We start from the raw sequence: 55,470 nt of genomic DNA, 5'->3' as shown, positions 1-55,470 counted from the left end.
GCGGCACCCCGAGGGGGCAGATCGGCTGATCCGAACACGGTCGGAGGTCACATCGGCCGGTGCAGTACCGTCGTCGCCGGTCCCACTCCTTTAACGACCCGTCCAGTGAGGCGGGGAAGGAGGCCTGATGGCCGACTCATCCGACCTGCCCGCACCGCCGCTGCTCGGCGCCGACGACCTCGCTCGCGTGGTCGACCGGATCGCCCACCAGCTGATCGAGAAGGCGGGCAACTCCCTGGCCGACCTCGTGCTCGTCGGCATCCCCACCCGCGGCGCTCCGCTGGCCCGCCGGCTCGCCGCCCGGGTCGAGGCGTTCTCCGGCACCGCCGTCAACGTCGGCACCGTCGACATCACCCTCTACCGGGACGACCTGCGGCGGCGCGGCGTGCGCGCCCTGGAGGACACCCGGCTGCCCGGGACCGGGATCGACGACCGGCTGGTGGTCCTCGTCGACGACGTGCTCTTCTCCGGCCGCTCGGTGCGCGCCGCCCTGGACGCGCTGCGCGACCTCGGCCGCCCGCGCGCCGTCCAGCTGGCGGTGCTGGTCGACCGCGGGCACCGCGAGCTGCCGATCCGAGCGGACTACGTGGGCAAGAACGTGCCCACCTCCCGCAGCCAGAAGGTCGAGGTCCACCTCGCCGAGGTCGACGGGCTCGACGAGGTCCTGGTCACCGGCGGCGCGGAGCGGGGTGGTGACCAGTGAAGCGGCACCTGCTCGAGGCCGGCGACCTCGACCGGGACGACGCGACCCTGGTGCTGGACACCGCGGCCCAGATCGAGCAGGCGCTGGCCGGGCGCGAGGTCAAGAAGCTGCCCACCCTGCGCGGACGCACCGTGGTCAACCTCTTCTACGAGGACTCCACCCGCACCCGGATCTCCTTCGAGCTGGCCGCCAAGCGGCTGAGCGCCGACGTCATCAACTTCTCCGCCAAGGGCAGCAGCGTCTCGAAGGGCGAGAGCCTCAAGGACACCGCGCTGACCCTGGAGGCGATGGGCGCCGACGGCATCGTCGTCCGGCACGGTGCCTCCGGGGCGCCGCACCGGCTGGCGCACTGGGTCCGCGGCAGCGTGGTGAACGCCGGTGACGGCACGCACGAGCACCCCACCCAGGCGCTGCTGGACGCCTACACGATCCGCCAGCGGGTGGGCCGGCTCGACGGTGTCCGGGTGGTGATCGTCGGCGACGTGCTGCACAGCCGGGTGGCCCGCTCCAACGTCTGGCTGCTGGCCACCCTCGGCGCCGAGGTCACCCTGGTCGCCCCGCCGACGCTGCTGCCGGTCGGGGTCGGCAGCTGGCCGGCGCGGGTCGGCTACGACCTGGACGCCGTGCTGCCGAAGGCCGACGTGGTGATGATGCTGCGGGTGCAGGGCGAGCGGATGAACGCCTCGTTCTTCCCCAGCGCCCGCGAGTACAGCCGCCGGTACGGGCTGGACGCCCACCGGATGGCGGCGCTGCCCGACGACGCGATCGTCATGCACCCCGGCCCGATGAACCGCGGCATGGAGATCGCCGCCGAGGTGGCCGACTCGGCCCGCTCCACGATCGTCGACCAGGTCGGCAACGGCGTCAGCGTGCGCATGGCCGTCCTGTACCTGCTGCTCGGCGGCGCTCCTGAGGGGACCTCGTGACCACGTACCTGATCCGCAACGCCCGCCCCTACGGCGAGGACGCCGTCGACCTGCTGCTCGACGACGGCCGGATCGCCGCCCTCGGCACCGACCTGGCCGCCGACGGCGCCCGGGTGGTCGACGCCGACGGGCTGGTCGCCCTGCCCGGGCTGGTCGACCTGCACACCCACCTGCGCGAGCCGGGCCGGGAGGACGCCGAGACCGTGGAGACCGGCAGCCGGGCCGCGGCGCTGGGCGGCTTCACCGCGGTGCACGCGATGGCCAACACCGACCCGGTCGCCGACACCGCCGGCGTCGTCGAGCAGGTCTGGCGGCTGGGCCAGCAGGCCGGGCTGGTCGACGTCGTCCCGGTCGGGGCGGTCACCGTCGGGCTGCGCGGGGAGCGGCTGGCCGAGCTCGGCGCGATGGCCGACTCCGCCGCCCGGGTGCGGGTCTTCTCCGACGACGGGCACTGCGTGGCCGACCCGGCGCTGATGCGCCGGGCGCTGGAGTACGTGAAGGCCTTCGACGGCGTCGTCGCCCAGCACGCCGAGGAGCCGCGGCTCACGGTCGGTGCGCAGATGAACGAAGGCGACCGCTCCGCCCGGCTGGGCCTGGCCGGGTGGCCGGCCGCCGCCGAGGAGGCGGTGATCGCCCGCGACGTGCTGCTGGCCGGGCACGTCGGCGCGCGGCTGCACGTCTGCCACGTGTCGACGGCGGGTTCGGTGGAGATCCTGCGCTGGGCGAAGTCCCGCGGCGTGCAGGTGACCGCGGAGGTCACCCCGCACCACCTGCTGCTCACCGACGAGTGCGCCGAGGGCTACGACCCGGTGTTCAAGGTCAACCCCCCGCTGCGCACGGCCGAGGACGTCGAGGCGCTGCGGGCCGGGCTCGCCGACGGCACCATCGACGCCGTCGGCACCGACCACGCCCCGCACGCGGTGGAGGACAAGGAGAGCGAGTGGGCCGCGGCCCGCCCCGGCATGCTCGGGCTGGAGCAGGCGCTCTCCGTCGTCGTGCAGACGATGGTCGAGCCGGGCCGGCTCGACTGGCGGGGCGTCGCCGACCGGATGTCGGTGCGCCCGGCGGCCATCGGCCGCCGCAGCTCGCACGGGCGGCCGCTGGCCGCCGGTGAGCCCGCCAACCTGCTGCTGCTGGACCCCACGCACCGGGCCACCGTCGACCCGGCCGCGCTGGCCAGCCGCAGCCGCAACAGCCCCTATGCCGGCCGGGAGCTCCCCGGCCGGGTGGTCGCCACGTTCCTCCGGGGCGAGGCGACCGTGCTCGACGGAAAGGCAGTGAAGTGACAGCCCAGGAAGCGATCCTCGTGCTCGAGGACGGGCGCACGTTCCGTGGCGAGGCCTACGGCAAGGTCGGGACGACGGTCGGGGAGGCGGTCTTCTCCACCGGCATGACCGGCTACCAGGAGACGCTGACCGACCCCAGCTACGCCCGGCAGATCGTGGTGATGACCGCCCCGCACGTCGGCAACACCGGCGTCAACGCCGAGGACGACGAGAGCCGCCGGATGTGGGTGGCCGGCTTCGTCGTCCGCGACCCCGCGCGCCGCCCGGCGAACTGGCGGGCCACCGGCAGCCTGGACGACGAGCTGGCCGCGCAGGGCGTCGTCGGCATCAGCGGCATCGACACCCGGGCGCTCACCCGGCACCTGCGCGACCGCGGCGCCATGCGCGCCGGGATCAGCAGCGAGGGGCTCGACCGCGACGAGCTGCTGGCGAGGGTCACCGCCAGCGAGGCGATGACCGGGGCGGACCTGGCGCCGCTGGTCAGCGCGAACGACCCCTACGTCGTCCCGGCGGTGGGGGAGAAGCGGTTCACCATCGCCGCGCTGGACCTGGGCATCAAGACCGCCACCCCGCGGGCGCTGGCTGAGCTCGGCGTGGAGACGCACGTGCTCCCGGCCACCGCCACCGCCGCGGACCTGCTCGCGCACGGGGCCGACGGCGTGTTCATCTCCAACGGCCCCGGCGACCCGGCCGCCGCCGACTACGCCGTCGCGGCGGTGCGCGGGGTCCTGGAGGCGGGCCGGCCGCTGTTCGGCATCTGCTTCGGCAACCAGATCCTCGGCCGCGCGCTCGGCCTGGGCACCTACAAGCTGCGCTTCGGCCACCGCGGCCTGAACCAGCCGGTGCTGGACCGGGTCAGCGGCACGGTGCGGGTCACCAGCCACAACCACGGCTTCGCCGTCGACGCCCCGCTGGACCGGACCACCGACACCCCGTTCGGCCCGGTCGAGGTCAGCCACGTCGGGCTCAACGACGACGTGGTCGAGGGGCTGCGGCTGACCCAGGTGCCGGCGTTCAGCGTGCAGTTCCACCCGGAGGCGGCCGCGGGTCCGCACGACGCCAACCCGCTGTTCGGCCGGTTCGTCGACCTGATGGCCGCCGAGCGCCAGCGTGGGGAGGCGGTCAGCCCGCCGCTCACCGTCCAGGACACGACCGGCGAGAAGGAGGCCTGAGGATGCCCAAGCGGACAGACCTCCAGCACGTGATGGTGATCGGCTCCGGGCCGATCGTCATCGGCCAGGCCAGCGAGTTCGACTACTCCGGCACCCAGGCCTGCCGGGTGCTCAAGGCCGAGGGGCTGCGCGTCAGCCTGGTCAACAGCAACCCGGCCACGATCATGACCGACCCCGAGGTCGCCGACGCCACCTACGTGGAGCCGCTGACCCCGGAGTTCGTCGAGCGGGTCATCGCCGCCGAGCGCCCGGACGCGCTGCTGGCCACCCTGGGCGGGCAGACGGCGCTGAACATCGCCATCGGCCTGTTCGAGAACGGCGTGCTGGAGAAGTACGGCGTCCAGCTCATCGGCGCCGACGTCGACGCGATCAACCGCGGCGAGGACCGGCAGCTGTTCAAGGAGATCGTGCGCTCGGTCGGCGCCGACGCCCCGCGCTCGAAGGTCTGCGCCACCGTCGAGGAGGCGCTGGTCACCGCCGAGGAGGTCGGCTACCCCGTCGTCATCCGGCCCAGCTTCACCATGGGTGGGCTGGGCTCGGGGTTCGCCACCGACGAGGCGATGCTGCGCCGGATGGCCGGCCACGGCCTGGCCGACTCGCCCGTGCACACCGTGCTCATCGAGGAGTCGGTGCTCGGCTGGAAGGAGTACGAGCTGGAGCTGATGCGCGACCGCAGCGACAACGTGGTCGTCATCTGCTCGATCGAGAACATCGACGCGATGGGCGTGCACACCGGTGACTCGGTGACCGTCGCCCCGGCGATGACCCTCACCGACCGCGAGTACCAGCGGATGCGCGACGTCGGCATCGACGTGCTGCGCGAGGTCGGCGTGGAGACCGGCGGCTGCAACATCCAGTTCGCGGTCAACCCCGACAACGGCCGGCTCGTCGTCATCGAGATGAACCCCCGCGTCTCCCGGTCCTCGGCGCTGGCGTCGAAGGCCACCGGCTTCCCGATCGCCAAGATCGCCGCCAAGCTCGCGATCGGCTACACCCTCGACGAGATCACCAACGACATCACCGGGGTCACGCCGGCGTCGTTCGAGCCGTCGCTGGACTACGTCGTGGTGAAGATCCCGCGCTTCGCCTTCGAGAAGTTCCCCGGCGCCGACCCCCGGCTGACCACCACGATGAAGAGCGTCGGCGAGGTGATGGCCATGGGCCGGAACTTCACCGAGGCGCTGGGCAAGGCCATGCGCTCCACCGAGACGGCGGCCGCCGGCTTCTGGACCGCGCCCGCGACCCGGGCCACCGCCGAGGAGCTGCTGGAGCAGCTGCGCACCCCGGTCGACGGCCGGCTGTACGTGGCCGAGCAGGCGCTGGCCGCCGGCGCCACCGTGCAGCAGGTGTCGCAGGCGTCCGGCTTCGACGAGTGGTTCGTCGACCAGATCGCGCTGGTGCACGAGCTGGGCGAGGAGGTCCGCCAGGCCCCGGCGCTCACCCCGGAGCTGCTGCGCCGGGCCAAGCGGCACGGCCTGTCCGACCGGCAGGTGGCCGCGCTGCGGCCCGAGCTCGCCGGGGAGGACGGCGTGCGCATCCTGCGCTGGCGGCTGGGCATCCGGCCGGTCTACAAGACGGTGGACACCTGCGCGGCCGAGTTCGCCGCCCGCACCCCGTACCACTACTCCTCCTACGACGAGGAGAACGAGGTCGAGCCGCGGGAGAAGCCGGCGGTGCTGATCCTCGGTTCCGGCCCCAACCGGATCGGGCAGGGCGTCGAGTTCGACTACTCCTGCGTGCACGCGGTGATGGCGCTGCAGGACGCCGGCTACGAGGCGGTGATGGTCAACTGCAACCCGGAGACCGTCTCCACCGACTACGACATCGCCGACCGCCTGTACTTCGAGCCGCTGACGTTCGAGGACGTGCTCGAGGTCGTCGAGGCCGAGCGCGCCGCCGGCCCGGTCGCGGGGGTGATCTGCACCCTGGGCGGGCAGACGCCACTGGGCCTGGCGCAGCGGCTCAAGGACGCCGGCGTGCCGGTGCTGGGCACCTCGCCGGAGGCGATCGACGCCGCCGAGGACCGCGGGGAGTTCTCCCGGGTGCTGGCCGACACCGGGCTGCTCGCGCCCAAGCACGGCATGGCGACGACGTCGGCCGAGGCGAAGGCGGTCGCGGCGTCGATCGGCTACCCGGTGCTGGTGCGCCCCTCGTACGTGCTGGGCGGGCGCGGCATGGAGATCGTCTACGACGACGCCACGCTGGAGTCCTACATCACCAAGGCCACCGACGTGAGCACCGACCACCCGGTGCTGGTCGACCGGTTCCTCGAGGACGCGGTCGAGATCGACGTGGACGCGCTCTACGACGGCACCGAGCTGTACCTGGGCGGGGTCATGGAGCACATCGAGGAGGCCGGGGTGCACTCCGGTGACTCCGCGTGCGCGCTCCCCCCGATCACCCTGGGCGGCGGGGAGATCGCCGGCCTCCGGCGGGCCACCGAGGCCCTGGCGGCCAGGATCGGTGTGCGCGGGCTGATGAACGTCCAGTACGCGCTCAAGGACGACATCCTGTACGTGCTGGAGGCCAATCCCCGGGCCAGCCGCACCGTGCCGTTCGTCTCCAAGGCGACGGCGGTGCAGCTGGCGAAGGCGGCGGCGCGGATCGCGGTCGGCGAGTCCATCGCCGAGCTGCGGGCGGCCGGGGTGCTGGCGGCCAGCGGTGACGGCGCCGACCTGCCGGCCGACGCCCCGATCGCGGTCAAGGAGGCGGTGCTGCCCTTCCACCGGTTCCGCACCGTCGACGGTCACGGCGTCGACACCGTGCTCGGGCCGGAGATGAAGTCCACCGGTGAGGTGATGGGGCTGGACGCGGAGTTCGGCACCGCCTTCGCCAAGTCCCAGGCCGCGGTCTACGGCGACCTGCCCACCGAGGGCACCGTCTTCGTCTCGCTGGCCAACCGGGACAAGCGCTCGGCGGTCTTCCCGGTCAAGCGGCTGGCCGACCTCGGGTTCCGCGTGCTCGCCACCGCCGGCACCGCCCAGGTGCTGCGCCGCAACGGGGTGCAGTGCGAGGTGGTCGGGAAGTTCAGCGAGGGCCCGGGCAACATCGTCGAGCGGATCCAGGCCGGCGACGTCGACATCGTGGTCAACACCCCGTTCGGCACGCCCGGCAACAGCGGGCCCCGGCTGGACGGGTACGAGATCCGGGCGGCGGCGGTGAGCGCCGGCATCCCGAGCATCACCACCACCCAGGGCCTGGCGGCCGCGGTGCAGGGCATCGAGGCGCTGCGTCGCGGGCACCTGGGCGTGCGCAGCCTGCAGGACCTGCACCGGGCGCTGGCCGCCGCCCCGCGTCCCGGCGCCCCGGCATGACCGGCGGGCTGCTGACCGAGCCGGCGCCGGCGGCGCCGCGCCCACCCGTGCAGCGGGTGGTCGCGGTGGCCGGCCGGCGTCCCGTCGGCGCGTACGTGGAGCTGAGCTTCGCTGCCCCGGAGGTGGCCGAGCGGGCGGTGCCGGGCCAGTTCGTCGCCTTCGCGGTCGGCGGCCCCACCTCGGCGAACCTGCTGCGGCGGTCCATCGCGATCGCCGGGGTGGGTGGCGGCCAGGTGCAGGTGGTCGTCGCCCCGCACGGACCGGGCTCCAGCTGGCTGGCGGGGCTGCAGCCCGGCGACGTGGTCGACGTCGTCGGCCCGCTGGGCCGCCCGTTCCCGATGCCGCCACCGGGTACCCCGGCGCTGCTGGTCGGCGGCGGGTACGGCGCCGCCGCGCTGGTCGGGCTGGCCGGGCGGCTGCGCGCCACCGGCTCGGAGGTCGCGGCGGTCACCGGTGCGGCGTCGGCCGGGCGGCTGTGCTCGGTCCAGGAGCTCGGGTCGCTGGCTGCGCCGTTCGTGGTGATGACCGACGACGGCAGCGCCGGGCGCCGCGGCTGGGTCACCGAGGCGGTCGCCGAGCTGGTCAGCGGCGCCGGGGTGGTCTACGCCTGCGGACCGATGGGCATGCTCCGCGCGGTCGCCGACGTGGCGACCGCCGCCGGGGTGCCCAGCTACGTCGCCGTCGAGGAGTCGATGGCCTGCGGCATCGGCGTCTGCATGACCTGCGTGCTGCCGGTGGTCGGCGCCGACGGGCGCACCCGGTTCGCCCGCTCCTGCGTCGAGGGTCCGGTCTTCGGCGGTGACCGGGTCCGCTTCGCCGACGTCGGCACCCTGCCGGCGGACGTCGTCGGCGCCGACGCCATGGGGCTCACCCCGCCCGCCGTGCCCACCCCGGCCGGCGCACCCCCCACCCCGGTCGCACCGCCCGAGGCCGGCCCCGGCGCCCCGGGAGCGTCCTCGTGACCGTCGGACAGGCCGCGCCCGCGGTGGACATGCGCACCGCCCTCGGCCGGGTGCCGGTGCCCAGCCCGGTCCTCACCGCGTCCGGCTGCTCGGGCTTCGGCCGGGAGCTGGAACCGTTCGTCGACCTCACCGCGATCGGCGCGGTGGTCACCAAGTCGGTGCAGCTGCGGCCCCGCTCCGGCCGGCCGACGCCGCGGATGGCCGAGACGCCCAGCGGGATGCTCAACTCCATCGGCCTGCAGGGGCCCGGCATCGACGGGCTGTTGGCCGAGGACCTGCCGTGGCTCGCCCAGCGCGGCGCCCGCGCGTTCGTCTCCATCGCCGGCACCCGGGTGGAGGACTTCGCCGAGCTGGCCGCCCGGCTGCGCGGTGTGCCGGGGGTGCTGGGCATCGAGGTCAACATCTCCTGCCCGAACGTCGAGAGCCGCGGCGAGGTGTTCGCCTGCGACCCGGTCGCCGCCCGCGACGTCGTCGCGGCGGTGCGCGAGGCCGCCGACCCCGCGCAGCCGGTCTACGCCAAGCTGAGCCCCGACGTCACCGACATCGTGACGATCGCCCGCTCGGTGGCCGACGCCGGCGCCGACGGGCTGTCGATGATCAACACCCTGCTGGGGCTGGTCATCGACCCCGACACCATGCGGCCGGTGCTCGGCGGCGTCACCGGCGGGCTCTCCGGCCCGGCGATCCGCCCGGTGGCGCTGCGCTGCGTCTGGCAGGTGCACCAGGCGCTGCCGCAGGTGCCGATCCTGGGCATGGGCGGCGTCCGCAGCGGCCTGGACGCGCTGCAGTTCGTGCTCGCCGGCGCGAGCGCGGTCAGCGTCGGCACGGCGGTCTTCAACGACCCCTCGGCCCCGGCGCGCATCCACGCGGAGCTCGCCGCGGCGCTGGCCGCGCGGGGGTTCGGCTCGCTGACCGACGCCGTCGGGCACGCGCACCGGCCGGTCGGCTCGTGAGCCGCCCGACGCACGCCGAGGTCGACCCGTTCGGCGTCCGGCTGGCCGCCGCGGTGGGCGCACGCGGTCCGCTGTGCGTCGGCGTGGACCCGCACCGGCCGCTGCTGCTGGACTGGGGCGTCGGTGACGACCTCGATGGGCTGCGCCGGTTCACCGACCTGGTGGTCGACGCGCTCGCCGGGCACGTGGCGGTGCTCAAGCCGCAGATGGCCTTCTACGAGCGGCACGGCGCCCGCGGGGTGGCGGTGCTGGAGGAGGCGGTCGCCCGGGCCCGGGAGGCCGGCACCCTGGTGCTGCTGGACGCCAAGCGCGGCGACATCGGCTCGACGATGGACGCCTACGCGGACTACCTGCGCAGCGACCACCCGATGCAGGTCGACGCGCTGACCGTGAGCCCCTACCTCGGTCCGGAGTCGCTGCAACCGGCGGTCGGCACGGCGCGCCGGTTCGGCGGCGGGCTGTTCGTGCTGGCCCGCACCTCCAACCCCGACGCCGCCACGTTCCAGTCCGCGGTGGTGGGGGACCGGTCGGTCGCGCAGACGGTCGTGGACACCGTCGGGCGCTGGAACGCTCCTGACTGGCTGGTGGGCGACCCGGCGCCCGATCCCGCGGCCCTCGCCGACCAGCAGCGGCGCTTCGGGGCGTTCACCGGGTCCTTCGGTGTCGTCGTCGGCGCCACGCTGTCCGAGCTCGACGTCGACCTCACCGGGCTGCGCGGCCCGGTGCTGGCCCCGGGCCTGGGGGCGCAGGGCGGCACGGTGGCCGACCTGCGCCGGCTGTTCGGCGCGGACCAGGCCGTCGTCCCCACCGTCTCCCGGGACGTGCTGTCCGCCGGCCCGGACGCCGCGGCGCTGCGCGCCGCCGCCGACCGGTGGACGGCGGAGCTGTCGGCGTGAGGCCGGGCGGCGTGAGGCGGGCGGTGCCCTGGCTGGTGCTGGCGCTCGGCGCCGGCCTGGCGATCGCCGGGGTGACCGTCTTCTGGCTGGCCAACGCCCACCCGCGCACCTGGACCGCGTACTCGGGTTCCTATGCGCCGTACCTGCCCGAGACGACCGAGGCGTACGAGAGCGAGCTGACCCTCACGTTCGACGCCGGCCCCACCGTGCTGTGGACCCAGCAGCACGTCACCGGTGCCGGGCTGCTGGTGACCGGGCTGTTCGTGCTCGCGGGGCTGGGGGGCTGGGTGCTCGGCCGGCGGTCCGGGCGGGGTGCGCGGGCGACCTGAGCCGCGACACGCGCGCTGACCAGCAGTGACGGGAAGGGTGCGCGGCGTGTCCGCCGGGACGCCCCGCCGGACAGCACACCGGCCTGGCGGTGCCGGCACCGGGGCAGGCGTGACCAGTCGGTCTCGGATGACTAGGTTGACGGCCGAGGCTCACACCGCGGGCCGTCGCGAACGAGCTGGATCACCGAAGAACTGCGCCGGCACGCGCCGGACTGAACACGATTGGGTTGCTCCGTGCCCCTTCCCGAGTTGTCCCCCGAACAGCGCGCCGCCGCCCTGGAGAAGGCCGCCGCGGCCCGCAAGGCCCGTGCCGAGCTGCGCGAGCGGCTGAAGAGCAAGGGCACCACGGTCGGCGACGTCCTCAAGCAGGGCGAGACCGACGAGGTGATCGGCAAGATGCGGGTCTCCGCGGTGCTCGAGTCGCTGCCCGGCGTCGGCAAGGCGCGTGCGGCGAAGATCATGGAGCGGCTGGAGATCTCGCCGACCCGGCGGGTGCGCGGGCTGGGCGCCAACCAGCGCCGGGCCCTGGAGGCGGAGTTCGGCGGCGAGCACGTCGAAGCCGACCAGGTCCCCACCGAGGGTGCCCTCTGACCGACTCCGCGGTGGTCCCAGACCACCCCGGTGCGAAGATCAACGAGTGGGACGACGAAACCGCGCGCGGCTGACCGTGCTCTCCGGGCCCTCGGGCGTCGGCAAGGGGACGGTCGTCGCCGAGGTCCGGCGCCGGCACCCCGAGGTCTGGGTGTCGGTGTCGGTCACCACCCGCAAGCCGCGTCCCGGTGAGGTCGACGGCGAGCACTACTGGTTCATCGACGACGAGACCTTCGACTGGCTGGCCGCCAACGACGGGCTGCTGGAGTGGGCCTCCTACGCGGGCAACCGCTACGGCACCCCGAAGGCGCCGGTCGACGAGCAGCTCGCCGCCGGGTCACCGGCCCTGCTGGAGATCGAGCTGCAGGGCGCCCGGCAGGTGCGGGAGCGCGCGCCGGAGGCCCAGCTGGTCTTCCTGGCCCCGCCGTCCTGGGCCGAGCTGGTCAGCCGGCTGGCCGGCCGTGGCACCGAGGCGCCGGAGGTCCAGTCCCGCCGGCTGGCGCTGGCGCAGGCCGAACTGGACGCCGCCGGCGAGTTCGACGTCGTGGTCGTCAACGACGACGTGGCCAGAGCAGCCGACGAGTTGGTAAGCTTGCTGACTGCGCCTCCGCCCGCTGGTCCCTGACCGCGGCCGAGGGCGCACCCGAGGCGACCGCGCGGACCCGTCCGCCGCCCGCCCGCACACCGAGTTGAGGAGCACGCCCGCCCGTGTCCGGAGTCGCACCCGCCCCTGAGGGCATCACCAACCCGCCGATCGACGAACTGCTGGAGCGCACCACCAGCAAGTACGGGCTGGTCATCTACGCCGCCAAGCGCGCGCGGCAGATCAACGCCTACTACAGCCAGCTCTCCGAGGGCCTGCTGGAGTACGTCGGCCCGCTGGTCGACACCGCGCCGCAGGAGAAGCCGCTGTCGATCGCGCTGCGTGAGATCAACGAGGGCCTGCTGACCCACACCGCCGGCGAGAATTAAAGGACCCCGGTCCTCCTCACCCCTCGCACGCCCGGGGCGAGCCTCTGGACCGGGGCCGCGGCTGGTGGCGTCGCCACCAGATCTCACGCCCGTTGTGATGACGAAGCCCCCGGCTGGTGCCGGGGGCTTCGTCGTGCCTGGGGGAGGATGGACGGCATGAGCCGGATCGTGCTGGGGGTGGGCGGCGGCGTCGCCGCCTACAAGTCCGCGCTGCTGCTGCGCGCGCTCACCGAGGCCGGGCACGACGTCCGGGTGGTGCCGACCGCCTCGGCGCTGCGGTTCGTGGGCGCGGCGACCTTCGAGGCGCTGTCGGGCAACCCGGTCACCACCGACGTCTGGGACGACGTCCCCGAGGTGGCGCACGTCCGGATCGGGCAGACCGCCGACCTGGTGCTGGTGAACCCGGCCACGGCCGACCTGCTCGCCCGTGCCGCTGCCGGCCGCGCCGACGACCTGCTCACCGCCACGCTGCTCACCGCGCACGCACCCGTCGTCTTCGTACCGGCCATGCACACCGAGATGTGGCTGCACCCGGCCACCCAGGACAACGTGGCCACCCTGCGCCGCCGCGGCGCGGTCGTGCTGCCCCCCGCGGTGGGCCGGCTCACCGGGCCCGACTCCGGCCCCGGCCGGCTCCCCGAACCGGCCGACGTCGCCGCGCTGGCCGCCGTCGTCCTGGAGCACGGCGCCGCCGCGCTCCGCCCGGACCTCACCGGCCGCCGCGTGGTGATCAGCGCCGGGGGCACCCGCGAGCCGCTGGACCCGGTGCGGTACCTGGGCAACCGCTCGTCCGGGCGGCAGGGGCAGGCGCTGGCCCGGGTCGCCGCCGCGCGGGGTGCCGAGGTCGTGCTGGTCGCGGCCAACGTCGCCGAGCCCGCCCCGTTCGGCGTCCGCACCGTCGCCGTCGAGACCGCCGAGGAGCTTCGCGTGGCGATGGCGGCCGAGGCGGCCGGGGCCGACGTCGTCGTCATGGCCGCGGCCGTGGCCGACTTCCGGCCGGTCTCGGTTGCCGACACCAAGCTCAAGAAGGGCGGCGCCGCCGAGCCGGACGCCGTGCCGCTGGCCCGGACCACCGACGTGCTCGCCGAGCTGGTGACCGCCCGGGCACCCGGGCAGGTCGTCGTCGGCTTCGCCGCGGAGACCGGGGACGCGGAGGGGGACGTGCTCACCCACGCCCGGGCCAAGCTGGCCCGCAAGGGGGTCGACCTGCTGGTGGTGAACGACGTCTCCGCCGGCCGGGTGTTCGGCCGGGAGGAGAACGAGGTCACCGTGCTGGCGGACGACGGGACGGTCACGCCGCTGCCGGCCGCCCGCAAGGACGCCGTGGCCGCCGGCATCTGGGACGCGGTGGCACGCCGGCTCCCCGGCGCGTGATCCCCGCCGCCTGGTCTCCTCGGGCACGCGCGCCGGCGCCACCCGACGGGGACCCGGCCCCGCCGGTAGGCTCGGCGGTCGAGCTCATCACCGGACGCGGATCCCGCGCTCGGCCGTCGATCGCAGGGAGAACCGAGTGGCACGCCGCCTCTTCACGTCCGAGTCGGTCACCGAGGGGCACCCCGACAAGATCGCCGACCAGATCAGCGACTCGATCCTGGACGCGATGCTGGAGCAGGACCCCCGCAGCCGGGTCGCCGTCGAGACGATGATCACCACCGGCCAGGTGCACATCGCCGGTGAGGTGACCACCTCCGGCTACGTCGACATCGCCGACATCGTGCGGCGCACCATCCTCGGGATCGGCTACGACTCCTCGCGCAAGGGCTTCGACGGCGCCTCCTGCGGGGTCAGCGTCTCCATCGGCGCGCAGTCCCCGGACATCGCCCAGGGCGTCGACACCGGCTACGAGTCCCGCCTCGCCGGCCTCAGCGACGCCGAGCACCGCGCGGCCATCGCCGACGACCTCATCGAGCGCCAGGGCGCCGGCGACCAGGGCCTGATGTTCGGCTACGCCACCGACGAGACCCCCGAGCTCATGCCGCTGCCGATCGCGCTGGCGCACCGGCTGTCCCGCCGGCTCTCCGCGGTGCGCAAGGACGGTTCCGTGCCCTACCTGCGGCCCGACGGCAAGACCCAGGTCACCGTGGTCTACGAGGACGACCGGCCGGTCGCCGTGGACACCGTGGTCGTCTCCAGCCAGCACGCCGAGGACATCTCGATCGAGACGCTGCTCGCCCCCGACGTGCAGGAGCTCGTCGTCGAGCCCGAGCTCGCTGCCCTCGGCCTGCCCACCACCGGCTACCGGCTGCTGGTCAACCCCACCGGCAAGTTCGTGATCGGCGGCCCGATGGGCGACGCCGGGCTCACCGGCCGGAAGATCATCGTCGACACCTACGGCGGCATGGCCCGCCACGGGGGCGGCGCCTTCTCCGGCAAGGACCCGTCGAAGGTCGACCGGTCGGGGGCCTACGCGATGCGCTGGGTGGCGAAGAACGTCGTCGCCGCGGGCCTGGCCCGCCGCTGCGAGGTGCAGGTCGCCTACGCCATCGGCGCCGCGCACCCGGTCGGGCTGTTCGTGGAGACCTTCGGCACCAACACCGTGCCGGAGGAGACGCTGGAGAAGGCGATCACCTCGGTGTTCGACCTGCGCCCCGGGGCGATCGTCCGCGACCTGGACCTGCTGCGCCCGATCTACGCCCCGACCGCCGCCTACGGGCACTTCGGCCGCACCGACGTGCAGCTGCCCTGGGAGCGCCTGGACCGGGTCGACGCGCTGAAGTCCGCCGTCGGCGTCTGAACCACTGACCGCCACGCTCGACCCCGACCCGGACCCACCCGCTCAGCGGGTGGCCCGGGTCGTCGTCGATGTGCCGCTGGCGCACCTGGACCGGCCCTTCGACTACGCCGTCCCCGACGAGCTGGCCGAGCAGGTCGTCGCCGGCTGCCGGGTCCGGGTGCGCTTCGCCGGCAAGCTGGTCGACGGGGTCGTGCTCGAGGTCGCCGGCTCCACCGACCACACCGGCAAGCTGGCGCCGCTGGCCAAGGTCGTCTCGCCCGAGCCGGTGCTCACCCCGGAGGTCGCCGAGCTGGCCCGCTCGGTCGCCGACCGCTACGCCGGCACGCTGACCGACGTGCTGCGGCTGGCCCTGCCACCGCGGCGGGCCGCGCCGGAGAAGCGCCCGGCGGCCGACCCGCCACCCCCGCCGCCGGCTCCGGACCCGGCCGGGTTCGCCCGCTACCCGACCGGCCCGCAGCTGCTGTCCGCCGTCGCCGACGGGGCGCCGGCCCGGGCGGTGTGGACCGCGCTGCCCGGCGAGGACTGGCCCACCCGGCTGGCCGAGCTGGCGCAGGCGGCGCTGTCCGGGGGGCGGGGCGCGCTGGTCGTCGTCCCCGACGGCAAGGACCTCGACCGGCTGGCCGCCGCCGCCGACGCGTTGCTGCCGGCCGGGTCGGTGGCGGTGCTGCGCGCCGACGCCTCACCCGACGTCCGCTACGGGCGGTTCCTGACCGCGGCCCGGGGCAGCGCGCAGGTCGTGCTCGGCACCCGCGGCGCCGTCCTCGCGCCGGTCCGCGACCTCGGGCTGGTCGTCGTCTGGGACGACGGCGACGACCTGCACGCCGAACCCCGCGCGCCCTACCCGCACGCCCGCGACGTGCTGGTGCACCGCGCCCACCTGGCCGGCTGCGCCGCGGTGGTCGCCGGCACCGCCCGCACCGCCGAGGGGCAGCTGCTGGTGGAGTCCGGCTGGGCGCACGAGCTGGTCGCCGACCGGGCGAACCTGCGCACCGCCGCCCCCCGCGTGCAGGCGGTGGGCAGCGACTTCGAGCTGGCCCGGGACGCCGCCGCCCGCACCGCCCGGCTGCCCACGCTCGCCTTCGACGTCGCCCGCAAGGCGCTGCAGGCCGGCACCCCGGTGCTGGTGCAGGTGCCCCGCTCGGGCTACGTGCCGTCGCTGGTCTGCGACCGGTGCCGGGCACCGGCCCGCTGCGCGCACTGCGGCGGACCGCTCGGCGTCGCGCCGCGCCCGGGGCCGGGCGGCACCCGGATCGCCGCCTGCCGGTGGTGCGCGCGGCCGGCGGCGACCTTCGACTGCCCGCACTGCCACGGGACGAAGCTCCGCGCCGCGGTGATCGGGGAGGCCCGCACCGCCGAGGAGCTCGGGCGGGCCTTCCCCGGCGCCGCCGTGCGGGTCTCCGGCCGCGGCTCGGGCGTGCTGGCCACCGTGCCGGGCGGGGCGGCGCTGGTGGTCGCCACCCCGGGCGCGGAGCCCGTGGCCGAGGGCGGCTACGGGGCGGCGCTGCTGCTGGACGCCTGGGCGCTGCTCGGCCGGGCCGACCTGCGCGCGGGGGAGGAGACGCTGCGCCGGTGGATGAACGCCGCGGCGCTCGTCCGCCCGGAGCAGCCGGTGGTGGTGGCCGCCGACGCCGGTCACCCGGTGGTGCAGGCGCTGGTCCGCTGGGACCCCGCCGGGCTCGCCGCCCGGGAGCTCGCCGACCGCCGGGAGCTCGGCTTCCCGCCGGCCACCCGGATGGCGTCGCTGTCGGCGTCGCCGGTGGCCCTGGCGGAGTTCCTGGACGCGCTGCGGCTGCCCGACCACGCCGACGTGCTGGGCCCGGTGCCCGAGCCGCCCCGCCCGGGGCAGGAGGGCGAGCGGGAGCGCTACCTGGTGCGGGTGCCGCGCACCGAGGGCACCGGGCTGGCCCGGGCGCTGCGCGAGGTGCAGGGGGTGCGCAGCGCGAAGAAGGCGCCCGAGCACGTGCGCGTGCAGCTGGACCCGCTGGAGCTGGCCTAGCCTTCCGTGCGCGGGGTCAGTCGGCCGACTGTGCCAGCAGCTCGGCGAGTTCGGCGTCCACCCGGGCGGAGGCGAGGTCCTCGGCGGCGCGCTCGGTGGCCCGCCGCCAGCGCACCGGCAGCGTGCAGGCGGCGGTGCCGACGCCGGCCAGGATGCCCAGCAGGAGGTGCGGACGCCGGTGGCCGCGGCGGCGCAGCGCCCGGGCGAGCGGGCGGTGGACGGCGGTGACGCCCAGCCCCCACGCGGTGCTGACCAGCCCCTGGTGGCGCAGCACCGCGTGGTCGGCCGGGTCGGCCGGCTCGATCGGCATCCCCTGGAAGGTCCGCCGCAGCGCGGGCAGGTCGTGGGCGACGGTCTCCGCCGCGACCACGGCGAGAACGGCGAGGTACAGCCGGCGGCGGGCGGCCGACCGGGCGGGGTGGTCGAGCGCTGCCTCGGCGCCGCCGACGGCCACCCCGTCGACGACGGTGCTGAGGACGGCGTGCAGGCGGTGGGTGGCGAGGGAGGCCATTCCTGCACCGTAGCCAGGTTCCCCTGCGGGCGCCGATGGACCCGCCACCTACCATCGTCCGGTGAGCGTCACCCCGATCCGGATCATGGGCGACCCGGTGCTGCGCACCCCGGCCGCCCCCGTCGTCGACTTCGACAAGGAGCTCCAGCAGCTCGTCGCCGACCTGACGGACACGATGCACGCCGCCGGCGGGGCCGGCATCGCCGCGCCGCAGATCGGCGTGGGCCTGCGGGTGTTCACCTGGTACGTCGACGGCGAGGTGGGCCACCTGGTCAACCCCGACGTGACGCCGGTGGGCGAGGAGACCGAGGAGGACGCCGAGGGGTGCCTGTCCATCCCGGGCTTCCGCTTCGACTGCCGCCGCCACCTCCACGTCGCCGCCACGGGCTGGAACATGCACGGCGACCCGATCCGGGTGGAGGGCTCGCACAAGCTGGCCCGCGCCATCCAGCACGAGACCGACCACCTCGACGGTGTGCTCTTCGTCGACCGGCTCGACGCCGAGGCCCGCGAGGCGGCGCTGTCCGTGCTCGCCGACGCCGCCTGGCAGGGCGAGCAGGCCTACCTGCCCAGTGGTGAGCCGGTCCCGGCTCCGGTCGTGAAGGTGAGCCCCCACTGAAGCTCCTGTTCGCCGGTACGCCGGCGCCGGCCGTCGTCGCGCTGGACGCGCTGCTGGGTTCGCAGCACGAGGTCGTCGCCGTCCTGACCCGGCCCGACGCCCCCGCCGGTCGGGGACGCCGGACCAGCCGGTCACCGGTCGCCGAGCGCGCCGACGCCGCCGGCATCCCGGTGCTGCAGCCCCGGTCGCCGCGCGAGCCGGAGTTCCTCGACCAGCTGCGCGCGCTCGACGTCGACTGCGCGCCGGTGGTCGCCTACGGCGCGCTGGTGCCGCCGGCCGCGCTGGAGATCCCGCGGCACGGCTGGGTCAACCTGCACTTCTCGCTGCTGCCGGCCTGGCGCGGCGCCGCCCCCGTGCAGCACGCGGTCATGGCCGGCGACGAGGTCACCGGTGCGGCGACCTTCCAGCTGGAGGCCGGGCTGGACACCGGCCCGGTGTTCGGCGTCGTCACCGAGCCGATCGGCCCGGCCGACACCGCCGGCGACCTGCTGGAGCGGCTCGCGGTCAGCGGCGCCGGCCTGCTGGTCGCGACCCTCGACGGCATCGCCGACGGGTCGCTGCGCCCGGAGCCGCAGCCCGCCGACGGCGTCAGCCTCGCCCCGCGGATCGAGACCGCCGACGCCCGGGTCGACTGGACCCTCCCATCCCACGTCGTCGACCGCCGGGTCCGCGGCGTCACCCCGGCGCCGGGTGCGTGGACCACCTGGCGCGGCAACCGGCTGCGCCTCGCCCCGGTCGAGCCGCTGCCCACCTCGCTGGGCCTCGAGCCTGGTGAGGTCTCGGTCGGCCCGACCGGCGTGCTGGTGGGCACCGGCCGGGGGGCCGTGCGGCTGCGCGAGGTGCAGCCCGCGGGCAAGAAGATGCTCCCCGCCGCCGATTGGGCGCGGGGAGCCCGGCCGGAGCCCGGCGAGCGGCTCGGCGAGCAGGTCGGCGCGTGACCGGCCCGGCGAAGCGGGCCGGCCACAAGCGACGGAACGACCCGGGCACCGGCAACCAGCGCCCCCAGTCCCGGCGGCACCGGCCCACCCTGGACGGCGCCCGGCTGACCGCCTTCGACGTCCTCGAGGGCGTCTCCAGCCGGGACGCCTACGCCAACCTGCTGCTGCCCCAGCTGCTGCGCGAACGGCAGCTCGAGCCCCGCGACGCCGCTTTCGCCACCCAGCTGGCCTACGGCACGCTGCGCGCGACCGGCACCCTGGACGCCGTCCTGACCACGCTGGTGTCCCGGCCGCTGGCCGAGCTGGACCCGAAGGTCCTGGACCTGCTGCGGCTGGGCGCCTACCAGCTGATCGACCTGCGGGTGCCGGCGCACGCCGCCGTCGACACCAGCGTCGCCCTGACCCGGGCGATCGTCGGCACCGGCGCTTCCGGGCTGGTCAACGCGGTGCTGCGCAAGGTGGCCGCCGGCGGCGACCGGGCCGCCTGGGTGCAGGCACTCCAGCCCGCCGACGACGACGCCCGGCTCGCGCTGACCACCGACCACCCGCGCTGGATCGTCGAGGCCTGGCGCGATGCGCTCGCTGCCGCCGAGGAGGTCGAGCCGGCGCTGCTGGCCGACGACGCCGCCCCCGAGGTGCACCTGGTGGCGCGGCGGATCGACCGCGACCAGCTGGCCACCGAGGTCGGCGGCGAACCCGGGCCCTGGTCGCCGTACGCCGTCCGGCTGGGCTCCGGCGACCCCGGGCGGATCGCCGCCGTGCGCTCCGGCGCCGCCGCGGTGCAGGACGAGGGGAGCCAGCTGGCTGCCCTCGCACTGGTCCGCGCGCCGCTGGAGGGCCGCGACGAGCGCTGGCTGGACATGTGCGCCGGCCCGGGCGGCAAGGCGGGCCTGCTGGCCGCCGCCCGGCCCGCCGGGGTGCACCTGACCGCCGCCGACCGCGCGCCGCACCGCGCCGAGCTGGTGCGCGGCGCGCTGGCCGGGGCCGGCGACGTCGACGTGCAGGTCGCCGACGGCACCGCCCCGCCGTGGCCGGTCGGCTCGTTCGACCGGGTGCTGCTCGATGCGCCGTGCACCGGTCTCGGCGCGCTGCGCCGCCGGCCGGAGGTGCGCTGGCGGCGGACCGCCGACGATGTCGCCCCGCTGGCCGAGCTGCAGCGGCAGCTGCTGGACGGTGCGCTGGCCTCGGTGCGGCCCGGGGGAGTGGTCGCCTACGTGACCTGCTCCCCGCACGCGGCCGAGACGGTCGACGTCGTCGACGCTGCCGCAGGCCGGGACGACGTCGAGGTGCTGCCGGTGGCCCCGCTGTTCAGCGAGGTGCCCGGCATCGAGCGGGGCCGCTACGCGCAGCTGTGGCCGCACCGGCACGGCACCGACGCGATGTTCCTGGCACTGCTCCGCCGCACCCGCTGAGCCTCAGGCCGGCGGATCGGCCAGCCAGCGCCGGGCCTCGGCCAGGTTCCGCTCGTGCAGCCACAGCTGGACGCCGGTGAGCACCAGCAGTGCGCCGGAGAGCACCGCGAGCCGGGGGACGGCCGGGTCGGCCACCAGCGTCACCACCGTGACGACCGCGAAGAGCACGGCCACGACGACCAAGGCGGCGCGTTGCAGCCGGGCGCGGCGCAGCCGCTGCTGGGCTCGCGCCCGCACCGCGTCGGGGCGGGCCCAGCCGGCCAGCCGCCGGTGCCGGAGCGCGAAGTCCACCCGGGCGCCGTCGATCCGGGCCCCGCGGTCGCCCCAGCGCCAGACGGCCGCGCGGACCAGCACGACCAGCAGCAGCAGACCCCAGGAGACGGCCCCGGGTCCCTCGCCCAGCACCAGGAAGGCGTACAGCGCGGCGACCCCGAGCACGGCGGCCTCGACGGCGAGCCGGCGCCGGCGGTCCCAGCTGCGCAGCTCGGCCTCGCCCCGCCGGATGGCGGCGTCGTCCCGGGCGTCGCGGTTCCTGATCACCGGCGCACGGTATCGGCCGCTCGGCAAACCCCTCGCCCGGGCCGTCCCGTCGCACTAGCGTCCGTCCTCGTGCCGTGGCTGCCCGAGGAGTTCGCCCACCCGACCCGCGCCGAGTTGCCGACCGGAGAGCACCTGCGGCCGATGAGCGACGCCGACACCGAGATCGACCACCCGGCCGTCATGGGGTCGCGGGACCGACTGTGGACGATCTACGGCCCCGCCTGGGGCTGGCCGCCGGCGACGATGACCGTCGAGCAGGACCGCGCGGACCTGGCCCGGCACGCGCGGGAGATCGCCGCGCACGAGAGCTTCCTCTACGGGGTGTTCCCGCCCGACGAGTCCGAGCTGCTGGGCTGCGTCTACGTCGATCCACCGGAGAAGGCCGGCGACGCCGACGCCGAGGTCTCCTGGTGGGTCGTCGACCGGTTGGTGGGCAGTGACACCGAGCGGGCCCTGGACGAGTTCGTGCCCGCCTGGCTGGCCGCGCACTGGCCGCTGCGCCGACCACGGTTCGTGGGCCGCGACCTCACCTGGGCCGCGTGGATCGCGCTGCCCGACCGGGACGCAGCGGAGCCGGGACCCGACGCTGGGTGATCGCGCCCCGGTCCGCCGACGTCGCCCGGTTTCCCCGCGCGCCCGGACGGTCATGACCTGCAGCCACCGCCCCGCGGCCAGGGGTGGCGAGCGCACTGGGGGACGGGTGGCCGACGGGATCGACGTGCGGGTGCACCAGCACGACGACGTCGTCGTGCTGGTGGCGCGCGGCGACGTCCGCGGCGACCCCGAGTCGCTGCGCCGGCTGGTCGGGGTGGCGCTGCTCGCCCTGGACGACCAGCCGGCCGTGCTCGACGTCTGCGACCTGTACGTGCACCGGAGGGAGGGGCTGGCGGCCCTGCGGTGGCTGATCCGGGAGCGGCCGCCCGGTGCGCGCACCGTCGTCCTGGCGCGGACGGCGATGCGGCGGCACATGCACGGCGTCTTCGGCCGCGGCGTCGCCTGGTACCCGGCGGAGGTGCGGACGCCGTGGGTCGGCGTCGCCGCCGCGCTGTCGCACCACCGCCGCCACCTGCCGGCCGACCAGCGGAGCGATCTGGACCTGGACCAGCTGGTGCCGCTGCTGTGGGTGGCCGCCGAGCAGCGGGCGGCCGCCCGGGTGCGGCCGGCCCGCGGGGAGCGGTGAGCCCCCCGCGGGCCGTCGGCTCAGAAGGGGAACCGGCGCTTGGTGTGCTGCACGCTCACCCAGTGGTCGGTGGTGAACTCCTCGATCGCCCACTCCCCGCCGAAGCGGCCCAGCCCGGACTCCTTCTCCCCGCCGAAGGCGGTGTTGTTCTCGTCGTTGAGCGGGGAGTCGTTGACGTGGGTCATCCCGGCCTCGACCTGCAGGGCGAAGTTCACGCCGCGCAGCACGTCCTCGGTGAAGACCGCGCTGGAGAGGCCGTACTCGGTGTCGTTGGCGATCCGCAGGGCGTCGGCCTCGTCCCGGGCCTTGATGATGGTGGCGACCGGGCCGAACACCTCCTGCCGGGCGGTGGCGACGTCGTTGCTCCCCAGCAGCACGTGCGGGGGCAGGACCGACCCGATCGGACCGGTCGGGTCGCCGCCGAGCACCTGGTCGGCGCCGTCCTCGCGGGCCTGGGCCAGCATCCCCTGGATGCCCTCCAGTTGGCTGCTGTTGATGATCGGGCCGATCACGGTGTCGTCGTCGCGCGGGTCGCCGGCCTTCAGGTCGCGCACCTTCGCCACGTACCGGTCGACGAACTCGTCGTGCACCGAGGCGTCCACCACGATCCGGTTGGTGATCATGCAGACCTGACCCTGGTGGAAGAACTTGCCCCACGCCGCGGCGTTCACCGCGTACTCCAGGTCGGCGTCGTCGAGGACCACCAGCGGGCCGTTGCCGCCCAGCTCCAGGGAGAGCTTCTTCAGCCCGGCCTTCTGCGCGATGCCCTTGCCGACCGGGGTGGACCCGGTGAACGAGACCACCCGCGGGACGGGGTGCTCCACGATCGCGTCGCCGATGTCGCGGCCGGCGCCGATGAGCACCGACAGCACCCCGTCGGGGAGGCCGGCCTCCTCGTAGATCTTCGCGAGCAGCAGGCCGCCGGTCACCGGGGTGTCGCCGGCCGGCTTGAGGACGACGGCGTTGCCGGTGGCCAGCGCGGGGGCGACCGACCGGTTGGACAGGTGCATCGGCACGTTCCACGGGCTGATCACCGCGACCACGCCCACCGGGCGGCGGTAGACCCGGCTCTCCTTGCCCTCGATGTCGGCGGGGAGGATCCGGCCCTCCACCCGGTACGGGTAGGAGGAGGACTCGTGGAAGTCGCGCAGGGTGATCGCGTACTCGAACTCCGCGGCCGGGGCCGCGGCGCCGCTCTCCCGGATGTGCCAGTCGACGATCTCGTCCTTGCGGGCCTCCATGATCCGGGCCGCGCGGCGCATCACGTCGGCGCGCTCGCTGGGCAGCCGGGCGGCCCAGTCGCGCTGCGCCTCCTTCGCGCGGGAGTAGGCCTCGTCGAGGTCCTCGGCGTTGGCCAGCGGGATCTCGGTGAGCGTCTCACCGGTGTAGGGGTCGGTGTCGGTGGCCGTCTTGCCGGCCCGGCCGGCGCGCCAGGTGCCGGCGATCGGCATGCGGTCGAAGCCGTCGTATCGGGTGGGTGCTGGGGTGGCCGTCGTCATGTGACGGGTGCGTACCCGATCGTGCGCAATGGAACCCCGCAGGCCGGATCGTCGGCTCGGTCAGTAGTGCGGGTTGGTCCCGCCGTCCGCTGCACCCGCGGCCCGCGGGTTCTCCCGATGCCTCAGCTCCGCCATCCGGACGCCGCCGTGGTCCAGCCACCAGGTCGGCGGGTGCCCGGGCTGGGCGTCCATCGGCGAGAGCAGACAGTCCGCAGGCGGGTAGCCGGTCGGGTCCGCCTGCAGGGGATGCTGTCGGCGGTCTCGACCAGGCGACCGCAGTGCGCGGCGTCGACCAGAAGGGCCCCGCGTGCGGCGGCGTCCCAGATGTCGAACCGTCGGAGGCGGCCGCGTCCATCGACGCACACCGCCGCGAGCCGGGCCGCGACTCCGTCGGTCAGGCCCACGGGAGCGGCATGCCGCAGGACGGGCCAGCGGCGGTGGCCCGGCTCGCGGTCTCGACGCTCACCCGGTCAACTGGCGGCCAGGGCGCCGATCACGCCGTTCGCGATCGACAGCGCGATCGCCGCGTACCCGCAGAGGAGGCCGGTGAGGGCGAACCCGGCGCCGCTGGCGCCCTGCGCGGCCCGCGACCGGCCCTTGTGGCTGAGCACGACCGCGACGATGCCGAGCAGCAGGCTGGAGAGCAGGTAGAGGAAGGGCACCCAGAACGTGGCGGCGGCGATGATGCCGCAGACCATCCCGGCGGTGGCCAGTCCGTTCGACTGCTGGCTGCCGGGGGTCGTGTCGCGGTGCTGGCCGGTCTGGGACATCAGGACTCCTGTTCGTCGGTGGTCCTCCGGTGGGACTCCCCGTGATCGTGACGGTCGGTGACCGGAACGGCCGGGTCGACGAGGGGTTGTCGCCCGATCGGGTGACCGTTCCCGGTGCACCTACGATCACCCGGTGCCTCGGGAACCGATGATCGCGCCCAGCCTGCTGTCCGCGGACTTCGCCCGGCTGGCCGACGAGGTCCAGCGCGTGGCCGACGCAGACTGGCTGCACGTCGACGTCATGGACGCGCACTTCGTGCCCAACCTGACCCTCGGGCTGCCGGTCGTGCAGGCCATCCAGGCGGTCAGCCCGGTGCCGCTGGACTGCCACCTGATGATCGAGGCCCCCGAGCGCTGGGCGCCGGGTTACGCCGAGGCCGGTGCCCGCAACGTCACGGTGCACGCCGAGGCCTGCACCGACCCGCGCGCGGTCGCCCGCGACCTGAGGGCCGCCGGCGCCCTGGCGGGGCTGGCGATCAAGCCCGGGACGCCGCTGGAGGCCTACCTCGACGTGCTGCCGGACTTCGACACCCTGCTGGTGATGACGGTGGAGCCCGGCTTCGGTGGGCAGTCGTTCATGCCCGAGGTGCTGCCCAAGGTCCGGGAGGCCCGGCGGCTGGTGGAGACCGGGCACCTGGAGCTCTTCGTCGAGGTGGACGGCGGCATCAACGCCGACACCATCGAGGCCGCCGCCGAGGCCGGGGCGGACGTCTTCGTGGCCGGCTCCGCGGTCTACGGCGCCGACGACCCGGCGCGCGCCATCGCGGCCCTGCGCGCCCGGGCGGCCGACGCCCGGTGAACGCCGCCGAGGCCGCGGCGATGGCCCGCGCCCGGGAGCTCGGGCTCCGGGTGCTGGGCACGACGAGCCCCAACCCGGCGGTCGGCGCGGTCGTGCTGGACGCGGACGGCCACGTGGTGGGGGAGGGGGCGACCTCCCCACCTGGCGGCCCGCACGCCGAGGTGCACGCCCTGGCCCAGGCCGGCGAGCGCGCCCGGGGTGGCACCGCCGTCGTCACCCTCGAGCCGTGCGCGCACACCGGGCGCACCGGTCCCTGCGCCGACGCCCTGCTCGCCGCGGGCGTCGCCCGGGTGGTCGTCGCCGTCCCCGAACCCACCCAGATGGCCGGTGGCGGCGCCGAGCGGCTGCGCGCCGGCGGGGTGGACGTCGAGCTGGGCGCCGAGCAGGCCGCGGCCGCCGAGGGTGCCCTGGCCGGTTGGCTGACCGGCGTGCGCGAGCACCGACCCCACGTGGTGTGGAAGGTGGCGGCGACGCTGGACGGGCGGGTGGCCGCCGCGGACGGCAGCAGTCGCTGGATCACCGGCCCGGACGCCCGCGCCGAGGTGCACCGGTTGCGCGCCGGCTGCGACGCGGTGGTGGTCGGCTCGGGGACGGCGCTCGCCGACGACCCGCAGCTGACCGTGCGGGACGCCACGGGGAGCGACGCCGACCGGCAGCCGCTGCGGGTGGTCGTGGACCGCCGCGGCCGGCTGCCGGCGACCGCCCGGGTGCTCGACGGTGCGGCGCCCACGTTGGTCAGCGCCGCGGCGACCCCGGCCGAGCTGCTCGCCGAGCTGTTCGACCGGGACGTCCGCCGGGTGCTGCTGGAGGGCGGGCCGACGCTCGCCGCTGCCTTCCTCACCGCCGGGCTGGTCGACGAGGCGGTGGTGCACCTGGCTCCGCAGCTGCTCGGCGCCGGCGCCGGCATGGTCGGGGACCTGGGAATCCCCACGATGAGTGGAGCGCTGCACCTGCAGGTCCTCGACGTCACCCGCCTGGGCGGGGACGTGCAGATCCGGCTGCGGCCCACCCGGCACACTGACGGACCGGCGACGGACGGCCCGGACGCAGGAGGGAGCTGAGGTGTTCACCGGCATCGTGGAGGAGCTCGGCACCCTGGTCGCGCGCGAGGAGGGGCCGGACAGCGCCGTGCTGCACATCCGGGCGGCGCGCGCGCTGGACGGCGTCGCGCTGGGCGACTCGATCTCGGTCAACGGCGTCTGCCTGACCGTCACCGGTGTGACCCGCGACGAGGCCGACGGCACCGGCGTGTGGACCACCGACGTGATGGCCGAGACGCTGCGCCGCAGCAGCCTGGGTGCCACCGGCGTCGGCGACGCGGTGAACCTGGAGCGCGCGGTCACCGCGGCCACCCGGCTGGGCGGGCACATCGTGCAGGGCCACGTCGACGGCGTCGGCACCGTGGTGTCCCGCACCCCCGGCGACCACTGGGAGGTCGTGCGGGTCTCCGTGCCCGCCGGCCTGGCCCGCTACGTGGTGGAGAAGGGCTCGATCACCGTCGACGGCGTCTCACTGACCGTCAGCGCGCTCGCCGACGACGAGGGGGCCGACCGGCCCGAGCCGTGGTTCGAGGTCAGCCTCATCCCGACGACGCTGCGGGAGACGACCCTGGGCGACCGCGCTCCCGGTGACCCGGTCAACCTGGAGGTGGACGTCATCGCCAAGTACGTCGAACGACTGTTGGGGGCCCGCGCATGAGCTGGCAGCTGGACAGCGTCGAGGACGCCATCACGGCGGTCAAGAGCGGCCGGCCGGTCGTCGTCGTCGACGACGAGGACCGGGAGAACGAGGGCGACCTCATCTTCGCCGCCGAGCTCGCCACCCCCGAGCTCGTGGCGTTCATGGTCCGGTACACGTCGGGCTACATCTGCGTCGCGGTCACCGAGGCCGACGCCGACCGGCTGGACCTGCCGCCGATGTTCCGGGTCAACCAGGACCGCCGCGGCACCGCGTACACGGTCACCGTCGACGCCCGCGAGGGCGTGACCACCGGCATCTCCGCCGCCGACCGGGCGCACACCATCCGGCTGCTGGCCGCGGCCGAGACGAACGCCGCGGACCTCGCCCGCCCCGGGCACATCGTGCCGCTGCGGGCCAAGGACGGCGGCGTGCTGCGCCGGCCGGGGCACACCGAGGCCGCCGTCGACCTGGCCGTGCTCGCCGGGCTGCGCCCGGCCGGCGCGCTCTGCGAGGTCGTCAGCGAGAAGGACCCGGTGGGCATGGCCCGCGGTGACGAGCTGCGCGTCTTCGCCGACGAGCACGACCTGGCGATGATCTCCATCGCCGACCTCATCGCCTACCGCAAGCGCTTCGACAAGCTGGTCGAGCGGGTCGCCGAGGCGCGGGTGCCGCTGGGGCCGGGGGAGTTCACCGCGGTCGGCTACCGCAGCTCCTACGACGAGCGCGAGCACGTCGCCTTCGTCTACGGCGAGATCGGCGACGGCGAGGACGTGCTGGTCCGGGTGCACTCCGAGTGCCTCACCGGCGACGTCTTCGGCTCGCTGCGCTGCGACTGCGGGCCGCAGCTGCAGGCGGCGCTGGCCGCCGTCGCGCAGGAGGGCCGCGGCGTCGTCCTCTACATCCGCGGTCACGAGGGCCGGGGCATCGGCCTGCTGCACAAGCTGCAGGCCTACCAGCTGCAGGACTCCGGCGTGGACACCGTGGACGCCAATCTCGACCTGGGCCTGCCCGCCGACGCCCGGGACTACGGCACCGGCGCGCAGATCCTGGTCGACCTGGGCATCCGCACCATGCGCCTGCTGACCAACAACCCGGCCAAGCGCGCCGGGCTGGAGGGCTACGGGCTGAAGATCACCGGCCGGGTGGGGTTGCCCAGCCACGTCACCGCGGACAACCTGGGCTACCTGCGCACCAAGCGCGACCGGATGGGCCACCTGCTGGACATCATCGAGCCCGAGCCGGAGGGCGACGTGCCGACCCGACCGGCGCGGCGCGCCGACGAGCAGCCGATGTGACCGGTTGCCCCCCGGTCGACCGGCACACTGCACCGTCGTCACCGCGCAGCAGCGGCACACGCTCGCGCACCAGCACGTTCGAGGAGAGGTCATGAGCGGGTCCGGATCCCCCCAGCAGCAGCCCATCGACGCCAGCGGCCTGACCCTGGGCATCGTCGCCGCCACCTGGCACGGCGACATCGCCGACTCCCTGCTCGAGCGGGCGGTCGCCTGCGCGCAGGCCTCGGGCATCACCGCGCCGACCGTGGTGCGGGTCCCCGGCGCCATCGAGCTGCCGGTGGTGGCCCAGGCGCTGGCCGCCACCCACGACGCCGTGGTCGCCCTGGGCGTCGTGGTCCGGGGCGGCACGCCGCACTTCGACTACGTCTGCGACTCCTTCACCGCCGGGCTGACCCGGGTGTCGCTGGACGCCGGCAAGCCGGTGGGCAACGGCGTGCTCACCACCGAGGGGGAGCAGCAGGCCCGCGACCGGGCCGGCATGGACGACTCCGGTGAGGACAAGGGCTGGGAGGCCACCGCCGCCGCCCTGCAGACCGCGCTGGTGCTCCGCGACCTGCATGCCCCCAAGCACAGCACCGGCTTCGGCATCGACCCGGCGGGGGCGACCGGCGCGTGAAGTCCTTCGACGAGCTGTTCGCCGAGCTGAGCGCCAAGGTCGCGGCCGGCGACGAGGCCTCCGGCACGGTCACCGCCGTCCGCGACGGCGTCCACGCCGCGGGCAAGAAGGTGGTCGAGGAGGCCGCGGAGTCCTGGATGGCGGCCGAGCACGAGGGCGCCGACCGGACGGCGGAGGAGATCAGCCAGCTGCTCTACCGGGTGCAGGTGCTGATGCTGGCGCGCGGGCTGTCCCTGCAGGACGTCTACGCTCACCTCTGACCAAGGACCCCCTCGCCCCCCGACCCTCGCTCCGCTCGGGTCGGGGCCCTGCGAGGGGGCCGCTCCATCACGTCACCTAGGAGTCCCTCAGTGCTGCGCGTCGCCGTGCCCAACAAGGGCGTCCTCAGCGAACCCGCGGCCGAGATGCTGGTCGAGAGCGGCTACCGGCAGCGGCGCAGCACCAAGGACCTCGCGGTGTACGACCCGGAGAACGACGCGGAGTTCTTCTACCTCCGCCCGCGGGACATCGCCGTCTACGTCGCCGCCGGCACGCTCGACGTCGGGATCACCGGCCGGGACATGCTGCTGGAGACCGCACCGGCCGAGGGCGCGGGGCTGGCCGCCGTCGAGGTGATGCCGCTGGGGTTCGGGCGGTCCTCCTTCCGGTTCGCCAGCCCGGCGGAGTCCGACATCGAGCAGGTCGCCCAGCTGGAGGGGAAGCGGATCGCCACCGCCTACCCCGGCCTGCTGCAGCGGTTCCTCGACGACAACGGGCTGAAGGCCGGGGTGGTCAAGCTCGACGGCGCGGTGGAGACCGCCTGCCGGCTGGGTGTGGCCGACGCCGTCTGCGACGTGGTCGAGACCGGTACGACCCTGCGCGCCGCCGGGCTGCGGATCATCGGTGAGCCGGTGCTGGCCAGCGAGGCGGTGCTCGTCCGCCGGGCGGGCGCGGAGGAGATCCCCCAGGTGGCGCAGCTGATGCGCCGGCTGCGCGGCGTGCTGGTCGCCCGGCAGTACGTGATGCTCGACTACGACTGCCCCAACGACCTGCTCGCCCGGGCCACCGAGGTCACCCCCGGCCTCGAAGGGCCGACGGTCAGCCCGTTGCAGACCGAGGGGTGGTCCGCCGTGCGGGCGATGATCCGCCGCGAGGAGACCAACCGGGTGATGGACGAGCTCTGGGAGGTCGGCGCGCGGGCGATCCTGGTCACCAGCATCGCCGCCTCCCGCATCTAGCACGGGCATGCTGGGCGGCATGCGCCGCGCCCTGCTGATGCTGCCGTTGCTCCTGCTCGCCGCCTGCGCCACCGGGTCGGACGGCGGGGCCGCCCGGTCCCCGGCGCCGAACTCGGCAACGCCCACCGACGACGCCGCCGGGGGCGGGATCAGCCGGGCGGACAACGACCTGGTGATCGAGGTCGACCCCGGCGAGGGCGCCGAACCGGCCCGCTACACGCTGACCTGCGTCGGCTTCGTGGAGGGTGACCTCCCCGACGCCGAGACGGCGTGCGCGCACCTGGAGGGCCTCGACGACCCGTTCGCACCGGTGCCCGCGGACGCCATGTGCACCCAGCAGTACGGCGGCCCGCAGACCGCGCGGATCACCGGCCTGTGGGGCGGTGACCCGGTCGACCTGGAGCTGTCCCGCACCGATGGCTGCCGGATCGCCCAGTGGGACCGGCTCGCGCCGCTGCTGCCCACCCCCGTCGGCTGAACCCCGCCGGCCGGACCGGGGCGGGCCCGGCCCGGCCGCCGGTCAGCGCCGGGTGGTGCGGTCGACCAGGTCGATGGCGGTGCACAACCCGAGGGACATCGCCCGGCCACTGGTCGAGCCGGTCGCCAGCAGCGCCGCGATCGCCGGGGCCAGGGCGCCGTCGCCGACCAGCCCCCGCAGCACCGCGGCGTACTCGCCGCTGACCTGACCGGCCGCGGCGTGCCGCAGCAGGGCCCGGGACAGCTCGGTGGTCCGGCCCGCGGCCAGCGAGGTGACCCCGGCACCGAACCGCTCGGCGGCCGGGTGCCCGAGCAGGACCAGCCCGGCGGTCAGCCCGGCCAGCACGTCGTCGCCGGCCGGGGTGAGCCCGGGGCCGAGCCCGACCAGCCGGGTGGCGGTGCGCAGCGCGGCGTCGAGGTCGGCCCGGCGGACCGCCCCGCGGAGCGCGGCGAGCGGGCCGCTGGGGCCGGTCGGCAGGCCCGGGAGGGAGAAGGCGCTGTGCGGCACGCCCTCGCCGTAGAGGGCGGTGCGCAGCTGGCGGACGCCTTCGGGCAGCAGCGCCGGGCGTGCGCTGGGCAGCTTCGGGCGGGGATCCCACCAGGCGGCCGCGCTGACGGTCAGGTCGCCGACCACCAGCCGGCCGCCGCCGACCCGCGCGGGCGCTCCGGTCGGCACGGAGACGAGGGGCCGGCCGTTGGCCGGCCGGAAGAGCACGCACCCCAGGGGCAGCCGGGCGGCATCGGAGGTCAGCACGCCGACGACGTCCGGCCCCGAGGACGTGGGCACCGTCAGGTACACGGCGGCGGGCACCGACAGCAGCACCCGGGCGGAGCGGACCGGGCCGCGCAGCAGGTCGGCCACCCCGGTGCTGGCCTGCGCGGGCACCGCGGTGCCCCCGGACCGGGGGAGGGGGAGCGCGGTGGTCCGGGAGCCGGATGGCAGGTGGATCGTGGGGACCCCGGCCCGGGCCGCCCGTCCCGACCGGGTGGACGGTGCGGTCGCGGTCGCGCCGCGTGCCGTCCTGCCGTCCGGTCCTCTGGTGTCCGGAGTCCCGGCGTCGCCCTGCCCGCCGGTGCTCTCGTCGATGGTGCGCATGTGGCCCTCCACCCGTGCGGTCGCCGGGAGGTGGCTGGCATCGCCGGCCCCGTCCCGGTGTGCTCATCGAGGGCCGGAGAGGAGTGCTGGCCCCGCTGGGATGCGGGGACGGCCTACCATCCGACCCGGGACACAGGACCGGGCCACGAACCCAGGTGGCGCGCCGTCCGGCTCTGTATGGCGATTCTCGCCAAGGTTGGCTTCTGGCGTCCAGGGACGTCTGACAGGATTCTCGTCGGATCGGGAAAGACGGGGCGCATTGGGGGTACACAGAGTGACTGAACGTGAGGCGTCCGTGACATACGCTGCGAACAGCGAGCGGACGGCTACTTTCAGTGCCGCTTCGGCGTCCATCGAGCCGGTGCTCTCGCAGCTGCCGCCCTCCGATCGCACCGCCCTGCAGGACAGCATGGGCCTCACCGTCGACCAGCTCCTGCAGCTGCCGGGACTGGCCGGGGCGCTCGTCGTGGGTGGCGCCACCGGCACCCGACGGATCGTCCGGCACGTCGAGGTGCGCGACCCCGGTGACCTGGAGACCGCGGCCGGCCCGGACGTGCTCGTCGTCCTCTCCGCCCGGCTCCCGCAGATCGACGCCGCGCAGTGCCGCGCCCTGATCGAGGGGCTGCACCGCGGCGGCAGCGGCGCGCTCGCCTTCCGGTCCGAGGGTGGGCCCGGGGCCCCGCAGGGTGAGCTGCCGGCGGAGCTGTTGGCCGAGGCCGACCGGCGTGGCCTCCCGGTCGTCGCGCTGCCGGAGCCCACCCGGCGCGACGAGGTCGTCGCCGAGGTGCTCGGGGCGATCATCGACAAGCAGACGCAGGCGCTGAGCCTGGCCAACCGGATGCACAACCAGTTCATCGACGTGGCGCTGTCCGGCGGTGGGCTGGCCGAGGTGACCGTCCAGGTCTCCACCTTCCTCGCCGGGGCGGCCGTGCTCGGGCTCGGACCGGACCGCGAGGTGGCCACCAGCGCCGGCCCACCGGACGAGGTCGCCGAGATCCGGGACTGGCTGTGGCTGCTCGACGCCGCCGCCGACGACGCCTTCGCCGACCTCACGCCGTCGCGCCGCCTGTCGGGCAACCGTGCCGACCAGGGCGCGGTCACCCCGGCCGACGTGTTCGCCGGCGCCGACATGTCCCCGGCCGACGGCATCCTGCTGGTGCCCGGCCACCACGAGCTCCCCGGCGGGGTGGGGGAGTACGCCGTCGCCCCGATCATGGCCGGCGAGCAGCGGCACGGCTGGCTGGTGGCGGTCAACCGGCACGGGCCGATGCTGCTCGGTGCCGGGGCGGTCCTCGAGCAGGCGGCGGTCATCGCGGCGCTGTCGGAGATCCGCTCCCAGGCCGTGCACTCGGTGGAGCTGCGCTTCCAGGGCGACCTGGTGCGCCGGCTGGTCGGCGGCTCGTTCGGGCACACCGAGCGGGCGCTGGCCTACACCCGGTCCTTCGGTTGGCGGCTCGACGGCCCGGTCATCGTGCTGGTGACGGCGACGGAGACCGTCGCCGACGCCGGCGCCGACCCCACCCGGGCGCTGGACGTGCTCGACCGGCTCGCCGACGGCTGGCGGGCCGCGATCGACAGCGAGGTGGCCGGGGCCGCCGTCGCCGGGCTGGCCACCGAGATCGTCACCGTCCTGCCGCTGGACGGCCGGACGCCGGAGGAGCTCTCCGCGCTCGTCACCGCGGTCACCGCCCGGGTGAACGCCCGGCTGCGCCGGGTCGGCCGGCTGCTGGGCACCGGGATCGGCCGGCCGGCGGAGTCGCTGTCGGCGCTGGGCGAGGCCTACCAGCAGTCGCAGCGCGCGCTCGTCGTCGGCCAGGAGATCCACGGTGGGCACGCCGTCACCCACTTCGACCAGCTCGGCGTGTTCCGGCTGCTGTCGCTGATCCCGGACAGCAGTGAGCTGCGGTCCTACGTCGACGAGGTGCTCGGCCCGCTGGCCGACTCCGCCGACGTCGACTCCAGCGACCTGCGCGAGACCCTGCGGGTGCTGCTGGAGACCAACCTCAACGTCGCCGAGTCCGCCCGCCGGCTGCACTTCCACTACAACACGATGCGGTACCGGATCGGCAAGCTGGAGCGGCTGCTCGGGCCCTTCACCACCGACCCGACGTTGCGGCTGAACCTGCTGCTGGCGCTGCACGCCGCGCGCATCCGCGGCCTCGACCAGCCGCACCGGCCACCGATGGAGGGCCTGGCGGCCGCGGTGCTCGACGACGGGCTCGACCTGCTCGCCTGAGGTCGCCGGACCGCCCTCGGCGTTGCGGTCCCGGGTCGCCGGCGTTACGTCTCGTCGCGGCGTGTCCCATCCGGCACGCCGCAACGGGAACGTGACCACCGGGGGCTGGTGCAACGCCCCCAGCGTCTGCCACTGTGCGATCCCTCAGCGCTGAGCTACTTCGCTCGGCGGGTGGATCGAGGAGGACCGAATGGCGTTGGGCTGGAAGCTGCACGGGGACGGCAAGGCCCCGGCACTGGGTGAGGCGGTGGCGCCCGACGAGCGGCTGTCCTGGCCGCTCACCGTCGGGATCGGCGCACAGCACGTGGTGGCGATGTTCGGTGCCACCTTCGTCTTCCCGCTGATCATGGGGCTGGACGCCAACCTGGCGATCATGATGAGCGGGATCGCGACGATCATCTTCCTGCTCATCGTGCAGGGGAAGGTGCCCTCCTATCTGGGCACCAGCGCCGCGTTCGTCGGTGGTGTCGCCGCGGTCCGCGCCCAGGGCGGGGACAGCTCCGACGTCGTCGGCGCGATCCTGGTCTCCGGCGTCGTGCTCGCGCTGGTCGGCCTGCTCATCCAGCGCGCCGGCGTGGTCGTGGTGAACAAGGTGCTGCCCCCGGCGGTCACCGGCGCCGTCGTGCTGCTGATCGGCTTCAACCTGGCGCCGGTCGCGGCGGGCCTGTACTGGCCGCAGGACCAGTGGGTGGCGCTGGCCACGATGGCGTTCGTCATCGTGGTGTCGCTGGCGCTGCGCGGCTTCTGGGCCCGGATCTCCATCCTGCTCGGCCTGGCCTTCGGGTACCTGCTCTCGCTGCTGCTGGACACCTTCTCCCAGGCGGTCACCTACGACGAGGCGGGCGTCGGCACGGCGCACGACCGGGTCGACCTCAGCGGCATCGGCGAGGCCTCCTGGTTCGGGCTCCCCGACCTCACCGCGCCGTCGTTCTCGGTCAACTTCTCGCTGCTGGTGCTCCCCGCGGTGATCGCGCTGGTCGCGGAGAACGCCGGCCACGTCAAGGCGGTCGGCGAGATGACCAAGCGCGACCTGGACCCGGTGCTCGGCCGGGCGGTCTTCGCCGACGGCGCCGCCACCGTGGTGGCCACCTCGGTCGGCGGCTCGCCGACGACGACCTACGCGGAGAACATCGGCGTCATGGCCGCCACCCGGGTCTACTCGACCGCGGCCTACTACGTCGCGGCCCTGGTCGCCATCCTGCTGGGTCTGGTGCCCAAGTTCGGTGCCCTCGTCAACGCGACCCCGGCCGCCGTGCTCGGTGGGATCACCGTCGTCCTCTACGGGATGATCGGCCTGCTCGGCGCCAAGATCTGGAAGGAGAACCGGGTCGACTTCGCCAACCCGATCAACCTGGTGCCGCTGGCCGCCGGGATCATCATCGGCATCGGCGACGTCCAGCTGCGGTTCAGCGAGGAGTACTCCATCGGCGGCATCGCCCTCGGCACGATCGTCGCGGTGGTCGGCTGGCACGTCGCGCGGGCGCTCGCACCGGCGGAGATGAAGGACGCGCTGTACCAGGAGGGCGGCTTCGCCGCCGGCACCGGCCCGGCGCTGGGCACCACCGGCAGCCACTCCACCGACGGCCGGGCCACCGACCCCGGCGGCCCCGACCCGTCCGACGTCGACCGGATCAACCGGAGCCGCTGATCCGCTCGCCCACCGGCCCGGAGGTACCGCCCCGGGATCAGGTGACCTGATCGTGGGGGGGGGGGGGGGGGCCGGGCCGCGCGCGCGCCGCCCGCCCCCCCCCGCGCCCCCCGCCCCCCCGCGCCGCCCCGCCCCCCCCCCCGAGCCCCCCCCCCCCCCCCCCCCCCCCCCCCCCCCCCCCCCCCCCCCCCCCCCCCCCCCCCCCACGGTGAGCCAGGAGGCGCCGCCGGTGGCACGTCCGACCGCTGTGAGAGGAGACCGATGACCGCAGGGATCGACACCCCGGACCGGCGCGGCCGCACCGGTCTGGACCAGGTCGGCCGCGATCTGATGGGCAACGACGCCATCCGGGTGCGCGAGGTCGAGCTGCTGTCCAGCGACTGGTACGTGCTGCGCAAGACCACGTTCGAGCAGCGCCACCGCGACGGGCGCTGGACCACCGAGACCCGGGAGACCTACGACCGGGGCAACGGCGCCACCGTGCTGCTGTACGACGTCGAGCGCCGCACCGTGCTGCTCACCCGTCAGTTCCGCTTTCCCGCCTACGTCAACGGCCACCCCGACGGGCTGCTGCTGGAGACCGCGGCCGGGCTGCTGGACAACGACGACCCGGTGACCGCCGTCCGGCGGGAGGCCGAGGAGGAGACCGGGCACCGGGTCGGGGAGCTGGCCCACGTGTTCGACGTCTTCATGAGCCCGGGCTCGGTGACCGAGCAGCTGCACTGCTACGCCGGTCCCTACGACGCGGGCACCCGCACCGACGCCGGCGGTGGGCTGGCCGAGGAGGGCGAGGACATCGAGGTCGTCGAGCTGGGCTTCGACGACGCCCTGGCCCGGGTCGGCACGGACATCGTCGATGCCAAGACGATCCTGCTGCTGCAGTGGGCGGCGCTGTCGGGGCCGTTCGCCCGCTGAGCGGGTGCGCAGGGCAACGGGTTCACGCGTGAGCCGGGCCGGGCCGGGGCACAGGCCGTCCGAGGCCGCGCCCGGCGGCTCCGAGGAGGCACGCATGACCGAGTCCGCCCGCCCGCTGCAGGGGAAGGTCGCCCTGGTCACCGGGGCGTCGTCGGGGATCGGCGAGGCGACGGCGATCGCGCTCGCCGAGGCCGGCGCCGCGGTGGCCGGGGGGGGGGGGGGGGGGGGGGGGGGGGGGGGGGGCGGGCGCGGGGGGGGGGGGGGGGGGGGCGGGGGGGGGGGGGGGGGGGGGGGGGGGGGGGGGGGGGGGGGGCGGGGCGGCCGCGGCCGCCCCGCCCGCGGCCGCCGGCCCCCGGGCCCCCCCCCCCCCCCCCCCCCGGGACCGGCTGGACGCGCTCGCCGAGCGCATCGGTGGCAGCGGTGCCCGGGTGCTCACCCTCGACCTCGACGTCACCGACGAGGCCCAGTGCCGGACGGCGGTCGAGCACACCCGGAGCGAGCTCGGTGGGCTGGACGTCCTGGTGAACAACGCCGGGGTGATGCTGCTCGGCACGATCGTCGGCGCGGACCCCGAGGACTGGCGCCGCATGCTGCAGACCAACGTGCTCGGACTGATGTACATGACGCACGCGGCGATCGAGGGCATGGTCGAGCAGGGCTCCGGTGACGTGGTCAACGTCAGCAGCGTCGCCGGTCGCACCGCCCGGCTCGGCGCCGGGGTCTACAACGCGAGCAAGTGGGCGGTGAACGCCTTCAGCGAGTCGCTGCGCCAGGAGGTGACCCAGCGTGGGGTGCGGATCGGCCTGGTCGAGCCGGGTGCCGTCGCGACCGAGCTCTCCAGTCACATCACCCAGGAGGACGCGCGACGGCAGTCGCAGGAGATGGCGCAGGGCATGCGCACGCTGGACCCGGAGGACATCGCCCGCGCCGTGCTCTACCTGGTCACCCAGCCGCCGCACGTGGCGGTCAACGAGGTGCTCGTGCGCCCCACGGACCAGCAGCGCTGACCCTCACCCCTGCTCGAGCACCCGCTGCAGGGTGGCGAGGTCGGCGGTGACCGCCGCGGCGTCGGCCTCGAACGCGGCGTCGTCCGTGCCGGGCCGGCGGCGCAGGGTGAACACCACCTCGCAGCGGTCGCCGTCGGCCAGGACCCGCAGCGGGTTGGACACCGTCGTGCGGTCGGGCAGGACGACGTCGTGGTCGAGGACGCCGGAGGGGTTCTCCGGCGCGAACCGGACGACGACCCGGCCCATCGGCGACTCCGCCACCCACTCGCCGGCCTCGTGCCGGATGCCGGCCGCCAGCCCGGCCGCCCACTGCGGCAGGTGTGCCGGGTCGCGGGTCCACGCGTAGACCTCCGCGGCCGGCCGGTCGATGTGCACGGTCAGGTGCCGGGACTCGCTCATGCCGGCATCGTGCCGCAGCCCACCGACTGGAAGGCCACGATCACCTGCGGCAGGTTCGTCGCCGTGACCGACGACGACCGCCGCTGGGCCGAGGCGCTGTCGGTGCTCGAACGGGCGCCGAGCGCGGACACCCGGGACCGGCTGCGTCGCGCACGGTTGCTCCGCTGGTCGTGGGCGCTCGCCGTCGCGGTGCTGGCGCTGGCCGGGGGGCTCCTCCTGGCGGTGCTGGCCGGCGATGAACTGGTGCCCGACCCCGGACCGTCCGGCGGCTGGGCCGCGGCCGGCCTCGTCGTCCAGGGCGCCGGCCTGGCGGTGATGGTGGGCTACCTGCTGGTCGCGTGGCGGGCCGGGCTCTTCCGGCTGGCGTGGTGGCAGACGCAGCCGACCAGCGTGCTCAGCCCGACCCAGCGGCGGAGCCTGCTCGCGCAGGTCCGGGGCCGCGCGGAGGTCGACCCGGCGCAGCTGCCCCTGGCCAGGGACCTCGCGCAGCGGCTGGTGCTGCAGCGGCACCAGGCACTGCTCGCCGTCGGCGTCGTCGTCCAGCAGGTGGGGCGCGCGATCGGCGCACCGACGCGGACGAACCTGGTGATCACGGTGCTGGCCGTGGGGGTCCTCGTCCTGGTCGTCGTGCTGGTGTGCCGGGAGGCCGGGCGCGCGCAGCGCTTCCTCACCGAGCACCCGGCTCCCGAGTCCGGGGTCTGACCGCGTCGATCCCGCCATCGTCCGGCACGCGACGGCCAACGCGGGTGCGACGTCCGGAAACCGCCGGATCCCGTCGGTGCCGGGACCTAGCTTCTGTGGCGTGCCCGCTCCCCGCGCCCCGCTGGTGCTGCTCGCCGTCACCGTCACCGTGCTCGCCTGGGCCTCCGCGTTCATCGGGATCCGCGCGGTCGGGGAGGACCTCTCGCCCGGTGCGCTGGCGCTCGGCCGGCTGCTCGTCGGCGCTGCGGTCCTCGGCCTGCTGCTGGTGCGGCGCGGCTGGGTCCGGCCGACGCCGGGGGAGTGGCGGCTGCTGCTGGTCTGCGGCGTCGGCTGGTTCGGCATCTACAACGTGGCGCTCAACGCCGCCGAGCAGCACCTGGACGCCGGGACGACGGCGATGCTGGTCAACATCGGCCCGCTGCTGATCGCGCTGCTCGCGGGGGTGCTGCTCGGCGAGGGGTTCCCGCGCTGGCTGATGGTCGGGCTCGCCGTCGCCTTCGTCGGGGTGCTGCTCATCGGCCTGGCCACCCGGGAGTCCGGGGCCGACCTGGCCGGCGTGCTGCTGTGCCTGGTCGCCGCGGTCACCTACGCCGGTGGCGTGGTGGCGCAGAAGCCGCTGCTGCGCCGGCTGCCCGGGCTGCAGGTCACCTGGACCGCCTGCGCCATCGGTGCGATCTGCTGCCTGCCCTGGGCGGGGGCGCTCGTCACCGACCTGGGCACCGCCCCGGCGTCCTCGATCGCGGGGATGCTCTACCTGGGCGCGGTGCCGACGGCGATCGCGTTCAGCACGTGGGCCTACGCGCTCTCCCGGATGGACGCCGGCCGGCTGGGCGTGACCACCTACCTGGTGCCGCCGCTGGTGGTGCTGATGGGCTGGCTGCTGCTCGACGAGGTACCGCCCGCGCTCGCGGTGATCGGCGGTGTGGTGTGCCTGGCCGGGGTGGGCGTCTCCCGCCGGCGCGGCCGGGTGGGCCGCCCGGTGCCGGTGCCGCAGGAGACGGCCACGACCGGCTGACCGGCCGTCAGGCGGTGGGCATTCCGATGCCGGGCAGCGCGGTCACCACGGCGTCCATCGCACCGGGCACGAGCGAGTAGTACGCCCACACCCCGCGCTTGTCCCGGGCCAGGAAGCCGGCGTCGACCAGCACCTTGAGGTGGTGGGAGACCGTCGGCTGGGACAGGCCCAGCGGCTCGGTGAGGTCGCAGACGCACACCTCGCGGCCCGCCCCGGCGGCGACCAGGGAGAGCACGCGCAGCCGGGCGGGGTCGGCCAGTGCCTTCAGCGTGCGGGCCAGCTCGCCGGCGCGTGCGGCGTCGAGGCCGGCGCCCAGGGGGACCGGCGCGCACCCGGGGGCCGACGAGGGCAGCACGTCGAGGGTCAGCGAGGCCGGCGTTCCGCTGGTGTTCACCCGGCCAGTGTCGCGCCCGCATTGACGCCTGTCGATCCCTTGGGGCAGAGTCCTCCCACGGATAGACCGTCGTCGATCCGTCGCGCCGCGGCGGGGAGGAGTGCCCGCCCGATGAGCGACACCGTCGCGGAGAACCCGCGTCCCAGCACCGACCTCGAGACCCCGGTGCTGGCCCGGCTGTCCACGCTGGACCGGTTCCTCCCGGTGTGGATCATCGTGGCGATGGTCGCCGGGCTGCTGCTCGGCCGGCTGGTGCCCGGGCTGGACGACGCCCTCGACGCCGTCCGGATCGGCGAGGTGAGCCTGCCGATCGCCGTCGGGCTGCTGCTGATGATGTACCCGGTGCTGGCCAAGGTCCGGTACACCGAGCTCGACCGGGTGACCGGGGACCGCAAGCTGCTGGGCGCCTCGCTGGTGCTGAACTGGCTGGTCGGCCCGGCGCTGATGTTCGCGCTGGCCTGGCTGCTGCTGCCCGACCTGCCCGAGTACCGCACCGGCCTGGTGATCGTCGGCCTGGCCCGCTGCATCGCGATGGTGCTCATCTGGAACGACCTGTCCTGCGGTGACCGCGAGGCCGGCGCCGTGCTCGTGGCGATCAACTCGGTCTTCCAGATCCTCGCCTTCGCCGTCCTGGGCTGGTTCTACCTGCAGGTGCTGCCCGGCTGGCTGGGGCTGCCGACCACGTCGGCGGAGTTCAGCTTCTGGGCGATCGTGGTGTCGGTGCTGGTCTTCCTCGGCATCCCGCTGGTCGCCGGGTTCCTCACCCGCACGATCGGTGAGCGGGCCAAGGGGCGCGACTGGTACGAGGGCCGGTTCCTGCCGAAGATCGGCCCGGTCGCCCTGTACGGCCTGCTGTTCACCATCGTCATGCTCTTCGCCCTGCAGGGCGACGCGATCACCTCGAACCCCTGGGACGTCGCCCGCATCGCGCTGCCGCTGCTGGCCTACTTCGTCCTGATGTTCGGAGGCTCGTTCCTGCTCGGCATGCGGCTGCGGCTGGGCTACGCGAAGACCGCGACGCTGGCCTTCACCGCCGCCGGCAACAACTTCGAGCTGGCGATCGCGGTCGCGATCGGCACCTTCGGAGTGACCTCCGGCCAGGCGCTGGCCGGCGTCGTCGGCCCGCTGATCGAGGTGCCGGTGCTGGTCGCCCTGGTCTACGTCTCGCTCTGGGCCGCCCGGCGCTGGTTCCCCGGCGACCCGACCGTCCCCGCCACCGCACCCGAGGGAGTCCGCTGATGACCAGCACCGAGCTGCGCGCATGACCCGCCGGCTGGTCGTCATCGGCGGGAGCGACGCCGGCATCTCCGCCGGCCTGCGGGCCCGCGAGCTGGACCCGACCACCCAGGTCACCGTGGTGGTCGCCGACGCCTACCCCAACTACTCGATCTGCGGCATCCCGTACCACGTCTCCGGGGAGGTGCAGCCCTGGCAGTCGCTGGCGCACCGCACCGCCGCCGACCTCGAGGCCGCCGGGCTGACCCTCCGGGTCGACACCCGGGCCACCGGCATCGACGTGGCCGGGCAGCGCGTCGCGGTGACCGACCCCGCCGGGGCCACCGAGCTGCTGCCCTACGACGAGCTCGTCGTGGGCACCGGCGCCGTCCCGACGGTCCCGGCGATCGCGGGCGTCGGCCAGGGTGGGCTCGGGCCGGCCGACGGCGTGCACCTGCTGCACACCATCGGCGACATGCACGCCCTGATGGCGAGCCTGGCCGGTCGCCCGGTGCGCAGCGCGCTCGTCGTGGGCGCCGGCTACATCGGCGTGGAGCTGGCCGAGGCCCTCGTCGCCCGGGGCATCGCCACCACCGTGGCCCAGCGCCCGGCGGAGGTGCTCACCACGGTCGACGCCGAGCTGGGCGCCCTGGTGCGCGCGGAGATGACCGCCCACGGTGTCGAGGTGCTCACCGGCACCACCGTCGAGGCGCTGACCCGCACCGCCGACGCCCGGATCGCCGTCACCGCCACCGGCCGGCCGGAGCGTGCCTTCGACCTGGTGGTCGTCGTCGCGGGCGTCCGGCCCGACGTGCGGCTGCTGGTCGACGCCGGGGCGAGCACCGGCGCCGGGGGCGCGGTGGTCGTGGACGAGACCATGGCCACCGGCCTGCCGCACGTGTGGGCCGCCGGTGACTGCGTGGTCACCCACCACCGCCTGCTGGGCGTCACCTGGTTGCCGCTGGGCACCACCGCGCACAAGCAGGGCCGGGTCGCGGGCGCCAACGCCGTGGGCGGCCACGCGCGCTTCGCCGGCATCGTCGGCACCCAGGTGGTCAAGGTCTTCGACCTGGTCGCCGCCCGGACCGGCCTGCTCGAGCACGAGGCGCTGGCGGCCGGCTTCCGGCCGGTGACCACCCAGACCAGCCCCGACGACCACAAGGCGTACTACCCCGGCGCCCGGCCGATCACGATCCGGGTCACCGCGGACGCCGACACCGGCCGGCTGCTCGGGGCCCAGCTGGTCGGCCGGCTGGGCAGCGAGGTCGCCAAGCGCGCCGACGTCTACGCCACCGCGCTGTTCTCCGCGATGACCGTCGACGGTCTGGCCGACCTGGACCTGGCCTACACCCCGCCGCTGGGCTCACCCTGGGACGCCGTGCAGCTGGCTGCCCAGGCGTGGAGCCGGGAGCACCGCCCGACCAGCATCGACCCGCTGCCCTCGGCCCTGGCCGAATGAGCCCCCCCGAACGAGGAGATCCCCGTGAGTGACCGTCCCAGCGTCCTGTTCGTCTGCGTGCACAACGCCGGGCGCTCCCAGATGGCCGCCGGCTGGCTGCGCCACCTCGCCGGCGACGCCGTGGAGGTGCGCTCCGCCGGCTCGGTGCCCGGCGACCAGGTCAACCCCTCGGCGGTCGCGGCGATGGCCGAGGTGGGCATCGACATCTCCGACCAGCGACCCAAGGTGCTCACCACCGACGCCGTCGAGGCCTCCGACGTGGTGATCACCATGGGCTGCGGCGACGCCTGCCCGATCTTCCCCGGGAAGCGCTACCTGGACTGGGCGCTGGAGGACCCTGCCGGCAAGGGCGTGGAGTCCGTGCGCCCGATCCGGGACGAGATCGAGGCGCGCATCCGTGGCCTGCTCGCCGAGCTCCAGGTGTCGGTCGCGCCGTGACCGGCGCGCCGTCGGTCCTGTTCGTCTGCGTGCACAACGCCGGCAAGTCCCAGCTCGCTGCCGGCCTGATGACCGACCTGGCCGGGGACGCCGTCGAGGTGCGCTCCGCCGGGACGGCGCCGGGAGAGGCGGTCAACGAGCAGGCCGCCCGGTCGCTGGCCGAGCTGGGCATCGACATCTCCGACCAGGTGCCGAAGCCGATCACCGATCAGCTGGTGCGGGACGCCGACGTGGTGGTCGTCCTCGGCCGGGAGGCACGGGTCGAGCCGGTGGAGGGCACCCGGGTCGAGACCTGGGACACCGACGAGCCGTCCGAGCGCGGCATCGAGGGGATGGCCCGGATGCGCCTGGTCCGCGACGACATCGCCGCGCGGGTGCGCGTCCTGGCCGGCGAGCTCGCGGTGCCGACCGGGCGGTGAGTGTGCCGGGCCGGGGTCACCCCGCCCGTGGGGCGTACATGATGACGGCGACGCCGACCAGGCAGACGAGCGCACCGAGGACGTCGTAGCGGTCGGGCCGGAAGCCGTCGACGACCATGCCCCAGGCCAGGCTGCCCGCGACGAACACCCCGCCGTAGGCGGCGAGGATCCGGCCGAAGTTCGCGTCGGGCTGCAGGGTCGCGACGAACCCGTAGGCGCCCAGCGCGAGCACCCCGGCCCCGATCCACAGCCAGCCGCGGTGCTCGCGCACCCCTTGCCAGACCAGCCACGCCCCACCGATCTCGGCGACCGCGGCCAGCAGGAACAACAGCAGGGAGCGGGTGACCGTCACGGCGGACAGCCTGCCAGGAGCCGCCCCACCTGCCGGCCGGTCAGGTGTCCGAGGCGGAGGCCCTGATGGTCACCGGCTGCGGAGCCGGACCGCAGCAGCTCGCCGGCTCTGCCTCCTCCGCCGACCACCCGTGCGCGCTGCCGGTGGCGAAGCCGGCGCCGGCGGTCTCGCCGGCCTCCCGGGCGCCCAGGTCGGTGCCGCACACCCCGGTGGCGGGCAGGTGGAGCTGCACGGCGTCGGCGGCCTCGGTGTCGCCGGCCAGCGCGGCGGCGACCGAGCGCACCTGCTCGTAGCCGGTGGCCAGCAGGAACGTCGGCGCACGGCCGTAGGACTTCATGCCCACCAGGTAGAAGCCCTCGTCGGGGTGCGCGAGGTCGCGGTGCCCGTGCGGGGGCACCGTGCCGCAGGAGTGGAAGTTCGGGTCGATCAGCGGCGCCAGCCGGGCCGGTGCCTCCACGGCCGGGTCCAGCGACAGGCGGACCTCGCGCAGCAGATCCAGGTCGGGGCGGAAGCCAGTGGCGGCGGCCAGCGCGTCGACCTGGAGGTCGACCGGGGCACCGTCCCGGCCGGTGCCGGTCACCCGGAGCCGGCCGTCGCCGGCGGGGGCCAGGCCGGTCAGCGTGACCTCGCGGTGCAGCTCGACGTGGCCGGCCTGGACAGCGGCCTTCAGCGTCGACCCCAGCAGGCCGCGGGCCGGCAGGCCGTCGGCGTCGCCGCCGCCGTACAGCCGGGCGGGGGAGCGGCCGCGGATGGCCCAGCTGATCCGGGTGCCGGGCTCGCTGCGCTGCAGCTCCACCAGGGCCAGGAGGGTGTTGGCCGCGGAGTGGCCCATGCCGACCACCAGGGTGTGCTTGCCGGCGAACCGGGGCCGGTCGGTGCCCAGCACGTCGGGCAGCGGGCCGACCAGCCAGTCGCCGGCCTGCTCCTCGCCGACCGCCGGCAGGCCGGCGGCGCCCAGCGGGTTGGGCTGACCCCAGGTGCCCGAGGCGTCGATGACGGCCCGCGCGGTCAGGTCCTGGACCTGCCCGTCCGCGACGACCCGCACGAGGTACGCCCGGCTCTCCCGGCCGACGGTGCGCGTCTTGTCCACCCCGACCCGGCTCACCGCGACCGCCCGGGCGCCGGTGCGGATCCGGCCGGCCAGCTGCGGGGTGGCGGCCAGCGGGGCCAGGTAGCGCTCGACCAGCTCGGCGCCGGTCGGCAGCTCGGCGCGGTCGGGGGACTCCCAGCCGGTCGGCTCGAGCAGCCGGACGGCGGCGGCGTCGACGTCGTACTCCCACGGGGAGAACAGCCGGACGTGCCCCCAGGCGCGCACCGCGGCGCCCACCCGGTCCCCGGCCTCGAGCACCAGCGGCTCCAGGCCCCGCTCGAGCAGGTGTGCGGCGGCGGCCAGGCCCACGGGCCCGGCGCCGATGACCACGACCGGCAGGTCGTCCGTGGTGTGTGCGCTCATCTGTGCGTCACGTCCTCGCTCGTCGATGTCCTAACGTCGAGGCACGTTAACAGCGAATACTGTTGATAACAACGCCGATGTGGCACACTCGCGGGCATGCCGCAGGACCTGGACGTGCGCCTCCTCGACGTCGACGAGCAGACCTCGCCCGCCGACCGCGCCCGGCTGCTCGCGCCGCAGCTGAAGGCGCTGGGCGACCCGAACCGGCTGCACCTGCTGCTGCTGCTCGCCGAGGGCCCGCGCACCGTCCGGGAGCTGACCGACGCCACCGGGATGAGCCAGACGCTGGTCAGCCACCACCTGGCGCCGCTGCGCGAGCAGGGGCTGGTCACGATCACGCCGAAGGGCCGCAGCAACGTCTACGCGCTCTGCTGCGAGGCCCTCGCCGGCCCGGTCAAGGCCCTGGCCACGCTGGCGGCTGTCACTCCTGAGGGTGCTGAGGCTTGCTGTCGCTGATGGGGTCCGGGGTCGTGTCGAGCCGCCGCAGCAGCGTCGCCGGTGGCTAGCATCGCGCCCTCCGACCGCCGGCCCGTCAGGACGTACGAGTGAGTTCCGAACCCCCCTCGCTGGGTGCCCCTACGGGGTCGCGGTCGCCGGCCTCCCTCGATCCCCGGACCGGTCGGGTGCGCCGGCTCCCGGACCCCGTGACGACACCGGTCCGGCCTGACCGGACCCCGATCCAGGGTGCATCCGCGGAGGTCGGCGGCACCGCCCCGACGGCCCGCGGGGACCGCTCCGGAGGCAGGGGTGGTCTCGTCATCGCCGTCCTGGGGGTCGTGGCGGCTGCCGGCGGCCTGTTCGCACTGCTCTCGGTCGTCGCCGGGGTCGTGGGGTGGACGCCGGCGCTGCGGGCTCTCGCCGCGCTCGTGGGGCTGGCGTTGCTCAACGGCGGACTGGTCGCACTGGCGGTCCCGCGTACCGGCCCCGTCGTGAGGCTCGTGATCAGCGCGGTGCTGGGACTGGCGACCGCGGGCATCGCTGTGTGGCTGTCGGGGGTGGTCGACTGGTTCGCGTTCCGGTGGCTCGTGGTGGCGCTCCCGGTCGTGGCCTGGTTCCACCCCGCGGCACGGCGTGGGTGGTCGCCCGTGCAGCCGCGGGAGAGGCGGCTGGGGTGGGTGCTACGCGTCGGGCCGTCGGCGTGGGGGGTGGCGATCGCCTGGGTCCTCGGCTCCCGTGCTCTCGCCGGCTACTACGGTCCCGCCACCGGTGACGGGCCGCTTCGGCAGTTCTACGTCGACATCCCCTGGCACATCGCCCTCACCAGCGAGGCGCTGGACCGGGCGCCCGCAGTCTACCCCTGGATCCCCGATGTCCCGATCGGGTACTCCTGGCTCTTCTTCGGCACCCTGGGGCTGCTGGGCAACGTGACCGGTGCGACGGCCGCCGAGCTCGTGCTCGTCGTGGGGCCGGGCCTGCTCGCGCTGGTGGTCCCAGTCGCGCTCGCCGCTTGCGCCTGGGTGGTCAGCCGCAGTCGGCTCGCGGCCGTCCTCGCGCCGGTGCTGTTCACGGTGGCGCGGGGGCCGGTGTTCTCCGGCACCGAGGCGTTCCAGCTGACGCCCCAGTGGGTGCTCGTCAACCGCGACTCGACCAACGCCCTGGTCCTGGCCGTGCTCGTCGTCCTCGTCGTCATGCTGCGGGACGCCGCCGCCCCCGACCGCCGTCGGCGCAGCGCGGCCACCCTCCTCATCCTCCTGGTGATGACCTTCGCCGCCGCCGGTGGACGTGGTGGTGCGGTGCTGCCGCTGCTGGGCGCCATCGGCCTGGCCTGGCTGGCCTCGCTCCGGGTCCCGTCACGGCGCGCTCTCACCTCGGCGGCGTTCGCCGTGATGGTCGTCGGCGTGGTCGCCGCCACCTTGGGCGTCACGAGGTCGTCGGGGAGCTTCGGTGTGGACCCGTTGCAACTGTTCCCCCCGGTCAGGTTCCTCAGCCCGACGGCCATCCTGGTGGCGGTGTCGGCCTCCCTCGCCGTCCTCATCGCCATGACCGCGTGCACCGCCCTGATCGGCCGGGTGCTGCCCGCCTCGCGCTTCGCCGTCCCGGTGCTGGTCGGTGCGGCGCTGGCAGGCATCCTCGGGATGGCCGTCTTCGGCCACCCCGCCTACTCCCAGCGCTACTTCTTCCATGCAGGGTGGCCCGCGCTGGTCGTCGGGCTCGCCGTCCTCGCGGCGGTCGCAGTGCGGTTCCTCGGCCCCCTCGTGGTGGTCGCCTTCCTGGTGGCGGCCGCGGCGGTGCAGGCGGTCGTCCAGCCGCCGACCTGGCTGCCGCCCACCCCCTGGCTGGAGCGCGTGGCCCTGGCCGCAGGGGCCACGGCCGTCACCGTGGGGGTCGTCGCCCTCGTCCTGGCACGCCGGAACGGATGGGCGCGGACGGTCCTGCTGGTCCTCCCGGTCCTCGTGCTCGCGATGCAGCCGTGGGGCCTGCCACGCTCGGTCTACCCGGCGGCGTTCCCCGTCGCTGCCCCGACGTCCGGCTCCCTCAGCGACGGGCAGCTCGCGGTGCTGACCGAGCTGAGGGAGCGGTCGGACCCCGATGACCTGGTCGCCACCAACAAGCACTGCATCGGGGGCCGCGTCGCCGACGGCACCTGTGACGCGCGGTGGTTCGCCGTCGCCGCCTTCGCCGAGCGGCGGGTGTTCGTGGAGGGCTGGTCCTACGACTACACCTGGACCTCGGCGGGGAACGACAACCGCGAGCCCTACTGGGACCCCGAGCTGCTCCGCGCCAACGACGGCTTCATCGCCGCCCCGAACCCGCAGGACTGCGAGGTCCTGCGGGGGGAGGGCGTCGAGTGGCTGTACGTCGACCACCGGGAGGCGTGGAGCCCGGCCCTGGCCGAGTACGCCGACCTCGTGGCGGGCGCGGACGACGCCTCGCTCTACCGGCTCCGCCCCGGCTGTCGCTGAGCCCGGGCCGGCAGTCGGGGCGGCCCGCCGCTGACGCGGGTCAGCGGCGCGGCGCCCAGGGGTCCTCGGGATCGAAGTCGTCGGGCTCGTCGTCGGCCGGCCCGGCGGCGGTCGCACCGGTCGTCGTCGCGGGTGGCTGGGTCGCGGCCTGCTGGGTCGTGGAGGACGGGGTCGTGGACGGCTGGGGGCCCGGCTGGGCCGCCGCCTCCAGGGCGGCGTCCCGCTCGGCCGCCCGACGCGCGCGCTCCAGCCGCGCGTCCTCCCGCAGCTGCCGGCGCGACGGCGAGCCGTCGGGGTTGGTGAGCTGCCACCAGCCGTCCTTCTGTCGCCACAGGGCGATCCCGCCGACGGTGAGCCCGATCGGGACCACGTAGGCCGCGACCCGCTCCATCCCGCCCTCGCCGAGGAAGAGGAAGACCGCGGCGCCGAAGAAGATCGTGCCGATGACGCCGACCAGGCCCAGGACCGCCAGCGTCGTGCCCAGTGCCTCGGACCGGGGGCGCACGCCGTAGGCCAGGGCGATGAGGCCGATCCCGCCGCCCAGGAAGTGGGCTGCTGCCGCGACCTCGTGCGCCGCTGTCACCGAGTCGGCGGGGAAGAGCCCCACGAGCAGCACGCCCAGGCCGGCGACGGTGAGCAGCACCCGGGCCAGCCGGCCGCCGAGCCCGGCGAGGCCAGGGCCGAGGAGCAGGGCGCCGGCGGTGATCAGCAGGCCCTGCAGCACGAAGGAGCCGTTCATCAGCAGCCGGGCGGGGGAGTCGCCGGCGCCCAGGTCGCTGATCACGTCCCGGGAGTAGGAGTAGCCGCCGTACCGGGCGGCGGCGATCGCCTCGACGACGAAGAACTGCAGGGTGAGCACCCAGGCCACCCCGCCCCAGCGGTACCGACTGTCCGTCACGGGAAGGCATGGTCCCAGCCCGGCCTGTGAGTGGTGCACCACGGTCCGGTCGTGTCATCCTCACATCCGTTGAGATGTTTGGATGACGAGGGAGGGAGCCTGGTGGACGACGCCTGCGACCTGCTGTGCCTGGACCTGCCGCACGCCGAGGAGGTGCGCGCCCGCCTGCTCACCACCGACCGTTCGACGTCGGCCGCGGAACGGGCGAAGGCGCTGGGCGACCCGACGCGCCTGCGGGTGGCCGCGGCGCTGGCGGCCGGTGGTGAGCTGTGCGTCTGCGACCTGGCCTGGGTCACCGAGCTGGCGCAGAACCTGGTGTCCCACCACCTGCGCCGGCTGCGGGCCGCCGGCCTCGCCGACGCCCGGCGGGACGGCAAGCTGGCGATGTACCGGCTCACCCCCGCCGGCACGGCGTTGCTGACCGCGCTGGTCGGCGCTCCCGAGGAGGTCGGCCGATGAGCGCCGTCGCCGCGGACCGGGCGGCGCTGGTCCGCCGGGTGCGGCTGCTGGTCGCCGCCACGATCAGCTGGAACGTGGTCGAGGCGGTGGTGGCGATCAGCGCCGGCGTCGGGGCGTCCAGCGCCGCGCTGATCGGCTTCGGCCTGGACTCGGTCGTCGAGGTCGCCTCGGCAGCGGCGGTGGCCTGGCAGTTCGCCGGCCGGGATCCCGAGGCGCGGGAACGGGTAGCGCTGCGGATCATCGCGGTCGCCTTCTTCGCGCTGGCCGCCGTGGTCACCGCAGAGGCCCTGCGGCTGCTCCTGGGCGGGGCCGAGCCGCGTCACTCGACGGTCGGGCTGGTGCTGGCCGTGCTCAGCCTGGCGGTGATGCCGCTGCTCTCCTTCGCGCAGCGGCGCGCCGGGCGGGCGCTGGGCTCGGTGGCGGCGGTGGCCGACTCCCGCCAGACCCTGCTGTGCACCTACCTCTCCGCGGTGCTGCTGGCCGGGCTGCTGCTCAACAGCACGCTGGGTTGGTGGTGGGCCGATCCGCTGGCGGCGCTGGTGATCGCGGCCGTCGCGGTGCACGAGGGGCGGGAGGCCTGGCAGGGGGACGCCTGCTGCGGCCCCGCGCTCGTCAGGCCGGCCGGCGCCGACGACGGCTGCTCCTGCTGCGCCTGACCCCTCAGGCCGGCCGGTCGCCGGGCTCGACCCGGGCCAGGAGGGCGGCGTACTGGCCGGTCGACAGCCACGACGGGTTGCTCCCGGCCGGCATCCGCACGACCTCGGCGGCGGCGAAGGCACGGTCGGCGACCAGTTCGGCCCGGTCCACCGGCTCGGCCAGCCGCCGCCACCGCACCCGGACGACCGGCCCGCGCTCCGGGTCCTCCTCCGGGGCGGCGGCGATCGCGCCCAGCGCGTGCACGCCCGGCCGGTGCCGGCCGCTGATCCACAGCACGCACGGCTGCCCGGGGCGCAGCAGGGCCAGCCGGTAGGACCGGCGCACGCACCGGTCGACGGTCACCGAGCCACCCGGTGCCCAGTCGGGGGCGACGGCGTCGGCCGGGTGGCTGCTCTTCAGCAGCCAGGCGCCGACGTCGGAAGGTGCGAGGCGAGGTGCGGCGGAGGGCACCCGGCGAGCCAACCAGGCGTGGCGGTGCGGCGCCGTCCGAGTCCGGTCGGTGGTGGCCCACCCGGTCCCACACTGCCGGACCAGCGGGTTCCGCTTAGCGTTCGGGGCGTGCCGCTCCCCGTGGTCCCCTGGTCCGCCGTCGAACACCGCGCGAGCGGCCTGACCGCGGGGCCGGTGCGCCGCGAGGGCGGCCGCGACGACCTGCCGCTGTGCGGGCTGGTGACCGACTCCCGGGCCGTCACCCCGGGCGCGCTGTTCGCCTGCGTCCGCGGGGGCCGAAGCGACGGTCACCGGTTCGCGGGCGCGGTCCGGGACGCCGGAGCCGCGGCCCTGCTCGTCGACCACCCGGTCCCGGTCGACCTGCCCCAGCTGGTGGTGCCCGCGGTGCGCCCGCTGCTCGGCCCGCTGGGTGCCCTGCTGGCCGGCGACCCGGCCGACGAGCTCCGGCTGGTCGGGGTCACCGGCAGCAACGGCAAGACGACGACGAGCACCCTGGTGCGCGGGGTGCTGGGCGCCGCCGGGGAGTGCGCCGGCGTCGTCACCACCCTGGGTGCGCGGGTCGGCAGCGAGCGGCGCAACACCCGGCTGACCACACCGGAGGCGCCCGAGCTGCACGCGCTGCTGCGCTGGATGCGCGACGAGGGCGCCACCAGCGCGGTGGTCGAGGCGTCCTCGATCGCGCTGGACGTCGGCCGGGTCGACGGCGTGCACGTGGAGGTCGCGGTCTTCACCGGCTTCGAGGAGGACCACCTCGACCACCACGGCACCCTCGAGCAGTACTGGGCCAGCAAGGCGCTGCTGTTCCGCCCGGAGCGCGCCGACAGCGCGGTCGTGGTCGTCGACGACCCGTGGGGTCGGCGGCTGGCCGACCAGACCGAGGTGCCGGTGACCCGCGTCGCGACCACCGCGGAGGTGCCCGCCGACGTCCGGGTGCTGCGGTGGCGGACCGGGGCAGCGGGCACCGCGCTGCTGGTCGCCGACGACGGTGGCCTGCACCGGGTGCGCTCGCCGCTGGTCGGCCAGGTGCACGTCGGGAACATCGCCGCGGCCTGGGCGACCGGCCGTTCCCTGGGGCTGGACCCCGGGACGGTCGCCGCCGGGATCGCCGGCACCGCGCCGCCCGCCGGGCGCAACACGCTGCTGCGCGGAGCCGAGGGGCCGCTGGTCGTCGTGGACTACGCGCACACGCCGGGGGCGTTGGCCGCCGCACTGCGGACCGCCCGCGGGCTGAGCGGCCCCGGCGGCCGGGTGCACCTGGTGCTCGGCGCCCGTGGTCGCCGGGACCGGTACAAGCGGCAGGGGCTCGGCGTCGCGGCGCGGGCGGCCGACGCGGTCTGGCTGACCAACGAGGGCAGCCACGGCGAGCGGCCGCAGGCGATCGTCGACGAGCTGCGGGTGGGCCTCCTGGGCGGGGCCGCCGTGGTGCGGACCGTGCTGGACCGCGGCGAGGCGATCACCGCGGCCGTGCAGGCCGCCGGGCGGGCCGACGTCGTGCTGGTCGTCGGCCGGGGGCACGAGACGACCATGACCGACGACGGTGACCCGGTGCGCTTCGACGACGCCGAGGTGGCCCGCGCGGCCCTGGACGACCTGGTGGACGAGCTGGTGGCCGAGCGGGCCGGCTGACCCGGCACGCGGTGCCCCCGCTCGCACCGGCAGGCTCGGCACCGTGACGGCAGCGGGCGAGCAGTGGGCCGGCCACCGGGTCGGTGAGCCGGGCTTCCGCCGCGCCGCCGCCGCGGTCTTCCTGGCCGGCCTCGCGGTCTTCGCCACCCTGTACGCGCCGCAGGCCATGCTGCCCGAGCTCACCCGTGCCCTCGGGGTCTCCCCGGCCGCCTCGACCCTGGCGATCTCGGTCAGCACCGGGGCGCTGGCGGTGGGGCTGCTGGTGCTCGGGCCCGTCTCCGACCGGCGTGGGCGGACCCCGGTGCTGCACGCCTGCCTGGCCGCCACGGCCGTGCTCGCGGTGCTCACCGTGTTCGCACCGGCCTGGTGGGTGCTGCTGGTGCTGCGCGGCCTGCAGGGGTTCGCCCTCGCGGGGCTGCCCGCCGTCGCCGTCGCCTACCTGCGGGAGGAGCTGCACACCTCGGTCAGCGGCCGGGCGATCGGGCTCTACGTCAGCGGTACCGCGATCGGCGGGCTCTCCGGCCGGCTGCTCACCGGCCTGCTCACCGAGCTCGGCGGCTGGCGGGCGGCGCTGGCGGGCGTCGCCGTGCTGGCGGTGGGGTGCGCGGTCGCCGTCCGGCTGCTGCTGCCCCCGGCCCGGCGCTTCGTCCCGCTGGCCCGGGAGGGCCGGCTGGTCCGGCAGCTCACCGCGGCGTTCACCGACCCGGCGCTGCTGGCGCTCTACGGGGTGGCGGCGCTGCTGATGGGCGGCTTCGTCGCCGTCTACAACGCCGGCACCTTCCGGCTGGAGTCGGCGCCGTACTCGCTGTCCCCGGCGATCGCCGGCCTGGTGTTCCTCGCCTACCTGCTCGGCTCGGCCAGCTCGCCGGTGGCCGGCTGGCTCGCCGACCGGCACGGACGGCGGGTGGTGGTGCCGGGGGCCGTGGCGGTCATGGGGGCGGGCATCGCGCTCACCGCCCCGACGCCGCTGTGGTGCGTCGTGCTCGGGCTCTGCGTGCTGACCACCGGCTTCTTCGCCGCCCACGGCGTGGCCAGCGGCTGGGTCGCGGCGCGCGCTCAGCGCGGAGGCCGACCGGTCGGGCAGGCGGCCTCGCTGTACTCGTTCTGGTACTACGTCGGCTCATCGGTGGGCGGCACCCTCGCCGGGCGGGCCTGGCAGGACGGCGGCTGGCCGCCGGTGGCGCTGCTGGCCGGCTGCTGCACCCTGGTGGCGCTGGCGCTGAGCCTGGCGCTGGGCCGCACCCGCTCCCTGGGCGGGAGCTGACCCCGGGGCCGGTGGCCCCGGGGTCAGCCCCCGGGGGTCAGGGCCTCACTCGGTGGCGTTGTGCTCGTACGCGCCGGCGGGGTCGGCGTCGTCGGAGCCGACCGCCTGGCGCTCCAGCTCGGTGCGGTGCTCCATCGCCTCGTCGGACAGGTGCGGGTCCTTGGCGTGCTCGCTGCGGTCCCGCGGGGCCGGCTCGGTGGGGGTCATCACGTCGTCGAGCGTCGGCTCGTCGTTGGGGCTGGTCATCCTCGTCCTCCGCTCTCCTGCGTCCGGCTGGTCCGGACCGCTCGGGGAGTGGGTATCCCGCGGGACCCGGGCTGCAAACCGGACCGGTGGAGCCGGGTCCGCCCTCGCGGGCGTCAGCCCGGCTTCAGCTGCTCGGCGGGGAGCCAGGCCTCCACCAGCAGCGGACCGTGCTCGCCGGCGACGGTGTAGGCGACCCGGCCGTGCCAGCTGTCTTCCCGCTGCCGCCACTCGACCAGCAGGCCCGGCCAGGTGCCCGGCGCATCGGGCGGGTCGTGCACCCAGCAGTGCCGTCCGTGCCCCTGTCCGGCCGGCCGGCGGGCATCGGCTGTCGACAGCGGCGGGGCGGTGGCCGGGGGTGGTGGAGGTGGCGGCGCAGCGACGCCCGAGCGGGCGGCGCGGTCGGCCAGGGAACCGACACCCTGCCGCCCCCGGTGCATGCCCCCAGCCACCCGACGATGCTCTCATGTCGTCGAACATACGTTCGACCGGAGCGCTGGCGTTCGTGCCGGATACCGCGCCGCGGTGACCCGCGGGATCCCTAGACCGGGCTGTCGGCACCGGCCCGCGGGCCGGGGTGGCGGGCGCCGGCCGACACCCGCCGCCACTCCCGCGGGCTCATGCCGAAGCGGGCACGGAACCGGCGGCTGAAGTGCGAGGGGTCGCTGAAGCCCCAGGACCGGGCGACGGCGGCGATCGCCCGGCTCCGCTGGTCGGCCAGCTCGCGACGAGCCCCTTCGAGCCGCTGGTCGATGACCCACTGCTCCAGGCTGAAGCCGCCGGCCGAGCACAGGCGGTAGAGCTGCCGAACCGACATCGTGTGGGCGGCCGCTACCGTCCCCGGTCCCAGCTCCGGGTCGGCGAGGTGCCGGAGCACCCAGGACCGGACGTTCCTCAACTGCACCTCGTCGGTCGCCGGCCCGGGCTGGTCGGCACCTGCGGCCGAGGCGAGCAACGCCCGGGCGAGCTCCACGGTGGCGGTCGCCACCGCAGCCGCCTGCGGGTCCTGGGAGAGGCGTTGGGCGTCCCGGGTGACCCGGGTGACGTGCTCGCGCACCAGGTCGTGGAGCGGGCTGGCCGGCAGGCGGGGGACCGCCCGACGGACGACGTCGGCTGGCAGGGCCAGCCGGCTCAGTGGCACGTGCAGGGCGCGGCCGGTGCAGTGACGCCCCTCCCAGTCGAAGGTGTAGGGCACCGTGAGGTCCGCGGCGGTGAACGCCCCGGGCGTCACGCGGCGGAGGAGGTCTGCCTGCTCGTGACGAGCGTTCCCGCTCTCCTGCACGTAGAGGGACACCACCGGCGGTCGATCGTCCCCGCGTCGCGACCGGCGGTGCCCCAGTGAGAGCGCGCCGGTGAGGGCGGCCCGGGTGACGGTCAGCCCACCCAGCTCCCAGGCGTCCAGCCGGACCACCAGCGGCGCATCGGGGTCGTGCAGGTGCACTCGGGAGGTCATCCCCGCCTGCAGGCGCGCCACCACGGCGGCCGGCCGGCGGTCGGCACCGGTCAGCTGCCGGCTGTCCAGGAGCGTGGCCATCGCGCCTCCCCGTGCGGGTGGTCGGCGACGCCGCCGCGGGCACCGTCATCCTGCGCCAACGCCGGGTCGCCGGGAAGTGGTGCAGCCGCGGCCGGACCGGTCACCCGCGCACAGTCGTGCTCTGCCCACCGAGGGTGGGCACAGCACGAAGAGCTCGTGCCGGGGTCGGGTCGGCGCACAGTCGTGGGGGGGGGGGGGGGGGGGGGGGGGGGGGGGGGGGGGGGGGGGGGGGGGGGGGGGGGGGGGGGGGGGGGGGGGGGGGGGGGGGGGGGGGGGGGGGGGGGGGGGGGGGGGGGGGGGG

58 protein-coding genes and 1 pseudogene are annotated in these 55,470 nt (G+C 75.5%); 44 read left to right on the top strand and 15 right to left on the bottom strand.

The window, feature by feature from the left end; genetic code table 11:
- Positions 1-127 precede the first annotated feature (127 nt).
- The 15 genes from pyrR to ACI79Y_RS04825 all read left to right on the top strand — a co-directional run bounded on the left by pyrR (position 128) and on the right by ACI79Y_RS04825 (position 16,834).
- The gene (pyrR, locus tag ACI79Y_RS04895; protein WP_457157394.1) at positions 128-703 is read left to right on the top strand and encodes a bifunctional pyr operon transcriptional regulator/uracil phosphoribosyltransferase PyrR; all 576 of its coding nucleotides are present in this window, start codon (positions 128-130) and stop codon (positions 701-703) included.
- Positions 700-1,629 (top strand): aspartate carbamoyltransferase catalytic subunit, encoded by a 930-nt coding sequence (locus ACI79Y_RS04890; protein WP_457157393.1) that lies wholly within the window; start codon positions 700-702, stop codon positions 1,627-1,629. The genes pyrR and ACI79Y_RS04890 overlap by 4 nt, the downstream gene beginning before the upstream one ends.
- Positions 1,626-2,915 carry a dihydroorotase gene (locus ACI79Y_RS04885; RefSeq protein WP_457157392.1) on the top strand — a complete coding sequence of 430 codons (1,290 nt, stop codon included), beginning with the start codon at positions 1,626-1,628 and terminating at the stop codon, positions 2,913-2,915. The genes ACI79Y_RS04890 and ACI79Y_RS04885 overlap by 4 nt, the downstream gene beginning before the upstream one ends.
- Positions 2,912-4,087, top strand: a complete 1,176-nt coding sequence (gene carA, locus ACI79Y_RS04880) for a glutamine-hydrolyzing carbamoyl-phosphate synthase small subunit (RefSeq protein WP_457157391.1) — start codon at positions 2,912-2,914, stop codon at positions 4,085-4,087. Before ACI79Y_RS04885 ends, carA begins: the two co-directional genes overlap by 4 nt.
- Before the next feature lie 2 nt (positions 4,088-4,089).
- Positions 4,090-7,401: a carbamoyl-phosphate synthase large subunit gene (carB, locus tag ACI79Y_RS04875; protein ID WP_457157390.1), complete on the top strand. Its 3,312-nt coding sequence runs from the start codon at positions 4,090-4,092 to the stop codon at positions 7,399-7,401.
- Positions 7,398-8,363: an iron-sulfur cluster-binding protein gene (locus ACI79Y_RS04870; protein WP_457157389.1), complete on the top strand. Its 966-nt coding sequence runs from the start codon at positions 7,398-7,400 to the stop codon at positions 8,361-8,363. Before carB ends, ACI79Y_RS04870 begins: the two co-directional genes overlap by 4 nt.
- The gene (locus ACI79Y_RS04865) at positions 8,360-9,316 is read left to right on the top strand and encodes a dihydroorotate dehydrogenase (RefSeq protein ID WP_457157388.1); all 957 of its coding nucleotides are present in this window, start codon (positions 8,360-8,362) and stop codon (positions 9,314-9,316) included. Before ACI79Y_RS04870 ends, ACI79Y_RS04865 begins: the two co-directional genes overlap by 4 nt.
- Positions 9,313-10,212, top strand: coding sequence for an orotidine-5'-phosphate decarboxylase (pyrF, locus tag ACI79Y_RS04860; protein WP_457157387.1), 900 nt, complete (start codon positions 9,313-9,315; stop codon positions 10,210-10,212). The genes ACI79Y_RS04865 and pyrF overlap by 4 nt, the downstream gene beginning before the upstream one ends.
- An 11-nt stretch (positions 10,213-10,223) precedes the next feature.
- Positions 10,224-10,541 carry a hypothetical protein gene (locus ACI79Y_RS04855; protein WP_457157386.1) on the top strand — a complete coding sequence of 106 codons (318 nt, stop codon included), beginning with the start codon at positions 10,224-10,226 and terminating at the stop codon, positions 10,539-10,541.
- A 234-nt stretch (positions 10,542-10,775) separates the two neighbouring features.
- Entirely contained in the window at positions 10,776-11,132 is a 357-nt protein-coding gene (mihF, locus tag ACI79Y_RS04850) for an integration host factor, actinobacterial type (RefSeq protein ID WP_457157385.1), read from the top strand.
- A 46-nt stretch (positions 11,133-11,178) separates the two neighbouring features.
- The gene (gene gmk / locus ACI79Y_RS04845) at positions 11,179-11,757 is read left to right on the top strand and encodes a guanylate kinase (RefSeq protein ID WP_457084323.1); all 579 of its coding nucleotides are present in this window, start codon (positions 11,179-11,181) and stop codon (positions 11,755-11,757) included.
- An 83-nt stretch (positions 11,758-11,840) separates the two neighbouring features.
- On the top strand, positions 11,841-12,104 hold the full coding sequence (gene rpoZ / locus ACI79Y_RS04840; protein ID WP_153360746.1) for a DNA-directed RNA polymerase subunit omega: 264 nt from the start codon (positions 11,841-11,843) through the stop codon (positions 12,102-12,104).
- Positions 12,105-12,260: 156 nt separating this feature from the next.
- The gene (coaBC, locus tag ACI79Y_RS04835) at positions 12,261-13,478 is read left to right on the top strand and encodes a bifunctional phosphopantothenoylcysteine decarboxylase/phosphopantothenate--cysteine ligase CoaBC (RefSeq protein WP_457157384.1); all 1,218 of its coding nucleotides are present in this window, start codon (positions 12,261-12,263) and stop codon (positions 13,476-13,478) included.
- A gap of 136 nt (positions 13,479-13,614) precedes the next feature.
- A complete protein-coding gene (gene metK / locus ACI79Y_RS04830) occupies positions 13,615-14,838 on the top strand; it encodes a methionine adenosyltransferase (RefSeq protein WP_457157383.1) in 1,224 nt (407 codons plus the stop codon).
- Between the two features lie 49 nt (positions 14,839-14,887).
- Complete coding sequence (locus ACI79Y_RS04825; protein WP_457157382.1) at positions 14,888-16,834, top strand: primosomal protein N'; 1,947 nt, start codon at positions 14,888-14,890, stop codon at positions 16,832-16,834.
- A gap of 16 nt (positions 16,835-16,850) precedes the next feature.
- On the opposite strand, the gene ACI79Y_RS04820 is transcribed toward ACI79Y_RS04825, so the two are convergent.
- Positions 16,851-17,345 (bottom strand): hypothetical protein, encoded by a 495-nt coding sequence (locus ACI79Y_RS04820; RefSeq protein WP_457157381.1) that lies wholly within the window; start codon positions 17,343-17,345, stop codon positions 16,851-16,853.
- Between the two features lie 61 nt (positions 17,346-17,406).
- Here ACI79Y_RS04820 and def point away from each other — a divergent pair, with 61 nt between their 5' ends.
- The 3 genes from def to ACI79Y_RS04805 are packed head-to-tail and all read left to right on the top strand — an operon-like array spanning position 17,407 to position 20,314.
- Positions 17,407-17,964: a peptide deformylase gene (gene def, locus ACI79Y_RS04815; RefSeq protein WP_457157380.1), complete on the top strand. Its 558-nt coding sequence runs from the start codon at positions 17,407-17,409 to the stop codon at positions 17,962-17,964.
- A complete protein-coding gene (gene fmt, locus ACI79Y_RS04810; protein ID WP_457157492.1) occupies positions 17,961-18,902 on the top strand; it encodes a methionyl-tRNA formyltransferase in 942 nt (313 codons plus the stop codon). Before def ends, fmt begins: the two co-directional genes overlap by 4 nt.
- A complete protein-coding gene (locus ACI79Y_RS04805; RefSeq protein WP_457157379.1) occupies positions 18,899-20,314 on the top strand; it encodes an RsmB/NOP family class I SAM-dependent RNA methyltransferase in 1,416 nt (471 codons plus the stop codon). The genes fmt and ACI79Y_RS04805 overlap by 4 nt, the downstream gene beginning before the upstream one ends.
- A 3-nt stretch (positions 20,315-20,317) precedes the next feature.
- Here the strand turns inward: ACI79Y_RS04805 and ACI79Y_RS04800 are convergent, their stop codons facing one another.
- Positions 20,318-20,854 carry a hypothetical protein gene (locus ACI79Y_RS04800; RefSeq protein ID WP_457157378.1) on the bottom strand — a complete coding sequence of 179 codons (537 nt, stop codon included), beginning with the start codon at positions 20,852-20,854 and terminating at the stop codon, positions 20,318-20,320.
- Positions 20,855-20,923: 69 nt separating this feature from the next.
- On the opposite strand from ACI79Y_RS04800, the gene ACI79Y_RS04795 reads away from it, so the two are divergent.
- Positions 20,924-21,448 carry a hypothetical protein gene (locus ACI79Y_RS04795; protein ID WP_457157377.1) on the top strand — a complete coding sequence of 175 codons (525 nt, stop codon included), beginning with the start codon at positions 20,924-20,926 and terminating at the stop codon, positions 21,446-21,448.
- Between the two features lie 106 nt (positions 21,449-21,554).
- Positions 21,555-22,034, top strand: a complete 480-nt coding sequence (locus tag ACI79Y_RS04790) for a hypothetical protein (RefSeq protein ID WP_457157376.1) — start codon at positions 21,555-21,557, stop codon at positions 22,032-22,034.
- 20 nt (positions 22,035-22,054) lie between these two features.
- On the opposite strand, the gene ACI79Y_RS04785 is transcribed toward ACI79Y_RS04790, so the two are convergent.
- The 3 genes from ACI79Y_RS04785 to ACI79Y_RS04775 all read right to left on the bottom strand — a co-directional run bounded on the left by ACI79Y_RS04785 (position 22,055) and on the right by ACI79Y_RS04775 (position 24,303).
- Positions 22,055-23,533, bottom strand: a complete 1,479-nt coding sequence (locus ACI79Y_RS04785; RefSeq protein ID WP_457157375.1) for an aldehyde dehydrogenase family protein — start codon at positions 23,531-23,533, stop codon at positions 22,055-22,057.
- 60 nt (positions 23,534-23,593) lie between these two features.
- Positions 23,594-23,725, bottom strand: coding sequence for a hypothetical protein (locus tag ACI79Y_RS04780; RefSeq protein WP_457157374.1), 132 nt, complete (start codon positions 23,723-23,725; stop codon positions 23,594-23,596).
- A 278-nt stretch (positions 23,726-24,003) separates the two neighbouring features.
- On the bottom strand, positions 24,004-24,303 hold the full coding sequence (locus ACI79Y_RS04775) for a DUF4190 domain-containing protein (protein WP_457157373.1): 300 nt from the start codon (positions 24,301-24,303) through the stop codon (positions 24,004-24,006).
- A 133-nt stretch (positions 24,304-24,436) separates the two neighbouring features.
- Here ACI79Y_RS04775 and rpe point away from each other — a divergent pair, with 133 nt between their 5' ends.
- From rpe to ACI79Y_RS04735, 8 genes are all read left to right on the top strand, one after another.
- On the top strand, positions 24,437-25,102 hold the full coding sequence (rpe, locus tag ACI79Y_RS04770; protein WP_457157372.1) for a ribulose-phosphate 3-epimerase: 666 nt from the start codon (positions 24,437-24,439) through the stop codon (positions 25,100-25,102).
- Positions 25,099-26,163 carry a bifunctional diaminohydroxyphosphoribosylaminopyrimidine deaminase/5-amino-6-(5-phosphoribosylamino)uracil reductase RibD gene (gene ribD / locus ACI79Y_RS04765; protein ID WP_457157371.1) on the top strand — a complete coding sequence of 355 codons (1,065 nt, stop codon included), beginning with the start codon at positions 25,099-25,101 and terminating at the stop codon, positions 26,161-26,163. Before rpe ends, ribD begins: the two co-directional genes overlap by 4 nt.
- A gap of 1 nt (position 26,164) precedes the next feature.
- Positions 26,165-26,800 carry a riboflavin synthase gene (locus tag ACI79Y_RS04760; protein ID WP_457157370.1) on the top strand — a complete coding sequence of 212 codons (636 nt, stop codon included), beginning with the start codon at positions 26,165-26,167 and terminating at the stop codon, positions 26,798-26,800.
- Positions 26,797-28,077 (top strand): bifunctional 3,4-dihydroxy-2-butanone-4-phosphate synthase/GTP cyclohydrolase II, encoded by a 1,281-nt coding sequence (locus ACI79Y_RS04755; protein ID WP_457157369.1) that lies wholly within the window; start codon positions 26,797-26,799, stop codon positions 28,075-28,077. The genes ACI79Y_RS04760 and ACI79Y_RS04755 overlap by 4 nt, the downstream gene beginning before the upstream one ends.
- A 91-nt stretch (positions 28,078-28,168) precedes the next feature.
- Positions 28,169-28,693, top strand: coding sequence for a 6,7-dimethyl-8-ribityllumazine synthase (ribH, locus tag ACI79Y_RS04750; protein WP_457157368.1), 525 nt, complete (start codon positions 28,169-28,171; stop codon positions 28,691-28,693).
- Positions 28,690-28,953, top strand: a complete 264-nt coding sequence (locus ACI79Y_RS04745) for a phosphoribosyl-ATP diphosphatase (protein ID WP_457065007.1) — start codon at positions 28,690-28,692, stop codon at positions 28,951-28,953. Before ribH ends, ACI79Y_RS04745 begins: the two co-directional genes overlap by 4 nt.
- 90 nt (positions 28,954-29,043) lie before the next feature.
- On the top strand, positions 29,044-29,910 hold the full coding sequence (hisG, locus tag ACI79Y_RS04740) for an ATP phosphoribosyltransferase (protein ID WP_457085221.1): 867 nt from the start codon (positions 29,044-29,046) through the stop codon (positions 29,908-29,910).
- A gap of 19 nt (positions 29,911-29,929) precedes the next feature.
- On the top strand, positions 29,930-30,388 hold the full coding sequence (locus ACI79Y_RS04735) for an SSI family serine proteinase inhibitor (RefSeq protein ID WP_457157367.1): 459 nt from the start codon (positions 29,930-29,932) through the stop codon (positions 30,386-30,388).
- 42 nt (positions 30,389-30,430) lie between these two features.
- Here the strand turns inward: ACI79Y_RS04735 and ACI79Y_RS04730 are convergent, their stop codons facing one another.
- Positions 30,431-31,483, bottom strand: a complete 1,053-nt coding sequence (locus tag ACI79Y_RS04730; protein WP_457157366.1) for a DUF2877 domain-containing protein — start codon at positions 31,481-31,483, stop codon at positions 30,431-30,433.
- A 295-nt stretch (positions 31,484-31,778) separates the two neighbouring features.
- Here ACI79Y_RS04730 and ACI79Y_RS04725 point away from each other — a divergent pair, with 295 nt between their 5' ends.
- The 4 genes and pseudogenes from ACI79Y_RS04725 to ACI79Y_RS04710 all read left to right on the top strand — a co-directional run.
- A complete protein-coding gene (locus ACI79Y_RS04725) occupies positions 31,779-33,719 on the top strand; it encodes a PucR family transcriptional regulator (protein ID WP_457157365.1) in 1,941 nt (646 codons plus the stop codon).
- A gap of 190 nt (positions 33,720-33,909) precedes the next feature.
- Positions 33,910-35,367 (top strand): uracil-xanthine permease family protein, encoded by a 1,458-nt coding sequence (locus ACI79Y_RS04720; RefSeq protein WP_457157364.1) that lies wholly within the window; start codon positions 33,910-33,912, stop codon positions 35,365-35,367.
- A gap of 261 nt (positions 35,368-35,628) precedes the next feature.
- On the top strand, positions 35,629-36,282 hold the full coding sequence (locus ACI79Y_RS04715; RefSeq protein WP_457157363.1) for an NUDIX domain-containing protein: 654 nt from the start codon (positions 35,629-35,631) through the stop codon (positions 36,280-36,282).
- A 326-nt stretch (positions 36,283-36,608) separates the two neighbouring features.
- Positions 36,609-37,289, top strand: a pseudogene (locus tag ACI79Y_RS04710) (SDR family NAD(P)-dependent oxidoreductase); the annotation flags it as partial.
- A 3-nt stretch (positions 37,290-37,292) separates the two neighbouring features.
- Here ACI79Y_RS04710 and ACI79Y_RS04705 read toward each other — a convergent pair.
- Complete coding sequence (locus tag ACI79Y_RS04705) at positions 37,293-37,688, bottom strand: SRPBCC family protein (protein ID WP_457157362.1); 396 nt, start codon at positions 37,686-37,688, stop codon at positions 37,293-37,295.
- A 9-nt stretch (positions 37,689-37,697) separates the two neighbouring features.
- On the opposite strand from ACI79Y_RS04705, the gene ACI79Y_RS04700 reads away from it, so the two are divergent.
- Positions 37,698-38,390: a hypothetical protein gene (locus tag ACI79Y_RS04700; protein ID WP_457157361.1), complete on the top strand. Its 693-nt coding sequence runs from the start codon at positions 37,698-37,700 to the stop codon at positions 38,388-38,390.
- A 100-nt stretch (positions 38,391-38,490) separates the two neighbouring features.
- The gene (locus tag ACI79Y_RS04695; protein ID WP_457157360.1) at positions 38,491-39,405 is read left to right on the top strand and encodes a DMT family transporter; all 915 of its coding nucleotides are present in this window, start codon (positions 38,491-38,493) and stop codon (positions 39,403-39,405) included.
- Positions 39,406-39,412: 7 nt separating this feature from the next.
- Here ACI79Y_RS04695 and ACI79Y_RS04690 read toward each other — a convergent pair whose 3' ends face one another.
- Positions 39,413-39,799, bottom strand: coding sequence for an ArsR/SmtB family transcription factor (locus ACI79Y_RS04690; protein ID WP_457157359.1), 387 nt, complete (start codon positions 39,797-39,799; stop codon positions 39,413-39,415).
- A 111-nt stretch (positions 39,800-39,910) separates the two neighbouring features.
- On the opposite strand from ACI79Y_RS04690, the gene arsB reads away from it, so the two are divergent.
- From arsB to ACI79Y_RS04670, 4 genes are read left to right on the top strand one after another with little or no spacing between them, the layout of a single operon-like run.
- The gene (arsB, locus tag ACI79Y_RS04685; protein ID WP_457157358.1) at positions 39,911-41,038 is read left to right on the top strand and encodes an ACR3 family arsenite efflux transporter; all 1,128 of its coding nucleotides are present in this window, start codon (positions 39,911-39,913) and stop codon (positions 41,036-41,038) included.
- A gap of 22 nt (positions 41,039-41,060) precedes the next feature.
- A complete protein-coding gene (locus ACI79Y_RS04680; protein WP_457157357.1) occupies positions 41,061-42,473 on the top strand; it encodes an FAD-dependent oxidoreductase in 1,413 nt (470 codons plus the stop codon).
- A gap of 24 nt (positions 42,474-42,497) precedes the next feature.
- On the top strand, positions 42,498-42,911 hold the full coding sequence (locus ACI79Y_RS04675; RefSeq protein ID WP_457157356.1) for an arsenate reductase ArsC: 414 nt from the start codon (positions 42,498-42,500) through the stop codon (positions 42,909-42,911).
- A complete protein-coding gene (locus tag ACI79Y_RS04670; RefSeq protein ID WP_457157355.1) occupies positions 42,908-43,330 on the top strand; it encodes an arsenate-mycothiol transferase ArsC in 423 nt (140 codons plus the stop codon). Before ACI79Y_RS04675 ends, ACI79Y_RS04670 begins: the two co-directional genes overlap by 4 nt.
- 16 nt (positions 43,331-43,346) lie before the next feature.
- Here ACI79Y_RS04670 and ACI79Y_RS04665 read toward each other — a convergent pair whose 3' ends face one another.
- Together ACI79Y_RS04665 and ACI79Y_RS04660 are read right to left on the bottom strand one after the other, a co-directional pair.
- Positions 43,347-43,682, bottom strand: coding sequence for a YnfA family protein (locus tag ACI79Y_RS04665; protein ID WP_457085205.1), 336 nt, complete (start codon positions 43,680-43,682; stop codon positions 43,347-43,349).
- Between the two features lie 40 nt (positions 43,683-43,722).
- Positions 43,723-45,135 carry an FAD-dependent oxidoreductase gene (locus ACI79Y_RS04660; RefSeq protein WP_457157354.1) on the bottom strand — a complete coding sequence of 471 codons (1,413 nt, stop codon included), beginning with the start codon at positions 45,133-45,135 and terminating at the stop codon, positions 43,723-43,725.
- A gap of 96 nt (positions 45,136-45,231) precedes the next feature.
- Here ACI79Y_RS04660 and ACI79Y_RS04655 point away from each other — a divergent pair, with 96 nt between their 5' ends.
- Both ACI79Y_RS04655 and ACI79Y_RS04650 read left to right on the top strand, forming a co-directional pair.
- On the top strand, positions 45,232-45,591 hold the full coding sequence (locus ACI79Y_RS04655; protein WP_457157353.1) for an ArsR/SmtB family transcription factor: 360 nt from the start codon (positions 45,232-45,234) through the stop codon (positions 45,589-45,591).
- 320 nt (positions 45,592-45,911) lie between these two features.
- On the top strand, positions 45,912-48,038 hold the full coding sequence (locus ACI79Y_RS04650; RefSeq protein WP_457157352.1) for a hypothetical protein: 2,127 nt from the start codon (positions 45,912-45,914) through the stop codon (positions 48,036-48,038).
- 40 nt (positions 48,039-48,078) lie between these two features.
- Here the strand turns inward: ACI79Y_RS04650 and ACI79Y_RS04645 are convergent, their stop codons facing one another.
- Positions 48,079-48,936 carry a DUF998 domain-containing protein gene (locus tag ACI79Y_RS04645; RefSeq protein ID WP_457157351.1) on the bottom strand — a complete coding sequence of 286 codons (858 nt, stop codon included), beginning with the start codon at positions 48,934-48,936 and terminating at the stop codon, positions 48,079-48,081.
- 102 nt (positions 48,937-49,038) lie between these two features.
- Here ACI79Y_RS04645 and ACI79Y_RS04640 point away from each other — a divergent pair, with 102 nt between their 5' ends.
- Complete coding sequence (locus ACI79Y_RS04640) at positions 49,039-49,395, top strand: ArsR/SmtB family transcription factor (RefSeq protein ID WP_457157350.1); 357 nt, start codon at positions 49,039-49,041, stop codon at positions 49,393-49,395.
- Entirely contained in the window at positions 49,392-50,051 is a 660-nt protein-coding gene (locus tag ACI79Y_RS04635; protein ID WP_457157349.1) for a cation transporter, read from the top strand. Before ACI79Y_RS04640 ends, ACI79Y_RS04635 begins: the two co-directional genes overlap by 4 nt.
- A gap of 4 nt (positions 50,052-50,055) precedes the next feature.
- Here the strand turns inward: ACI79Y_RS04635 and ACI79Y_RS04630 are convergent, their stop codons facing one another.
- Positions 50,056-50,502, bottom strand: a complete 447-nt coding sequence (locus ACI79Y_RS04630) for a hypothetical protein (RefSeq protein WP_457157348.1) — start codon at positions 50,500-50,502, stop codon at positions 50,056-50,058.
- A 108-nt stretch (positions 50,503-50,610) separates the two neighbouring features.
- On the opposite strand from ACI79Y_RS04630, the gene ACI79Y_RS04625 reads away from it, so the two are divergent.
- Positions 50,611-52,128, top strand: coding sequence for a Mur ligase family protein (locus ACI79Y_RS04625; protein WP_457157347.1), 1,518 nt, complete (start codon positions 50,611-50,613; stop codon positions 52,126-52,128).
- A 43-nt stretch (positions 52,129-52,171) separates the two neighbouring features.
- The gene (locus tag ACI79Y_RS04620; RefSeq protein WP_457157346.1) at positions 52,172-53,392 is read left to right on the top strand and encodes an MFS transporter; all 1,221 of its coding nucleotides are present in this window, start codon (positions 52,172-52,174) and stop codon (positions 53,390-53,392) included.
- A 45-nt stretch (positions 53,393-53,437) separates the two neighbouring features.
- On the opposite strand, the gene ACI79Y_RS04615 is transcribed toward ACI79Y_RS04620, so the two are convergent.
- From ACI79Y_RS04615 to ACI79Y_RS04605, 3 genes are all read right to left on the bottom strand, one after another.
- Positions 53,438-53,638, bottom strand: coding sequence for a hypothetical protein (locus tag ACI79Y_RS04615; RefSeq protein WP_457157345.1), 201 nt, complete (start codon positions 53,636-53,638; stop codon positions 53,438-53,440).
- Positions 53,639-53,751: 113 nt separating this feature from the next.
- Positions 53,752-54,087 carry a hypothetical protein gene (locus ACI79Y_RS04610; protein ID WP_457157344.1) on the bottom strand — a complete coding sequence of 112 codons (336 nt, stop codon included), beginning with the start codon at positions 54,085-54,087 and terminating at the stop codon, positions 53,752-53,754.
- Positions 54,088-54,176: 89 nt separating this feature from the next.
- Complete coding sequence (locus ACI79Y_RS04605) at positions 54,177-55,169, bottom strand: helix-turn-helix domain-containing protein (RefSeq protein WP_457157343.1); 993 nt, start codon at positions 55,167-55,169, stop codon at positions 54,177-54,179.
- Between the last annotated feature and the right edge of the window lie 301 nt (positions 55,170-55,470).

The sequence above is a fragment of the Modestobacter sp. SYSU DS0875 genome (assembly GCF_054050915.1).
Note: the sequence above shows the minus strand (reverse complement) of the source record. Positions and strands in the feature narration are given on the sequence as shown.

Bases quoted from the DNA above. Each gene is read 5' to 3' on its own strand.
- ACI79Y_RS04780 (WP_457157374.1), bottom strand. From the start codon at position 23,725: ATGGACGCCCAGCCCGGGCACCCGCCGACCTGGTGGCTGGACCACGGC.
- coaBC (WP_457157384.1), top strand. From the start codon at position 12,261: ATGAGCCGGATCGTGCTGGGGGTGGGCGGCGGCGTCGCCGCCTACAAG.
- ACI79Y_RS04735 (WP_457157367.1), top strand. From the start codon at position 29,930: ATGCGCCGCGCCCTGCTGATGCTGCCGTTGCTCCTGCTCGCCGCCTGC.
- ribH (WP_457157368.1), top strand. From the start codon at position 28,169: ATGAGCGGGTCCGGATCCCCCCAGCAGCAGCCCATCGACGCCAGCGGC.
- pyrR (WP_457157394.1), top strand. From the start codon at position 128: ATGGCCGACTCATCCGACCTGCCCGCACCGCCGCTGCTCGGCGCCGAC.
- ACI79Y_RS04615 (WP_457157345.1), bottom strand. From the start codon at position 53,638: ATGACCAGCCCCAACGACGAGCCGACGCTCGACGACGTGATGACCCCC.
- ACI79Y_RS04755 (WP_457157369.1), top strand. From the start codon at position 26,797: ATGAGCTGGCAGCTGGACAGCGTCGAGGACGCCATCACGGCGGTCAAG.
- arsB (WP_457157358.1), top strand. From the start codon at position 39,911: ATGAGCGACACCGTCGCGGAGAACCCGCGTCCCAGCACCGACCTCGAG.
- ACI79Y_RS04715 (WP_457157363.1), top strand. From the start codon at position 35,629: ATGACCGCAGGGATCGACACCCCGGACCGGCGCGGCCGCACCGGTCTG.
- carB (WP_457157390.1), top strand. From the start codon at position 4,090: ATGCCCAAGCGGACAGACCTCCAGCACGTGATGGTGATCGGCTCCGGG.
- ACI79Y_RS04655 (WP_457157353.1), top strand. From the start codon at position 45,232: ATGCCGCAGGACCTGGACGTGCGCCTCCTCGACGTCGACGAGCAGACC.
- ACI79Y_RS04820 (WP_457157381.1), bottom strand. From the start codon at position 17,345: ATGGCCTCCCTCGCCACCCACCGCCTGCACGCCGTCCTCAGCACCGTC.
- ACI79Y_RS04775 (WP_457157373.1), bottom strand. From the start codon at position 24,303: ATGTCCCAGACCGGCCAGCACCGCGACACGACCCCCGGCAGCCAGCAG.
- ACI79Y_RS04730 (WP_457157366.1), bottom strand. From the start codon at position 31,483: ATGCGCACCATCGACGAGAGCACCGGCGGGCAGGGCGACGCCGGGACT.
- ACI79Y_RS04635 (WP_457157349.1), top strand. From the start codon at position 49,392: ATGAGCGCCGTCGCCGCGGACCGGGCGGCGCTGGTCCGCCGGGTGCGG.
- ACI79Y_RS04680 (WP_457157357.1), top strand. From the start codon at position 41,061: ATGACCCGCCGGCTGGTCGTCATCGGCGGGAGCGACGCCGGCATCTCC.
- ACI79Y_RS04660 (WP_457157354.1), bottom strand. From the start codon at position 45,135: ATGAGCGCACACACCACGGACGACCTGCCGGTCGTGGTCATCGGCGCC.
- ACI79Y_RS04870 (WP_457157389.1), top strand. From the start codon at position 7,398: ATGACCGGCGGGCTGCTGACCGAGCCGGCGCCGGCGGCGCCGCGCCCA.
- ACI79Y_RS04785 (WP_457157375.1), bottom strand. From the start codon at position 23,533: ATGACGACGGCCACCCCAGCACCCACCCGATACGACGGCTTCGACCGC.
- ACI79Y_RS04720 (WP_457157364.1), top strand. From the start codon at position 33,910: ATGGCGTTGGGCTGGAAGCTGCACGGGGACGGCAAGGCCCCGGCACTG.
- ACI79Y_RS04605 (WP_457157343.1), bottom strand. From the start codon at position 55,169: ATGGCCACGCTCCTGGACAGCCGGCAGCTGACCGGTGCCGACCGCCGG.
- ACI79Y_RS04705 (WP_457157362.1), bottom strand. From the start codon at position 37,688: ATGAGCGAGTCCCGGCACCTGACCGTGCACATCGACCGGCCGGCCGCG.